The sequence below is a fragment of the Azospirillum sp. UENF 112521 genome, from assembly GCF_058780665.1.
On record NZ_JBSNCI010000005.1, the window covers coordinates 430,001 to 486,240 of the forward strand.

Below are 56,240 nucleotides of genomic sequence, written 5' to 3' on the forward strand. Positions count from 1 at the left end.
TGGCACCGGGGCCCTGGTAGCGGACGACGACGATCACATCACGGTCGAGTTCGCCAGCGCGGAAAGCGGCCTGGACGGCCTCCTGGCTGTCGAAGACGCGGGCCGGAGCCTCGACCAGGCGATGTTCCGGCTTGACCGCCGAGGTCTTGATGACGCCGCGGCCGAGGTTGCCGGTCAGAACGCGCAAGCCCCCTTCGGCGGCGAAGGGCGCCGCGGTGGTGGCGACGACCGGCGGGTCGCCGCTCTGGTCGGTGGCAGCCCTGGTCCAGGTCAGGGCACCGCCTTCGTCCAGCCCGGGCATGCTGCGGTACGGCTCCAGCCCACCGTCGCCATGGATGGTGGAGATGTCGGTGTGGAGGAGCCCGGCGTCAATCAACTGGCCGATGACGAAGGGCATGCCGCCGGCCTGATGGAAGCGGTTCACGTCGGCGCTGCCGTTGGGATAGACGCGGGCCAGCAGCGGGACGACCGCCGAAAGCTCCGAGAAATCCTCCCAGTTCAGCTCGATGCCGGCAGCGGCGGCGATGGCCGGGATGTGCAGGGTGTGGTTGGTCGAACCGCCGGTGGCCAGCAGCCCGACGATGCCGTTCACCAACGCGCGCTCATCGACGATGCGGCCGATGGGGGTGCCGGCGCCGGGGGCGGTCATCGCCACCACCCGGCGGGCGGCGGCATCGGTCAGCGCGTCGCGCAGCGGCGTGTTGGGGTTGACGAAGCTGGCGCCCGGCAGGTGCAGGCCCATGATCTCCATCAGCATCTGGTTGGTGTTGGCGGTGCCGTAGAAGGTGCAGGTGCCGGGCGCGTGGTAGGATTGGGACTCCGCCTCCAGCAACTCCTCGCGACCGACCTTGCCCTGGGCATAGAGCTGGCGCGCCTTGGCCTTGTCGGCATTCGACAGGCCCGACGGCATCGGGCCGGCGGGGACGAAGATCGTCGGCAGATGGCCGAAGGCGAGCGAACCGATCACCAGACCGGGGACGATCTTGTCGCAGATGCCCAGGCACAGGACGCCGTCGAAGGTCGCGTGGGAAAGGGCGACGCCTGTCGCCAGCGCGATCACGTCGCGGCTGAACAGCGACAGTTCCATGCCTTCGTAACCCTGGGTGACGCCGTCGCACATGGCGGGCACGCCGCCGGCAACCTGCGCCACGCCGCCGGCCGCCCGCACCGACTCGCGGATCATCGCGGGATAGCGCTCGTAGGGCTGATGGGCGGAAAGCATGTCGTTGTAAGCGGTGACGATGCCGATCGACGGCTGTGCCTCGCCGCGCAGAGCCGCTTTGTCGTTCGCACCGCAGGCCGCGAAGGCGTGGGCGAGGTTGGCGCAGCCCAGGCGATGGCGACGCGGCTTTCCACCGGCGCTTTCCAGCCGCGCCAGATAGGCGGCACGGCGGTCGCGGCTGCGCTCCGCGATGCGCTCCGTCACGCGGGCGACGACAGAATTCAGGGGAACGGGCTTGCTCATGATCGCGTCTCGACCGTTTGTGGGAGGCGATGATTTCCGGAACGGACCATACGCCTGGGAAGACGGGGTGTGAAGAAAAATTTTTTCATAAATGGGATGGCTTGGCTGGATTTCTCGCCATCTACGGCAAAAATCTTCATAGTGACGGCAGCGCCGCTTCGGACGCCGCCGCTTTCGCGACGATCAGCGGCCGGCGCCTCGCGGAATCGGCTCTTCAGGGAAGTAACTTTACGCCATGACATCCCCGGTCAACAGCACAGCCGCCCTTCCTGCACCATTGGATATACTCGATCAGATCCGGCGGTTGCGAAGCGAGCTGAAACGGTCGGAAGGGCAGATCGCCGATCTGGTGCTGGCCGATCCGCGGCGGGTGCTCGACCTGAACGTCACGTCGCTGGCGCAGGCGGCGGAGGTCAGCGAGGCGACGGTGGTGCGTTTTTGCCGCAGCGTCGGCTGTGCCGGCTTCCCTGACTTCAAGCTGCGGCTTGCCGAATCCCAGGCACGCGATGCGTTGCGCGACGAGGTGCGCGGCGGCACCCCCTATGTCAGCAAGGATGTCGCGCCGGACGACGATGTTGGAACACTGGCGCGAAAAATTTTTTCATCGAGCGCGGCGGCTTTGACCGCGGCATCGTCCACGCTGGACGATGAGGCGCTGGGGCACGCTATCGCTCTTCTTGCGGGTGCGTCGCGCGTGCTGTGCGTCGGCACCGGCGGGTCGAGCGCGCTGGCTCAGGACGCCGCGCACAAGCTGCTGCGCTTCGGTGCCGACGCCCAGCCCTGCGCCGATCCGGTGCTGGCGCGCATGCTGCTGGTCAACATGACGGCCGGCGGGGTGCTGTTGGCGCTGTCCAACACCGGGCGCAGCGGGACGATCAACGAGCTGGCGGCGGCGGCGCGGTCGCAGGGCACCGCAGTGGTGGCGATCACAGCACCACGGTCGCCTCTGGCCGCGATGGCGAGCGTCGTCATCGCCAGCCGGCCGGTGGAGGACACCGAGATGTACACGCCGATGGCCTCGCGACTGGTGCATCTGACGCTGATCGATGTGTTGTCGACAGGGGTGGCGCTGCGGCTGGGCGATCCGGCGGTGCGGCAACTGGCGAAGGTGAAGGCGGCGATCAACGCCGGGCGGCTGCCGCCGCTGACCTGACAGCGGGTTCCCGGCAGCCTGCCCTTTGCGTCATCCGACCATAGACCAAGTTGCCACGGCGCGATTCCGACCTTGCCGGCGGGTCTTGTACCATCGTCGAATAATTTAGCGAACGAACGATTGCTATCCTTGGCCGCAATCCGGCCTCGCAACCGTCAAGCACTTCCGCAAAACACGGAATCTGCGGCACGGCACAATGCGGGAGCCCAAAGACGGATGCAGGAAGAGGACGCAAGAGATGACCCAGATCCCTGCCACGCCGCCCGACCGGCTCCCCCGCCTTGCCTCCTTCGCCACGCTTGCACTGGCCGGGCTGTTGACGGCGGCGCTGTGCGGCCCGGCTCTCGCCCATGGCGACGTTGTCCCGCAGCCGGTGGACACCACCGGACTGGAGAAGCTGGGCGAGACATGGCAGGACAGCAATCCCTACCGCGGCAACCCGCGCGCCATCGAGATCGGTGCCTCGGCCTTCAACCAGAACTGCGCGCGCTGCCATGGACTGGGTGCGGTGTCCGGCGGCATCGCCCCCGACCTGCGCTACCTGGAGAAGGGCGATGGCGGCGACGAATGGTTCAAGGAGCGCGTCACCAACGGCTCGATCCGCAACGGCGTGACCTACATGCCGAAGTTCGGCGACGCCCTGGGGCAGGAGGCGCTGTGGTCGATCCGCTCCTGGCTGGAAACCGTGCACGAAGAGTGACGGCCCGCTCCAACCGAAGGGGAGTACATCCGATGGCGGTGCGACATGTTCGCGCACAAAACAATTCGGGTCGTTCGCGTTGTTGCGCCCGTCCATTTCGCTCTGACACAATGGAGGCGGGATGCTGTCCCAGTCTTCATCTTGTCTGCCGCTGTGCAGGGAACCGCAGGCCATGACCCGGATCCTGATTGCCGATGACCATCCGATGGTGCGCGACGCCCTGCGCAGCGCGGTGCTCTATTCCTGCCAGGCCACCGACGTGATGGAGGCGGACCGGCTCGACAGCGTCATGCAGGCGCTGGAGGAGCGCGGCGACCTCGATCTGGTGCTGCTCGACGTCAACATGCCAGGCATGAACGGCCTGGGTGGGCTGCGCACATTGCGCCAGCGCTTTCCGGCGACACCGGTCGTCGTCGTCTCCGCCCATGAGGAACGCCGCTGGGTGCGCGAGGCGATGGAGAGCGGGGCCGCCGGTTTCATTCCCAAATCGACCCCGCGCGACGCCATCGCCGCCGCCCTGCGCCAAGTCCTGAACGGCGAGCTTTACGTTCCTCCCCAAGCCGCGGACGAGGCGACCGCCGACGAGGCCGAGGATGCCGAGACGGCTGAGATCGCGCGGCGTATCTCCACCTTGACCGCGCAGCAACTGCGGGTGCTGGAACTTCTGGGCACCGGCAAGCTGAACAAGGAGATCGCCTTCGACCTCAGCATCACCGAGACGACGGTGAAGGCCCATGTCTCGGCGATCCTGCAAAAGCTGAAGGTCTACAGCCGCACCCAGGCGGTGGTGATCGCCAACCGTGTGCTGGCCGACCGGCGGTGAGGGCCTGTAGGCGCTTACCCCCACCCCGCCCGGCGAGGACGACCGGCTGGGGATCCAACCTCCCAGCGGCCGCCGCTCTTCTCCTCACCCTCACCCTCACCCTCGCCTTCACCACCCCCACCCTGGCCGCCGGTATTCCACAGCCGGACGGCTACCGCCTGTCCGATTACCGCTCGCCCACGCCGGACGGGGTCGTCGGGGCGGAAACGGTCGACACGCCTGCGGTGCAGGCGCTGCTGTCGCAAGGGCGCCTCATCCCGATCTTCGTCCAGCGCCTGGAGCGCAGCACGCTGCCCGGCGGCCCCTGGCTGCAATCGAAGCCCTACCGGCAAATTCCCGGCAGCGTCTGGCTGCCCAATGTGGGGGTGGGGTCGCCCGATCCGGCGACGCTGGCATGGTTCGAGTCCCAGTTGGACCGGCTGACCGGCGGCGACCGCTCGCGCGATCTTTTGTTCTACTGCCTGTCCGATTGCTGGATGTCATGGAACGCGGCCAAGCGGGCGGTGTTACTTGGCTATGCCCGTGTCCATTGGTACCCGACGGGCATCGACGGCTGGATGGAGGCCGGTCTGCCGACGGAGGAGGCGCATCCACTGCCCCCTCCCGCCACATCCACTCCCTGATTTCGGGGGCGGGTCGGCATCGAAGGAGGTGGCGGATTACACCATGGTAGCATGGCGGCCCTCCGCCCCGGACCGCTATTCTTCATCTTGCCAACCATCCTGGTAAGCAACAGTCAGCAAGCAGGAGTATCACGCGATGAAGACCTGGCGCAAACCGAAGACCACCGAAATCGCCGTCGGCACCGAGATCAACGCCTACGCCTGCGCCGGCCTCTAAGCCGGACGAGGCGGGGCCGGGGAAGCACGGCGTGACAGCTCTTCCCCGGACCTGCCTTCCCTCAGGGCCTTTTTCTCAAGGACCGCGCCCAAGACGCGCTCAAGACGGTGGCCATGAAGATTCTCGTACTCGGTTCGGCAGCCGGCGGGGGCTTCCCGCAATGGAACTGCGCCTGCGAGGGTTGCCGCCGTGCCCGTTCCGGCGATCCGGCGGCCAAGCCTCGCACCCAATCGTCGCTGGCGGTGACCGCCGACGGCGAACGCTGGCTGCTGCTGAACGCCTCGCCCGACCTCGGCGCGCAACTGCTCGCCAACACGCAGCTTCATCCCCAAAATGGCCTGCGCGGCAATCCGATCAGTGCGGCGCTGCTGACCAATGCCGACATCGACCATGTCGCCGGCCTGCTGACCCTGCGCGAATCCCATCCCTTCGCCGTCTATGCCACACCGCGCGTCCATGGCGTGCTGGCCAGCAACAGCGTATTCAACGTGTTGAATCCCGAGCTGGTCGCCCGTCGACCGATGGCGCTGGGCGAGCCCTTCCAGCCCGCCGGCGCCGACGGTCGGCCGCTGGGGCTGGAGGTCGAGGCGTTCGCGGTGCCGGGCAAGGTGGCGCTCTATCTGGAGGACGCGTCGGCCGGACCCGGCTTCGGCTCCGTCGCCGAGGACACAGTAGCGCTGCGCATCCGCTCCAGCGACGGGTCCAGCGACGGCTTCTTCTATATCCCCGGCTGCGCCGGCATGCCGGGCTGGCTAGCCGACCGGCTGCACGGGGCGCCGCTCGTGCTGTTCGACGGCACCACCTGGACCGACGACGAGATGGTCCGCAGCGGCACCGGGGTGAAGACGGCGGCACGCATGGGCCATATGCCGATGTCGGGACCGGCCGGCAGCATGGCCGCCTTCGCGCCGCTGAACGTCGGCCGCAAGATCTACATCCACATCAACAACACGAACCCCGCCCTGCTTGAGGATTCGCCCGAACGGGCGGAGGCCGAGGCGGCCGGCTGGCGCATCGCCAATGACGGGCTGGAGCTGACCCTATGACTGAGCTGATGTCCCGCGAGGAGTTCCGCGCCGCGCTCTATGCCATCGGCGAGCGGCAGTATCACGACCTCCACCCATTCCATCAGCTGCTGCACGGCGGCAAGCTGCAGAAGGGACAAATCCAGGCCTGGGCGCTGAACCGCTTCTATTATCAGGTGTCGATCCCGCGCAAGGATCTGACTATCATGTCGCGCATGGACGACCCGGTGCTGCGCCGTGCCTGGTTGCAGCGCGTGCTGGACCATGACGGGCTGACCCAGACCGGCGGGCTGGACGAGACCAAGGTCGGCGGCATCGAACGCTGGCTGCGACTGACCGACGGGCTGGGGCTGGACCGCGAATATGTGAAGTCGCTGGAGGGGCTCCTGCCCGCCACCCGCTTCGCCGTGGATGCCTATGTCAACTTCGTGCGCGACCATTCGCTGCTGGAGGCGGTGGCATCCTCGCTAACCGAGCTGTTCGCACCGTCGATCCACCGTGAACGCATCGCCGGGTTCGAGCGCAACTACGCCTTCGCCAACGACAGCACCCTGTCCTATTTCCGCAAGCGGCTGGACGAGGCGCCGCGCGACGTGGAGTTCGGTCTGGACTATGTGCTGACCAATGCCCATACGGCGGAACAGCAGCTGCAATGCCTGCGCGCCCTGCGCTTCAAGACCGAGCTGCTGTGGGCGCAGTTGGATGCCCTGCACCATGCCTATGTCACCCCGAACCTGATCCCGCCCGGCGCCTTCGTGCCGGCGGACATGGAACCGACACGGTACAGCCGGTGAACGCCATCGCTCCCAACATTGCCGAGACCGACCGGCTGCGGCTGGCCCCCGGCGTCATGCTGCGCAACGACCGCCGCCGCGGCCAGTGGATGCTGATGGGACCGGAGCGGCTTCTGGTGCTGGACGAAATGGCGCTGGCGGTGGTGCGCGCCTGCGTCGGTAGAGAGGTCGCCGACGTGGCCGCCGGCATCGACCGGCTGACCGTGGAATACGACGCGCCGCGCACGGAGGTCGCCGCCGACGTGCTGGAGATGCTGACCGACCTGCGCAACAAGGGTTATGTCGTCACATGAGATGCCCCGGGAGGTGTGTCTCCAGGAGGTGTGTCCAATGAGCTGCGCCCTGCCCGCCTTCGCGGCATCCTCGGCCGCCGAACCGGCCCCGCCCTTCGCCGTGCTGATGGAGCTGACGCACCGCTGCCCGCTGCGCTGCCCCTACTGCTCCAACCCGGTGGCGCTCGAGTTCGCCAGCGCGGAACTGGACACCGCCACCTGGAAGCGCGTGCTCGACGAGGCGGCGGATGCCGGTGCGCTCCAGGTGCATTTCTCCGGCGGGGAACCCTGCGTCCGCAAGGATCTGGAGGAGCTGGTCGCCCACGCGACAGAGATCGGGCTCTACAGCAACCTCATCACCTCGGCCGTGCTGCTCGATCAGCCGCGGCTGGAGCGGTTGCAGCGCGCCGGGCTCCAGCATGTGCAGATCAGCCTTCAGGATGCCGAGGCGACCGGCGCCGACCGCGTCGGCGGCTTCAAGGGCGGCCACGTGAAGAAGCTGGAGGTGGCACGGGCGGTGGTCCGGCAGGGGATGGCGCTGACCATCAACGCGGTCCTGCACCGCCACAACATCGACCGGGTGAATGATGTCATCGATCTGGCGATGGATCTCGGCGCCGGACGGATCGAAATCGCCAACGTGCAGTATTACGGCTGGGCGCTCGCCAACCGCGCAGCCCTGATGCCGTCGCGCGAGCAGTTGCTGGCGATGGACGCGGCGGTGCGCGCCCGGCTGCCCGAACTGGCCGGGCGGATCGTGGTCGATTACGTCGTGCCGGATTATTATGCCCGCCGGCCGAAGAGCTGCATGGGCGGCTGGGCGCGCCGTTTCATGAACGTCACCCCGCGCGGGCGGGTTCTGCCCTGCCATGCGGCGGAGACGATTCCGGGGATGACGTTCGAGACGGTGCATGACCGCAGCCTGTCCGACATCTGGCGGGACGGCCCGGCCTTTGCGCGCTACCGCGGCACCGACTGGATGCCGGAGCCCTGCCAGTCCTGCGACCACAAGGAGGAGGATTGGGGCGGCTGCCGCTGTCAGGCCCTGGCGCTGGCGGGCAGCGCCGATGCGGCCGACCCGGTTTGCGAACTGTCGCCGGCCCATGCGGAGGTCGCCGTGCTGCGCGACCGCGACGCCGCGGCGTTGGGAACGGAATGGACCTATCGGGGACTGTAGAAGAGTTTTATGTCGGGGGGAGTATCGGCCGCGATCTCCCCCTATCTGTCCACCCTCCTCACTTGTCGTGCCCCGACCCGCCCTTCTTGCCGCCGCCATCCTGCTTGTTGACGGTCGCCCAAGCGCGGCTTTCCGCCTCATCTTTGGACACGCCGCGCTTCTCGTAACTTTCTTCGATGTGCTCGGCTTTGCGCTTCTGCTTGTCGGTGTACTTGCCCTTGTCGCCCTGGGACATCGGATCCTCCTGATTGGGCTGTTGGGGTTTCCCGGTCAACAGCTTCGCCGGATGGGAAGTTCCTCGGGGAAATAGGCGAAAACTCATATCCGGGACAGGACAGACGGAAAGCGCGGCTTGCCGTAAGCGCAGCCGTCACCCATCCTTTTCCCAATGCTTTCAGGGGGAGGTTCCGGGGTGTTCACGATCTTCAACAAGAGCCGCGCCTTCATGGGTGCGGCGGTTCTGGCATTGGGCCTCGCCGCCGGGTCGGCACAGGCGGCGGATGCGGTCCGCGTCGGCTCCAAGCTCGATGCCGAAAGCGGCCTGCTCGGCACCATGATCCTGCAGGTCTTGCAGGCGGGCGGCATCCCGACGGAAAACAGAGATCCAGTTGGGCCCGACCAAGATCGTGCGCGGTGCCCTGCTGTCCGGCGAGATCGACATCTATCCCGAATACACCGGCAACGGTGCCTTCTTCTTCAACGTCGACAGCGACCCGGTCTGGAAGAATGCAGGTGCCGGCTATGACAAGGTCCGGCAGCTCGACCAGGAGAAGAACAGCATCGTTTGGCTGAAGCCGGCCCCGGCCAACAACACCTGGGCGCTGGCCGTGCGTCGCGACGTGGCCGATGCCAACAAGCTGAAGACCATGGAGGATTTCGCCAAGTGGGTCGGCAGTGGCGGCAAGGCCAAGGTCGCCGCGTCGGCCGAGTTCGTGGAGAGCCCGGCCGCCCTGCCCTCCTTCCAGCAGACCTACGGATTCGCGCTGAAGCCCGACCAGATGCTGATCCTGGCCGGCGGCGACACCGCGGCCACCATCCGCGCGGCGGCCGAACAGACGTCCGGCGTCAACACCGCGATGGTCTACGGCACCGATGGCGCCATCGCGGCGCTCGACCTCGTCGTGCTGGCCGATACCAAGGGCGCGCAGATGGTGTATGAACCGGCACCGACCGTCCGCGCCGCCGTGCTGACCGCCAACCCGAAGATCGCCGATCTCCTGAACCCGGTGTTCGCCAGCCTCGATGCCGAGACCCTGCGCGGGCTGAACGCCAAGATCTCGGTGGACGGCCAGGACCAGAAGCAGGTCGCCACCGACTACCTGAAGTCCAAGGGCTTCCTGAAGTAAGCCGGCGACGTGACCAGCCGGCTTCTCCTGCACAACCGCGTCGCCCTGCTTATGGTGCTGGCCGCGGCGGTCGCCGCCGTGGCCTTGCCCTTTCTCGGCTTCGCCCCCAACCGTCTGCTGTCGGGACGGCCGGTGCCGCTGTGGGCGGCGGCGCAGGGGTTTGACGGAGCGATAGCCCTGCTGCCGGGGCTGGCGCTGCTGGCGACGCCGTTCCTGCGGCCCACCCGTACCGGGCTCGGCCTGACCGTCGTGGCGGGAGGACTGTTCACCGCCGGGCTGGTCTGGCTGGCGGGCGCGCAGGCGGCGGCACTGGCTCAGGGAGCGTCCGCAGCGGCGCGGACCTCCTTCGCCTCCGGCTTCTGGGTGATGGCGGCGGCGGGCCTGCTGACCGCCATCGACGCGGCGCGCCGGCTGGGACTGGGCGCCATCGGCCGGATGGCGGTCGGCGGGGCGGTCGCCGCACTGGTGGCGCTGCAACTGGCGTCCGGCCATCTCGACGCGCTGTCGATCCTCAAGGAATACGCCAACCGCCGCGAGATTTTCGCCGACGCCGTGCTGCGCCACGCCATGCTGGTGGCGGCGGCGCTGGTCCCGACCCTGCTGATCGGCATTCCTCTCGGCGTCGCCGCCCACCGGGTGCAGGCGGTCGGACGCGCGGTGTTTCCGGTGCTGAATGTGGTGCAGACCGTGCCGTCCATCGCCCTGTTCGGCCTGCTGATGGCACCGCTGGCGGCGCTGGGCGCGATGCTGCCGGGGTCGGGGATCAGCGGGGTCGGACCGCTGCCGGCGGTGATCGCGCTGACGTTCTATTCGCTGCTGCCCATCGTCCGCAACACCGCGGTCGGGCTGGACGGCGTTCCCGCCCCGGTGCGGGAAGCCGCCCGGGGCATGGGGCTGACGCCGCGCCAGATCTTCCTGCGCGTCGACCTGCCGCTGGCTCTGCCGGTTTTCCTGTCGGGACTGCGCATCACCGTCGTCCAGGCGGTCGGGCTGGCGGCGGTGGCGGCGCTGATCGGGGCAGGAGGGCTGGGCGCCATCATGTTCCAAGGGCTTTTCGCCAACGCGCTGGACCTTGTGCTGCTGGGCGCCGTTCCCGTCATCCTGCTGGCGGTGGCGGCCGACGCCCTGCTTTCCATCGGCATTGCCGCCGCCACACACAGCATCGGCGTCCTGCCGGGAAGGAGTGCGCCATGATCGACTTTGAGCGCGTGACCAAGCGCTTCGGCTCCTGGACAGCGGTGGATGCCGTGTCCTTCACCGTGGCGGAGGGGGAGTTCCGCGTGCTGATCGGGCCGTCCGGCTCCGGCAAATCGACGGTGCTGCGGATGATCAACCGGCTGATCCCCGCCGACGAGGGCGCCATCCGCATCGACGGCGTGGACATCGCGTCCTTGAAGCCGGAGGAGCTGCGCCGGCGCATGGGCTACGTCATCCAGTCGGTCGGTCTGTTTCCGCATTGGACGGTGGAACGCAACATCGCCACTGTGCCAGGCCTACTCGGCTGGCCCAGGGCGCGCATCCGCGACCGGGTGACGGAACTGCTGGAATTGCTGAACCTCGATCCCCGCCGTTATCGCGGCGCCTATCCGCACCAGTTGTCCGGCGGACAGCAGCAGCGCGTCGGCGTTGCCCGCGCCCTGGCAGCAGAACCGCGCATCCTGCTGATGGACGAACCGTTCAGCGCGCTCGACCCGATCACCCGCGCCAGCCTGCAAACGGAACTGTCGGCCATCCACCGCCGCACCGGCACCACCGTCGTCTTCGTTACCCACGACATGGATGAGGCTCTGCGGCTTGGCGACAGCATCGCGGTGATGGACCATGGCAGGCTGATCCAGTGCGCCCCCCCGCTGGACATCCTGACGCGTCCGGCCAGCCCGCTGGTGCGCGACCTTGTCGGGCGCGAGGAATGGGGGCTGAAGCGGCTGGCGGTGGAAACCGTCGGCGACCGCGCCCGTCGGCAGGAGAGCGTGACCGGCGAGCCGCTGGCCGCCGGGACGCCGCTGCACCGCGCCCTGTCCGAGATGGTCGTCCGCGGCACCGAACGGCTGCCGGTGGTGGACGGCGACGGCCGGCCGGCCGGCGTGCTGCATCTGTCCGACCTCGTCCGCCCCACCTCCGCCGGAACGGTCTCCGGCGGCCCAGCCGCCAGTGGAACGGCATGACCGGCGTCGGCATGGCCCCACGGGATTTCCTGACCGACCGGCTGATGCTGGGTCTGGTGGTGCTGGTGGCGCTGGTGCTGGGCATGCCGTCGCTGAAGCCGCTGTTCGCGACGCTGTTTCCCCGCCTGGACCGGCCACTGTACGAGGCGGAGAGCTTTGTCAGCCTGACGCTCGACCACATGGCGCTGGTCGGCGTCTCCAGCCTCGCCGCGATCCTGCTGGGCGGCGGCGCCGGCATTGCCGTCACCCGTCCGTGGGGGCGGGAATTCCGTGGACTTCTGGAAACCGTCGCCACCATGGGCCAGACCTTCCCGCCGGTGGCGGTGCTGGCGCTGGCGGTTCCGGTGATGGGATTCGGCCCCGAACCGGCGCTGATCGCCCTGACGCTCTATGCCCTGCTGCCGGTGGTGGAGAACACGGTCGCCGGGTTGGACGGCGTCCCGGCCCCGGTGCTGGACTCGGCCCGCGGCCTCGGCATGGGACCGGCGGAGATGCTGTTCCGCGTCGAGCTGCCGTTGGCCGCCCCGGTGATCCTGGCCGGCATCCGCACCGCCGTCATCATCAATGTCGGCACCGCCGCCATCGCCTCCACCGTCGGCGCCAAGACCTTGGGGCTGCCGATCATCGTAGGGCTGAACGGGTCCAACCAGGCCTATGTCATCCAGGGGGCGCTGATCGTCGCCGCACTCGCCGTGGTGATCGATGCCGGCTTCGACCGGCTCGCCGGCTGGCTGACCCGCTGGTCGCAACGCTGAAGCTGGACCGGACCCAGTCATTTTTGCGAATGACTTGCATTCGCAATTTCGGCGTCCTACTCTCCGCTGACCCATCCCCCAAGCGGAGTCCGCCATGTCCAGCATGCAGTCCCATCGCCGCGCCGCCCCGTTCCGGGAACGCTTCCAGGATCTGTGCAGCGCAGAGATGCTGGTCATCTCGGTGCTGCGGCTGTGGGCGGAGCCTCTGCGCGAACCGGAGCGGCAGCATCCTCATTGGCAGGATGGAATGACCGCGGCCGGGCTGTCGAACGATGCGGCGGTGGCGTTCGACACGCTGATGCGCATCGTGCTCGCCGCCACCACCCGCCCGCTCGACCTCCATCGCCCGCCCTGCCCGGCCTTGGGCACCGACGAGGCGTTGCTGCTCGACATGGTGCGGTTGGCCCAGCAAGGGCTGCATGGCGAGGCCGGGGTGCTGATGAACGACTGGCTGTCGCTGACCGCCGTGCGCATGGCGATGGCGCCGCTGTGCGTCCTGGCCGCGGCCCTCGCCCGCGCCGGCCTGACGCTGCCTGACCCTGCGAAGACGTCGCATATGCCAGGCCGGCCGACCACCGGTCATATGGACAGGCCGCGCCCCACCGCCGACCGCGGCGCCACCCTGCTGCATTGAGGAGGAGCCGCGCGCCTGCCTAGGTCCTGTCTGACGAGCCTATTGACGTTGTGGTTTAGAGCCCAAGGTCAGTTTGATGGCTTACGATGCGACAGGGCTGCGACGCTACGAACTGAGCGATGCGCAGTGGGATCGGATCGCGGATTTGATGCCGCGGTCGAATCCGCGAGGTGGCGGTGTGTGGCGGGATCACCGTCAAGTGGTTGATGGGCTGATGTGGAAGCTGAACACCGGCGCCCAATGGCGGGACATTCCCGAACGCTACGGCCCCTGGCAGACGATCTACGAACGCTTTGTGCGATGGCGTTGCGACGGGCTGTTCGAGCGGATCCTCGACCGGCTGCGCTTGCAGCTTGATGCGGATGGTCGGATCGATGTGGACCTCTGGTGCATCGACGGCACCAGCATCCGGGCCAGTCGCTCGGCGGCTGGGGGCGGAAAAAGGGGGGCTCGGACGAGCCGGCCGACCACGCACTCGGCCGCTCCCGCGGGGGCTTCGGGACCAAAATCCATTTGGTGACCGATGGCAACGGCCTGCCGCTGGCCGCCGTGCTGAGCGCAGGTCAGCTTCAGGAAATCTCCTTCGCCGTCGCCGCCTTGGAGGCGGTCAGCTTGCCCACCCGCCGAGGGCGCCGACGCACCAAGCCTCGAAAGCTGGCTGGCGACAAGGGCTACAGCGCCAATCGCTTTCGTCAGTACCTGCGACGCCGCCACATCGAACCGGTCATTGCCATGCGCAAGGACGAACGCAGGCGAACCCACCGCGGCAGGCCGCCTCGGTTCGATCGGGAGGCATACCGGCGACGAAACGTCGTCGAGCGTGGCATCGGATGGCTCAAAGGATGCCGATCCGTTGCCACGCGACATGACAAGCTTGCCGTCAACTACATGACCTTCATCAGGCTCGCCATGATCCAGCGATGCCTGCGCGTCAGTAGGCCGTCAGACAGGACCTAACGCCGCAAGCCCGCGGCGATACGATCCGCCAGGGTCGCGACCGCCTGGCTCATCTTACGCACCTGCGCATCGGGATCGGCACCCGCCTCCGGCACCTCCACCGTCTCGCGCGTCGGCCCGATCTTGCGCCCGCCGGCGCCGCTGCCGGGCGACAGGGTCCATTGCGCATCCAGAACCACGCGCCCCGAGGCGTCGGCGTCGAAGCGCAGCACAGTGACGGCCAGCACCGGAGTGTTCTCTGCCACCGTACTGCCGGCCACCGGAAGCATCGTCGTGCCCGGCAGCCGAGCCGCAAGGTCGCCGGCGAGGGTGGAGCGCAGGCCGTCGGCCAGCGGCTCCGCCCAGCGGTCATACTCCAGAGCCTCCACCCGGTTGCCGTCGATGCGGCGGACGATCTGCGGCCGGTCGATCAGCATCGGCAGGTCGAGCGAGCCCAAGGCCAGGGTCCGGGGCATTGTCGCTGCCGGCTGCGCCGTACCGGCCGGCGGGATCACCGCCAGCGTGTAGAGCCGGCTGTCCGGCGTCGACTGGCAGGCTGCCAGCACGAAAAGCGGCAGCGCCAGCGCAGCATTCCGGAATCCGCACATCACCTTCATCCCCTCTGCTCCCCATCCCATTATTTCTTGCCTTGCAGCAGCGCTTCCGGATGGCGTTCCAGATAGTCTGCCAGCACGCGGAAGGACCGCGCGGCGTCGTTCAACTGCCGCATCACGCCCGGCAGGTCGGCCTGTCCACTCCCACCGCCCAGCAGCCCGCTGGCATTCTTCAGTGTACCTTCCGCCGCGGTCGCCACCCCTCGTAGGCTCGTCAGCAGTTGCGGCAGTTGCCGGTTGGTGTCGCGCATCAGCGCATCGGCGCTACCCAGCGCCTTGGCGAGTGCGGCCAGCGACCGCGCGAGGTCCGGCGAACCAGCGAGGCCGCCAACCGACTGCAAGGTGCCGCGCAGGTCGGCGATCAGCCCGTCCAGCGGCAGTGCGGAAACCTTCTCCATCACCACCCCGGCCGAGGCCATGATCGCATCGAGGTCGCTGGAGGCCACCGTCGGCAGCTCCGACCGCTCCGATCCCGGCGAGGGCGGCAGGCCGGGAGCGTAGTCGAAGGAGACCAGCTTCTGCCCGGTGATCAGGTTGCCCGAGGCCAACCGGGCCCGCAGACCCTTCTCCACCTGCATGGCGACCAGCTTGCGCACCGCCGCCTCGTCCATCGGCTTGCCGTCGATCACCGCATAGGTGCGAGCGACCAGATCGGGTTCAAAATCGATGTCGACGGGGATGTGCAGTTCCTCCTTGGCCTCGTCATACACCAGCCGTACGGCGGCGACATGGCCCACCGTCAGCCCGCGCATCAGCACCGGGGCGCCGGCCTGCAGTCCCTGGACCGAACCGGGGAACTCCAGTCGATAGCGCACACGCAGCCGGTCGCGGGCGGCGGCGGCGGACGCCTGATCCTCGTAAAGCGTGAAGCTGGCCCAATCCAGCGCCTGGGCTCCGGCCTCGGGATCCGCCGGGGTTTCCAGCACCACGCCGCCCAGCGCCAGCGACTTCAGCGATTCCGTCTGAAACTTGATGCCGTCGGCCCCGGCTGAGAACTGGATGCCCGACGACCGCCAGAAGCGGCTTCCCTCATGCACCAGCCCCTCATAGGGCGCACGGACAAAGATCGCCACCGACACGCTGCGGTCCTGCGGCGACAGGTTGTAGCCCATCACCTCGCCCACCTGGACACCGCGGAAATAGACGGGAGACCCCTGGGCCAGCGACCCCAGCTGCTCGGTCTTCAGGTTGAAGCTGCGGCCCGGCACGTCGGCGCGGACCACCGGCGGCTCGTCCAGCGCGTCGAACTCCCGCCGGTCATCGCCGCCGCCGGGCTCCATTTCCACATAGGTGCCGGACACCACGGTGCTGAGCCCCGACACACCGCCGAGGCCGAGGCGCGGCGCCACCACCCAGAAGCGGGTGCCGTCCTTCAGGTGGCGGGCGGCGGCGCGGTCCATCCGCGCCGTGGCGATCACCTGGGACAGGTCATCGGACAGCCGCACCGATTCGATCACGCCCAGATCGACGTTCTTGTGCTTGATGCGGGTCCGCCCGGCCTCCAGCCCGTCGCCGGACTGGAAGGTGATGACGATCTGCGGCCCGCGCTCCTCGAACCAGCGCCAGCCGAGCCAGCCGGCGATCAGCGCCGCCACCAGCGGCAGCAGCCACAGGGGCGACAGCCGCCGGCGCGGCGGTGTCGCGACCTCGGGCGGATGATCGGCAGGCGGATGGCCGCCAGACGGGTGGCTTTCCGGCGAATGGGAGGCCGGCCGGTCGTTGTCTCGGATCTCGTCAGCCATGCCGCGTCATTCCAGCCTGTTCGTTCTGCGCCGCATCGGGCGCTCCCTCTTCCGCGCGGTCCCACATCACCCGCGGGTCGAAGATGTGGCTTGCGATCATGGTCAGCACGACCACGCCGGCGAAGGCGATGGCGCCGGGATCGGCGCGGACGGAGGCGACGGCGCCGAACTGCACCAGTGCCGTGAGGATGGCGATCATGAACACGTCGATGTTGGACCAGCGCCCGATGGCGTCGATGATGCGGTACAGCCGCGTCCGGGCGTGCAGCCTGGCGGCCGAACGCCGCCACGCGGCCAGGAGGAACCAGCCGAGCCCCGCCAGCTTCAGCACCGGCACGGCGACGCTGGCAACGAAGACCAGCAGGGCCAGCGGCCACAGCCCGGCCTCCGCCAGCTCATGCACGCCACTGAGGATCGTGCTGGGGGCCCCTTGGCCGAAATTGACGACGGTCATCACCGGCAGCAGGTTGGCCGGGATGTAGAGCACGGCGCCGGCGGACACCAGCGCCGCGGTCCGCTCCAGGCTGTTCGGCTCACGCGGGTGCAGGCGGCTGTGGCAGCGGGTGCAGCGGTCCGGTGCCGGCCCATGGTCGCAGCCATGGACCCGCTGGCAGACGGTGCAGGCGACCCAGCGCCTGGGCGCCGGCGCATCGCCGGGCGGTACATGGTCGATTGCCTGCCAGACCCGGCGGCTGTCGAGCGCCAGGTCCATCAGCGTGCCGGCCAGCACGAAACCGCCCAGCGCCAGCCCGCCGGCCAGGAACTCCGCGTTGGCGAAGCCCTTCAGCCGCGAATAGCCGACCAGCAGCCCGAGCAGGAAGACGTCCAGCATCGCCCAGGGCCGCAGCTTCTCGGCCCAGGCGAACAGCCGCGCCGTCTCCCGCACGTGGGCGGGAGGGCGACCGTCATGCAGCCGCTGCAGCACGGCGATCACCGCCATGATGCGGGCGAAGGGGGCGGCCAACACCAGCACACCGACCAGCAGCGACAGCGGCCACATGCCCTGGTCGGCCAGGATCTCGACCCCGGTGGTGACAAGGCTTGTGCGGTCGTTGCCCTGGATGTTCACGCCCATCAGCGGGTTGGCGGCGATGAGCATCAGCATCAGGGCGCTGGCGACCGCCATGGGCAGCGCGTGACGGACGCCGCCGCGCCCATTCCGGAACAGCACCGCGCCGCAGCGCGTGCATTCGGCCCGGCGCCCCGGCGTCGGCAGGCGGACGCGGTGCAGGCGGCCGCAGTCGGGACAGGCGACGAGATCGTCACGACTCTCCGCCGCCGGCACCCTCAACCCTTCCTTGCCCGTTCCAACCGACATGCACGCACGCAAACCTTCCAGCCGACGAAACCCGCCCTCCAATTGGCTTTTATTAGCGTTGGCGCAAGCCCCTGCGAAGCGGATAGGCGGAATTCCGCCGCATTGCAACATGGGTTGTGTCACGTTCGGGAATTCACGATTGACCGAAAGATTATGTACATACATTATCGCCGAAACGTCACATCGCAACGCGGCGCGGAGAGCGGGGTGCAGGGGTTGGCACGGCAAGGCCTGACCGGACAGAACCGCGGTAACGGACCGGCGTCCCCGCCGGACCATCCGTTGCAAGCCGGCCTGACGCCTGACAGCACCCTCGACGGCCGCGGCCCCCTGTTCGACCAGATCAAGCGCGCGGTCGCCGGGCAGATCCTGCGGGGACGCTGGCAGGCGGGCCAGCGCCTTCCCAACGAGGCTGAATTGTCCAGCCTCTACGGCGTTTCCCGCCAGACCGTACACAAGGCCATTGCCCTGCTGGCGCGGGAGGGCTTCCTGGTCCGCCGCCGCCGTGCCGGAACCTTCGTCGCCACCAGCCGCCGCGACCGATTCGCCCTGCCCATCGAGGACATCGGCGACGTGGTGGCGCGGGATGGGCGTGTCTACGAATTCCGCATCCGCGACCGCAAGATTTTTCGCAACGGCGAGGGCATCCGCTGGCCCGACCTGCCCGACGGAACGCCGATCCTGACGCTGGAATGCCTGCATTTCAGCGACGGTACGCCGATCCAGCACGAACGCCGGCTGGTCAATCTCGACGTCGTGCCGGAGGTGGTTGACGAATCCTTCGATGTCGTGGCACCCAGCCGATGGCTGGTCGACCGGGTTCCCTGGTCATCGGCCGACCACACCGTGCGCGCGGTCAACGCGACGGCGGAGATGGCGGCCTTGCTGGGGGTGGAAGCCGGTGCGGCCTGCCTGTCGATCCGGCGGCAGACCATGCATCTCAGCAGGCCGGTGACGCTGGTTCACTTTCTCTCGGTCGGAGACCGCTTCAGCCTCAGCGGATCGTCGATCACCGACAGCGCGACCGAGTTGAATTTGTAAACACAAAAGGACCGGTGACAGGCGCCGGCCGCAACAGGGGTGACTTCATGATGGAGAGCAAGGCTATGGTTCGGACGATGTTCAAGACGGCACTGCTGGGCGCCACCCTGCTGGTCACCGGTGCCGCCGCCGGGACGGCGATGGCCGACACGCTGGCCGACGTGAAGAAGGCGGGCGTCTTCACCGTCGCCACCGAGATGCAGTTCCCGCCCTTCGATTTCCTTGAGAACAACGAGTACAAGGGCGTCGACAAGGACCTGTTCGACGAGGTGGCGAAGGAGCTGGGCGTCAAGGCCAAGTACATGGACCTGCCCTGGACCAGCGTGCTGCCGGGTCTGGAAGCCAAGAAGTTCGATCTGGTCATCGCCCCGGTCACCATCACGAAGGAGCGCATGAAGCGCTATTCCTTCACCGTTCCGATTTCGGAAGCGACCGCTGCCCTGATGAAGCGCGCCGACGACAAGACCATCAACAAGCCGGAAGACATCGCCGGCAAGAAGGTCGGCGGCGGCAAGGGCACCTCGCAGCTGGCCCAGGTGAAGGAGTTCGGCCAGACGCTGCCGACCCCGCCGGACGTTCGTGAATATGTCGACAGCAACCAGTCCTACGCCGATCTGGCCGCCGGCCGCGTCGACGCCTCGGTCAACTCGCTGCCGAACCTGAACTTCGCCGCCGCCCAGCGCAAGGAGACCTTCGCCGTCGTCCTGCCGCCCTTCGGCAAGCCCTCCTACTTCTCCTGGGTCGGCCGTCCCAGCGACGACGACAAGAGCCTGATCGAGGCGGTCAACGCCGCCCTGGTCAAGATCCAGAAGGACGGCCGCATGGCCGCCATCCAGAAGAAGTGGTTCGGCGTCTCGCAGGAGCTGCCGACCACCGTTCCGGAACCGCAGCTCTAAGGCAAACCTGCCTATTCCCTCTCTCCCGCCACCACGACTGGCGGCTCCAAGGCTCCGCCGGAGGCGGGGAGAGGGAAACAGGCTCCGGCACCGCCGACGAAGGCCCACACGATGAAGTTCAGCGTCATCATCGACGCCTTTCCCTATCTGCTGGGAGCGGCCGTCACGACCATCTGGGTCTCTCTGCTCGGCGTGCTGCTGGGGCAGGTGATCGGCGTTGTCGTCTGCGTCGCGCGCCAGTCCGGCGGCCGGGCGGCCGACATTGCCGGCGGTGTCTATGTCAGCTTCTTCCGCGGCGTTCCGCTGCTGATCCAGCTTCTGCTGATCTACTACATGCTGCCGCTGATCGGCATCGACGTGCCGCCGCTGGTCGCCTCCATCGCCGCACTCGGCCTCGCGTCCGGCGCCTATGTGTCGGAGATCTACCGCGGCGCGCTGAACGCCGTCCCGCACGGCCAGTCGGAAGCGGCGCTGGCGCTGGGCTTTCCCGGATCGTCGATCTGGACGCGCATCCTGCTGCCGCAGGCTTTCCGCATCTCGGTCCCCGCACTGGTCAACGAGCTGATCCTGCTGCTGAAGGCATCCTCGCTGATCTCCGTCGTCGGGGTGGCGGAGCTGACGCGGACCAGCCAGACCATCTCGGCCAGCAACTACCGCCCGCTCGAGATTTATCTGGCGGCCGGCATCATCTATCTGGCGATCAACGGCGCGCTGGCCCTGTTCGGCACGCTGGTCGAACGCCGCCTTCAACAGGCCTGATCCGATGTTGGACCTTTCCCTTCTCGTCCAGTACGGCCCGGCGCTGCTGCGCGGCTTCGGCATCACCATCCTGTGCTGGGGCGCCGGCTGCCTCATCGGCATGGTGCTGGGCTTCGCGCTCATGCTGCTGCGGCAATTGCCGGTGAAGCCGCTGCGCTGGGTCATCCGCGTCTATATCGAGGTGATCCGCGGCACGCCCTTCCTGATCCAGCTGTTCCTGCTCTACAGCGGCGGCCCGTCCATCGGACTGCGGCTGGAGGCGACGACCGCCGGCATCCTCGGCCTCGGCATCTACGGCAGCGCCTATTTCGCCGAGATCTTCCGCGCCGGCTATCAGGCGGTGCCGAAGGGGCAGGTGGAGGCGGCGCTCAGCCTCGGCATGTCCTATGGCGCCATCCTGCGACGGGTGATCGTGCCGGCGATGCTGGTGTCGACCATCCCGGCCATCGTCAACATGATGGCGATCCTGACCAAGGAGACGGTGGTGCTGTCCATCATCACCGTGCCGGAACTGATGTACGAGATGCAGACGATGGCGGCGGAGACCTTCGCCACCTTCGAGACCATCCTCGGGATGGCGCTGTTCTACTGGCTGCTGGTTGAGGTGGTGTCGCGCCTGGGCCGCCGGCTGGAGGCGCGCGTCACCCGTTTCCTGACCCACGCCTCGCCGCAAGGGTCTTCGTCCGAGACTGCAACCGCGAGGGCGTGATGACTGCCGTTTCCCAAACCGCCACCCCGTCGCGCAGCATGGCCCAGGGCGAGACCACGCCGATGGTCTCCATCCGCGGCGTCGGCAAGAGTTTCGGCACCAACGAGGTGCTGCGCGACATCGACCTGACCGTCAACAAGTCGGAGGTCGTCTGCCTGATCGGTCCCAGCGGATCGGGCAAGAGTACGCTCCTGCGCTGCATCAACTTCCTGGAGGTCTACGACCGCGGCGAGATCCGCATCGAAGGCAAGCTGGTCGGCTACAGCGAGGACACGCCGCGCCGCCGCCTGTCCAACCGCGACCTGCGCGATCTGCGCCGCAACGTCGGCATGGTGTTCCAGCAGTTCAACCTTTGGCCCCACATGACCGCGCTGGAGAATGTGGCCGAAGCCCTGGTGCAGGTCCGCGGCATGGACAAGGCCGCAGCATCCGCCCATGCCCGCCGCATGCTGGACCGGGTGGGTCTCGCCGCCAAGGCCGACAGCTACCCCGCCCGCCTCTCCGGCGGCCAGCAGCAGCGCGTCGCCATCGCCCGCGTCATCGCGATGGAACCCCACCTGATGCTGTTCGACGAGCCGACCTCGGCACTCGACCCGGAACTGGTGGGCGAGGTATTGCAGGTGATGCGCGATCTGGCGGCCGACGGCATGACCATGGTGGTGGTGACCCACGAGATGGGCTTCGCCGCCAACGTCGCCGATAAGGTGGCCTTCCTCGACCGCGGCCGGATCGCCGCCTTCGGCACTCCGCGCGAGGTTTTCCACGAGTCCACCGAACCGCGGGTGCAGCAGTTCCTTCAGACCTATCATGAGCGGAACAGCTTCTGATTTTTGCAACATGCGGGACGCTGACCAGCCAGCGGGCTGGCGATCCATTTCGCCAGATCGTCGCCGATGGCTGGCTCGCCCGGTTGCAGATCATCTCTGAACCAGAGCCGGCGGCCATACGTCCGGAATGCGGCAATTCCCTTGCGGCAAGCAGATGAATGCGCTTGCCACCGCACATGTATCTATAGTTGATCTGAGCCACAGCCTTCTCCGCTTCTGTAACGGTTGCGTGAGCATGCATGCTCGTGACTCAATGAGGTCGATATGCGGGTTCTAATACTGACCGCTGCCCTGACTGCAATTGGCGGCGGCAGCAGCTTCGCGGCAAGCTTCGACTGCGGTAAAGCCGGCACACCTGTGGAAAAGGCGGTTTGCTCCGACGAACGGTTGTCAAATCTCGACAGCGAGCTTGGCCGCGCCTACAAGGCTGCACTTCAGAACAGCACCGCTCCGGCGGATCTCAAGACCGAGCAGAAGAACTGGATCGCGCAGCGAAACCGTTGCACGGATGTGACTTGTCTTGCATCGGCTTATCAAACGCGGTTGGCAGCCTTGAGCGCCCCGCAGCACGCCACCCCTGCGGCAGCAACTGTTTCCGGCACCTATAAAGCCGCCGGCGGAGAGCTTCTTGTCGCTCAAGAATCCGTCAGCACCATCAAATTCAGCCTGAGCGCCATGTACAAAATGAACACGGGCGAAGTTGAGGGAGTAGCAATTCTCAACGGAAATCATGCGATATTCGCATCGAATGATGAAAGCGACTATGGAGACTGTAAAATTGAATTCACCTTTACCGAAAGCGCCGTCAACGTGAGGCAGGATGGCATTTGTGGGATGGGGTTCAATGTCAACGGAACTGGAAACTACAAACGCCAGAGCAAAGCCGCTCCCACCTTCTGATCCGCGATGCGGCGTCCAAGTACAATCAGTCCAGAAGTCGGTTTGAAGCGACGCCGATTGACCGTACCGCTCGAAGAGCCGATCACAGCGGACAACGAGGCGGCAGAATAGGGCGAGCGCGCAGTCGACCATGGATGGGAATCCAATCGAAGCCGCCACGGCCACGCTCTTCCCTGGAACGCCGCCCACAAACCGGCTAAGAACCTTTCGCACACGCAACAGAACTGCACCGCGAAGGCCCTGGCTCCGTCGATGATCGAACTCCGGTCCGTCACCCACGCCTATGGCGACCGCCCCGTCCTGCACGACCTGTCGCTGCGGCTGGCCGAGCGGCGCATCGCCATTCTCGGCGGCAACGGCTCGGGGAAGAGCACGCTGGCTCGCCTGCTGAACGGGCTGATCGTGCCGGCCGCCGGCACCGTCACGGTCGATGGTCTGGATACCCGCAGCGACGGCCGGGCCGTGCGGCAGCGGGTCGGCTTTGTCTTCCAGAATCCCGATACACAGATCGTCTACCCGACGGTGGAGGAGGACCTCGCCTTCGGGTTGAAGGCGCGCAAGCTGCCGAAGGACGAGATCGCCCGCCGCGTTGCCGGGGCGCTGGAACGCTACAACCTCGACCGCTACCGGCACCAGCCCGCCCACCAGATGAGCGGCGGCGAGAAACAGCTGCTCGCCATTGCCGGGGTGCTGGTTCTGGAGCCGGCCTACGTGATCTTCGACGAACCGACCACGCTGCTCGACCTGCGCAACCGCCGCAAGGTGATCGACCTGCTGCGCGGCCTGCCGCAGACGGTGATCGTCGTCACTCACGACCTCGACATGGTCAAGGATTTCGACCGGGCGCTGGTGCTGGAGGATGGCCGCATCGTCGCCGACGGCCCGCCGGCGGAAACCGTGCCGGCCTACATCGAGCGGCTCGGCTGATGCTGGGCCTCTACCTGCATCGGGAGTCGGTCGTTCACCGCCTGCCGGCAGGGGCGAAGCTCGGCGGCCTGCTGCTGGTGACCATCCTGGTGCTGGCCATGCCTGGTGGCTGGGGGGCGCTGGCCGCCGGACTGATCGGCGCCGCGGTTCTGGTGGCGGCAAAGCTGCCGGCCGGACGAGTCTTGTCGGAGCTGCGGGCGCCGGTGCTGATGCTGACCCTGCTGTTCGGTTTCCAGGCGCTGCTGGCCGGCGGCGGCTGGGAGGAGACGGCGGTCGCCGTCGCCCGTTTCGCCGCCCTGATCCTGCTGGCGACCCTGGTCACGCTGACCACCCGCGTCATGGACATGGTCGATCTGTTCGAGCGGCTGTTCGGCCTGCTGCGTCCGGTCGGGGTCAACCCGGCGAAGATGGCGCTGATGCTGGCCCTGACCATCCGCTTCATCCCGCTGCTGGGCGAACAGGTGCGCGAGGTGCGAATGGCCCAGCGTGCCCGCGGCGTGGAGCGCAACATAGCCGCCCTGTTCGTTCCGCTGCTGGTCAAGATCCTCACCATGGCCGATGATCTGACCGCCGCACTGGAAGCGCGCGGTTACGACCCGGCCGATGCTGGGACGAACGACAGCAAAACCAAAAACAATACTCAACGATAACGTCACCAGCCGAAGGAAGCGTCCGCCATGTTGTCCACCCGCGACCTCGTCCTCTGCGCCCTGTTCGCCGCCCTGCTGGGCGGGCTCGGCATGGCCCCGCCGATTCCGCTCGGCTTCCTGCCGGTGCCGGTCACCGCGCAGACGCTGGGCGTCATGCTGGCCGGCACCATCCTGGGCGCCAAGCGCGGCGGCATCGCGGCATTGCTGTTCGTGCTTCTGGTCGCGGCCGGCCTGCCGCTGCTGGCGGGAGGTCGCGGCGGCATCGGCGTCCTGCTGGGGCCGACCGGCGGCTTCGTGCTGTCCTGGCCGGTCGGCGCCTTCGTCACCGGCTGGCTGGCGGAGCGTTTCGCCACCACCGCCAACCCGATCCGCCTGTTCGCAGTCAGCGTACTCGGCGGCATCCTGGTCGTCTATGCCGGCGGCATTCCCTGGCTGTGGCTGGTCGCCGGTCTGCCGATCGACAAGGCCGTGTTCGGCTCGCTGGCCTTCGTGCCGGGCGACCTGATCAAGGCCGGGATCGCCGCTGTCGCCGCCTCGGGCGTCCGCCGCGCCGGCATCCTGCCCATCCATGCCTGAGAAAATGATTCCGGAGCAGCCATTGGCGACCGGCGGCTATCTGGGGGCGGACAGCCTCGTCCGCCCCTTCGTGCTGGCCACCGAACGGACGCCTGACCATCCGGCCCTGATCTTCGGTGACGAAACGCTGTCCTACGGCGCACTGCTGGAGCAGGTGCGGCGGACCGGTGCCGGTGTGGCTGCCCTGCGCCGGGATGGAGCGCCGCCGCGCGTGGCGCTCAGCCTGGGCAACCGGCCGGAACTGCTGGCGCTGTTCTTCGGCATCGTCGCGGCCGGCGGCATCGTCGGTCTGCTCGACCCGAAATGGAGCGCCGCGCAGACCGCCGCGGCCATCGAGACCTTCCGCCCCGATCTGCATCTGACGACCGAGACCGCCGCCGGCTGGATCGCGGCGCAGCCGGCGGGCTGGACCATCCCCGCCATCGATCCGAAGACGCCATTCCTGGTCGGCTTCACCTCCGGCACCACCGGCCGGCCCAAGGCCTTCATCCGCAACCAGGGCTCCTGGCTGGCGACGCTGGAGGCGAGCCGGGTGGAGTTCGGCATCGGCGCCGAGGACGTCGTTCTCGTGCCGGGTCCGCTGGTCCATGGCCTGGGCCTCTATGGCGCGGTGGAAGGGCTGTCGGCCGGCGCCACGGTGCGGGTGCAGCCGAAATTCGACGGAACCGACGCGGCGGCGCAGTTGGCGGAGTGCGGCGTCACCACGCTGGTGCTGGTGCCGACGATGCTGGTCGGCATCCTCGACGCGGCCGAGCGCGACGACCGACGCTTCCCTGCCCTTCGCCGGGTGGTCTGTTCCGGCGCCAAGCTGGCGCCCGCAGTGCATGACCGGCTGGCCGCCCTCTGCCCCGACGCCGCCGTGCTGGAATATTACGGCGCGTCCGAGCTGAGCTTCGTCAGCCTGCGCTCGTCCCGCGAAGGTGCCCCCGCCGACAGCGTCGGCCGCCCCTTCCACGGGGTTGAGCTGAGCCTGCGCGACGATGACGGCCTTCCGGTGCAGCGCGGCCGGCCCGGCACCGTCTGGGTGCGCAGCCTCATGCTGAGCGACGGCTATCTCGGCGTCACCGACGGTGCCGGCTACCGCGAGCGGGACGGCTGGGGCACGGTCGGCGATTACGGCTGGATCGACGGCGAAGGCTGGCTGCGGCTGGTCGGGCGGGCCGGCGACATGGTCATCACCGGCGGCCTGAACGTCTACCCGGCGGAGGTCGAAGCGGTCCTGCGCGCCCATCCCGCGGTGGCGGAGGCGGTGGTGTTCGGTCTGCCCGACCCCTATTGGGGCGATGCCCTGTCCGCTGTGGTGTGGTGGCGCGGGAGCGCGCGCGCCTCGCTCGCCGACCTGCGCGGCTGGTGCCAGGACCGGCTGGAGGGCTACAAGGCGCCGCGGCTGGTCTTCGCCGCGTCAGACATGCCCCTGACCGGCAGCGGCAAGATCGCCCGCGCCGATGTGCGCGAGCGGGCGAAGCTCGGCGGACCGGACGGCGGGCTGGAGGTGGTGGCGTGACCAGCCGCCCCATCATCGTCGCCGCCCGGCGGACCCCGGTCGGCCGCATCGGCGGCAGCTTGCGCGAGCTTCCCGTCGAGGATCTCGCCGCCCCGGTCATCCGCGCCGTGCTGGCCGACGCTACACTGGACCCCACGGAGGTGGATGAGGTTCTGCTGGGCAATGCGGTCGGTCCCGGCGGCAATGTCGCACGGCTGTCGGCTCTGGCGGCCGGGCTGCCGGTGTCGGTGCCCGGCGTCACGGTGGACCGGCAATGCGGATCGGGGCTGGAGGCGGTCAATCTCGCCGCCCGGCTGGTACAGTCCGGGGCCTGCGACGTCGTCCTGGCCGGCGGGGTAGAGAGCACCAGCACCGCCCCCTGGCGCATCGCCAAACCCTCCAGCCTCTACCGCAGCCCCAGCTTCTACGACCGCGCCCGCTTCGCCCCCGACGAGGTCGGCGACCCGTCGATGATCGAGGCGGCGGAGACTGTCGCCACTGTCCACGGCATCGACCGCACCCGCCAGGACCGCTACGCGCTGGACAGCCACCGCAAGGCCTTGGCTGCGCAGGCCGCCGGGCGCTTCGACCGCGAGATCGTTCCGCTGCACCTCCGCGACGGCCGCGTCGTCGCCCTCGATGAATGCCCGCGGGCCGAGACCAGCCTTGAAAAGCTGGCGGCGCTGCGCCCGATCCTCCGGCCCGACGGCACGGTCACGGCAGGCAACGCTTGCCCGGTCAATGACGGTGCCGCCGTGGTGGCGGTGGTGTCGGAGCGGAAGTTCCGCACGCTCGGCCTCACCCTTGGGTTGGCGGTGGTCGACAGCACCGCGGCGGGGGTGGATCCGAAGCTCCTCGGCACCGGCCCTATTCCGGCGGTGACCAGGCTGCTGGCCCGCAACCCCGGCCTAACAATCGCCGATATCGACCTCGTCGAATTCAATGAAGCCTTCGCCGCCCAGGTGCTGGCGAGCCTCGATGCGCTTGGCATCGACCAATCGCGCGTTTCGGTCGGCGGCGGCGCCCTGGCGCTCGGCCATCCTTATGGCGCATCCGGGGCGATCCTGGTGACGCGCCTGTTCAGCGAAATGCTGTTCCCGGCTGCGGGCCGTGCGCCCCGCCGGGGCCTCGCCACGCTCGGCATCGGCGGCGGGCTGGGGCTCGCCACACTTCTGGAGCCAGTTTGAATGACCAGCGCCCCTGCGGCCGGGGATAGTTTCCGGTCGGCCTTCCGTCATCGTGCCTTCGCCCTGTTCTGGAGCGCGCGGGTCTGTTCGATGCTTGCGATCCAGATGCAGGTGGTGGCGGTCGGCTGGCAGGTCTATGCCATGACCGGCGACCCGCTCGATCTCGGGCTGGTCGGGCTGTTCCAGTTCCTGCCCTCGCTGGCGCTGGTTCTGGTGGCCGGCCATGTGGTCGACAACAACGACCGCAAGACGGTCCTGTTTGGCGCCCTGTCGGTCGAGATGATCGCTGTCGCCGCCCTGTTCCTGCTGACCATGGCGGGCGCCCTGTCGCCCCACGCCATCTTTGCCGTGGTGGCGCTGATCGGCCTCGCCAAATCCTTCGAGGGTCCGGCCAACCAGGCGATCCTGTCCGCGACCGTTCCGGTGGAGGATTTGCCGAACGCCGTCGCTTGGCAGTCGTCGGGCGTCCAGGTGGCGCAGATCTCCGGACCGGCGCTGGGCGGCCTGCTCTACATCGCCGGTCCGGCGGCGGTCTATGGCGTCAGCACGGCGATGCTGGCGCTGTCGGTCCTGCTGATCGCCGCCTGCCGGCCGCGCCCCGTCACCATGACCAAGCGCGCCATGAGCCTGACCAGCATGCTGGCCGGCGCCGCCTTCATCCGCAGCCGGCCGGAAATTCTGGGCGCCATCTCGCTTGACCTGTTCGCGGTTCTGCTGGGCGGGGCGACGGCGCTGCTGCCGATCTATGCGCGCGATGTGCTGCATGTCGGGCCGTGGGGGCTCGGCCTGCTGCGCTCCGCCCCGGCATTGGGAGCGCTTGCCATGGCGATGGTCATCACCCGCTGGGGCGTGAAGCGCCATGCAGGGCGCTGGATGCTGATCGCGGTGGCCGGCTTCGGCGTCGCCACCGTCGCCTTCGGTCTGTCGGCCGATCCGGTTCTGTCCTTCATCGCCCTGCTGGCGGTCGGCGCCACCGATCAGGTCAGCATGTTCGTGCGCCAGACGCTGGTCCAACTGTCCGCCCCCGACGAGATGCGCGGCCGGGTCGGCGCCGTCACCTCGCTGTTCATCGGCGCGTCCAACCAGTTGGGCGAGTTCGAATCCGGGAGCGTCGCGGCGCTGGTTGGTGCGGTTCCGGCGGTGGTGCTGGGCGGCGTCGGCGCGATCGGGCTCGCCGGACTGTGGGCGGCGATGTTCCCGGCGCTGCGGCGGGTGGACAGGTTGCTGGGGAGGTAGCGTGAGGCGAGTCCTCCACACATCACTGCATATGCCCAGAAGCCGATGGGCTCAACTCTAGACTTTTTAGAGATTCCTGCATATACTTAAAGGTGCATTCAGGTTACAAAATCCTCTTTCTGCACGATGACTGGAAATAAGGGCAGCTTTCCTCTGGATGCGACTTGGGCTGTTTTCTCGCGGAATACGGAAGTGAATGCCGACCGCGCGATGGAATCAGAAAATAGAAAGAGAGATTGATATGAGCATCGTCGTTGGAAACGTACCCTTGCATTTATGGGATGGCGGAAGTGGTACCGGTATCGATTATGACAACTCTTTTCTGTATTCAATAACTCCATCGCAGATCGTTGCCCGATTTACAAAAAACGGCGCGACCGTGATGGACGCTACAGTAAATGGCAATATCAATATAACCGGAAATAACATATCAGGAAGAATTACGTCCCTCACAGCGACGCAGCCCAGTGGAAATATCCTGCTGTCGATCAGCAATGCAAATCTGAGCTTTTCAAACGCATATGATTTTTCTAATGTATTGACAGTCCCGTCGATGCTGTCAGGTGACGACCAAATATTTGGCTCATCCCAGACGGACTATTTACAGGGATACGCGGGAAACGATTACATCAGCGGTGGTGGAGGTGACGATCAGATCTATACCAGCCCTGGTTTCGATACCATCGATGGCGGAGAAGGTATCGACACCGTCATCAATCTCCAATATACGAGCACCGCGAGGCTGATCGCCTTCAATGGGCAGGTTGCCATTCTTGATCGCAGCAATGGCAGCGACGTTCTGATGAATGTCGAATACGTCAGATATTACGACGGGATGGTGCCGACTTCGAGTGCCGCTGGTTTCGATGCCCTGGGGTATCTGGCGGCAAACCGGGATCTGGCCGCCGTTTTCGGCACCAATCAGGCCGCTGCCTTCACTCACTACATTCGGAGCGGCTATACTGAGAGCCGCGCGACCAGCTTCGATGCCGCCGGTTATCTGGCCGCCAACGCGGATCTGGCCGCGGCCTTCGGGGTGGACACTGTCACAGCGACCCGTCATTACATCACCAACGGTCGGTTGGAGGGGCGAAAGACCTCCTTCGATGCGACGAGTTATCTGGCGGCAAACCCGGATCTGATCCAGGCCTTCGGATCCAGCACAACGGCAGCGGCCCTCCATTATGCCACCACGGGACGGCTGGAAGGACGGACGACGACGTTTAACGCGGCTGCCTATCTGGCGCGGAATCCCGATCTTCAGCGTCGGTTTGGCAACAGCGAAGCGTCGGCGGCAGCCCATTACGTGAATTTCGGCTACCGGGAAGGACGATCCACCACCCCGCTGGCAACAACCGGCCGGGCCGCACCGGTGCTCGGGTCGGATCCCTCGGCTGGCATGCTCGCCGCCACTGTCTGACACGGCTCCTGCAGGCGGGGTATCCCCGCCCGCAGGATCGAACTCAACGGCTCACAGATACCGGATCGTCACCTTGTCTGCCGCCTGCTTGGCCCGCGCCCGTGCATCGTCGGTGTCGGTGCCGGTTGCAAGCGCCACACCCATGCGGCGGTTCTTGCGGGTGGTCGGCTTGCCGAACAGGCGGACGTCGACCTCCTGCTCGACCGACCCAAGGCGCAGCGCATCCGCCAGCCCCTCGATACGGAAATTCTCCGCCTCGCGGTCGGCCAGGATGACGGCGGAGGCCGACGGGGCACGGCACAGAATGTTCGGGATCGGCAGGCCCAGGATGGCGCGGGCGTGCAGTTCGAACTCCGACAGGTTCTGCGACAGCAGCGTAACCATGCCGGTGTCATGCGGGCGCGGCGACAGTTCGGAGAAGATCACCTCGTTGGCGGTGACGAAGAATTCGACGCCGAATATGCCGTAGCCGCCGAGATTATCGACGACGCGCGCCGCCATCGCCTTGGCGTCGTCCAGCATCGCCTGCGGCATGGCGACCGGCTGCCAGGATTCCTGATAGTCACCGCGCTCCTGCCTGTGGCCGATCGGCTCGCAATAGAGGATGCCGTCGCGGGTGCGGACGGTCAGCAGCGTGATCTCATAGTCGAAGGGGACGAACTCCTCGACGATCACCTTGCGGCGGTCGCCGCGCATGTTCGCCACCGCATAGTCCCAGGCGGCCTCCAGCCCGGCGGAACCCTGCACCGTGCTCTGCCCCTTACCGGAGGACGACATCACCGGCTTGACGACGCAGGGGAATCCGGTGTGTTCCGCCCCGGCGCGTACCTCCTCCAGGCTCTCGGCATAGCGGTAGCGCGAGGTGCGCAGACCGAGTTCCGTCGCCGCAACCTCACGAATGCGGTCGCGATTCATCGTCATCGTCGCGGCGCGGGCCGACGGCACGACCGTGGTGCCGGCATCCTCGAATTCGTGCAGCACCTCGGTTCGGATCGCCTCGACCTCCGGCACGATGTAATCCGGGCGGTGCTTGGCGATGGCGGCGCGCAGGGCGTCGGCGTCCAGCATGGAGAACACCTCCGCCTGATCGGCGACCTGCATCGCCGGCGCGTTGGCGTAGCTGTCGCAGGCGATGACCTCGCAGCCCAGCCGCTTGGCGGCAATGACGAATTCCTTGCCCAGCTCCCCGGAGCCGAGCAGCAGGATCCTTGCGGTGAACATCGACGCACTCCCGATATTGGCGACAACTGGCGATATTGGCGACAGCTGGCCGACCATAGGGCTTCCGGCCAGCCGGGCCAAGCCCCGCCGTAGGCCTCCCGTATGCAGCAGCCAAACGGAACCGGGGCCACGCAAATATTTCTAAAAAGAAATTATAATGGTAGCGGATGAAAAACTCCGCTCATGTGTTCATGTCTAAATGAACCCCTGTTTCGGGAGGCGGCGATGGCAACGACCACACAAGCGGCGGCAAGGCGCGGGTTCTTCGGCGGCAGGACCCTGATGGCCGTCTGCCTGGCCGGCTCGCTGGCATTGCCGGGCTGTGCCGGCAACGGCAACGACGACATGGCCGGCGCCCTGCTGATCGGTGCCGCGGTGGTCGGGCTTGGCGTGCTGGCCGCCACCGCCGGCGGTGACGACGACGATGGCGACCGCAACCGCGGTCGGCATCAGCGCCATCGCGGCGGCTACGACAACAGCGGCTATTACGGCAATGGCTATGCGAGCGGCTATGAGGGCCGGGGTCGCGGCGGCTACAGCCGCTATGCCGGCAACGGCCAATGCGACGATTCGCGCTACCGCACCTCCAATGGCGGGCGGGCCGAAGCCGGGACCGACGAATGGGACTGCCGCCGCTTCGGTGACGGCCGCAAGTAAAAGGCGGACGTCACCGAAGCGGTTCAGCGCCGCCGCCCCTCCAGGTTCTTGCGGACGATGGCGCCGATGATCAGCAGGAAGGCCAGCAAGCGCAGCACATAGACCCAGCTCTGCTCCTCGCGTTCCAGCCCGCCAAGCGCCAGCACGATCTGATTCAGCGCCAGCAGCAGGAAGGCGAGCGCGAAGCTGACGAACAGCGCGTCCCTCGTCCGTTTCCAGAAACCGAGGAAGAACAGCCCGGCCACCGCATAGAGCGCTGCAAGCACGCCGGTGAAGAAGCTGGAGGTGGTGGGCAGCATCACTCGGCATCCCAGATGAAGCCGTACAGCAGCACGCCGACGCCTGCCATGGCGGAGGACTGGCGCAGCGGCAGCAGGTCTACCTGCGTCGGCAGAACGACGACATCGATGAACAGCAGCAGATTGTTCACCGCCAGCCCGACGAAGCACAGCGTGCTCCACAGCAGAAGCCGGCTGCGGGAGCGCAGCCAGCTGCGCAGCAGCAGCACCATGCACAGCAGGCTGGTGGCAAAGCACAGCAGATAGACGGCTGATTTCACGACATCCATGTCGCCGCTCCCACCCCGCTCTCCCCCCGCAGAGGACGGCACGCATTCCCGACTATGTAGTCCGCGGTCATTTCAGTCACTGAGATCAATCGTTGAGGCGGAAACGGAAGGAATCGGCAAAGATCTGCACCTTGTTGCCGGGAGCCGCGAAGATCTCCCGGATGATGGCGGACGGACGGGTGGCATAGGCCTGCTCGATCTCCTCCACCCACTGGTCCAGAAGCGGGGAGGCCGGGCGGTAACGGTGGCAGCCGTCGGTCTGCGCCACCAGCAGGCCGGCGCCGAGGAACCCGGCCAGCGCCTCCTGCACCACCACCTCGCTGCCACGCAACTCTCTGACCAGATCGCCATTCGACCAGTCCCGATCGGGAGTCCGCCGCAGAAGAAGAAGAAGCTCCAACGCCCAGACAGACCGGATCGAACCTCGCAACAGCGTAAGCGCATCATCGGACAAAACCATGAACCAGAACCTGACCTGATATGCACAACCGGCGGCGTGGGGCAACGCCGCCCTCGATTCCCCTCATCACCCCCGGATGGCCTCCGCCGGGGCAAGAGGGGTCTGCAGATCCAGCGCGCGCCGCAGGGCACGGGCCAGATCGCCGTCACGGTATGGCTTGGACAGCGTTTCCGCCCGGCTCATCACAGCCCCCAAAACGGCGCCGGGATCGGCGGTGCCGCCGGCGTCGGCAGGCGCGCCGGCCTCCGGTTCCGGCGCAGACGTTCCGTTGGCATAGCCCGAGGCGAACAGCACCCGCAAGGAGGGATGGCGGCGCAAGCCCTCCAGCGCCAGTTCGCGGCCGTTCAGACCGCCGGGCATGACGATGTCGGTGAACAGAAGATCGACCGGCTGGCGGTCCAGCAGGGTCAGCGCCGCCTCGGCGCCATCGGCCTCCAGCACGCGGTATCCCAGAGCCGTAACCGCCTGCACCGCAACCGACCGCACGTCGGCATCGTCATCGACCACGAGCACGGTCTCGCCACGGCCGGCGAAGGCTTCATGGCCGTCCTCCTCGTCGGTAGGCCCGCCATGGGCGGCGTCCATCGCCGCCCGCGGCAGATAGAGACGGAAGGTGGTGCCGCTGCCGGGCTTGCTGTCGATGCCGATCAGACCGCCCGACTGCTTGACGAAGCCATGGATCATGGCAAGGCCGAGACCGGTGCCCTTCCCTGTCTCCTTGGTGGTGAAGAAGGGCTCGAAGGCGCGCTCCAGCACGTCTGGCGGCATGCCGCATCCGCTGTCCGCCACCGACAGCAGGATATAGTCGCCGGCCGCCACCGACATGCCGTTTCCGGTCTGCGGCTCCGCAAACCGGGTGTTCGCCGTGCTGATCCGCAGCGTACCGCCGCCTGGCATGGCATCGCGGGCGTTGATGACCAGGTTCAGCAGGGCCGATTCCGCCTGGGAGCGGTCGACCGAGGCGATCCACAGCGGCTCGGCATCGGCGGACGGCGCCTCGATTGCGATGGCGACACCGCCGCCCAGCGTGCGCTCCATCAGTTCACCCATGCCGGCGACGAGGTCGCCGAGATCCACCGGTTCCGGGTGAAGCTGCTGCCGCCGGGCGAAGGTCAGCAGCCGCCGCGTCATGTCGGAGCAGCGCAGCGCCGCCTGCAGTGCCATCTCGGCCCGGCGCGCCGCCTTGGGATCGTCGGCAAGGCCGGGGACCAGCCGCTCCAGACTGCCGATCACCACCATCAGCATGTTGTTGAAATCATGGGCGATGCCGCCGGTCAGCTGGCCGACCATCTCCATCTTCTGCGCATGGGCCAGCTGCTGCTGGGCCTGGCGCGTCTCGGTCACGTCCATGATGGTGCCGAACAGTTCGGCCGGCCGGCCGTCCTCGTCGCGCACGACCACCGCCTGGTCCAGCAGATGACGCTCGCCGCCGTCCGGTCCGCGCCAGCGATATTCCACCGTGGTCAGCCCGGCATCGTGGATCGACGCCAACTGGCGCATCACGCGGTTGCGGTCGTCCGGATGCAGCCCGGATTCCCAGAAATTCGGATCCTCGATGAAACGGGCGGCGGGACAGCCCAGCACCGTCTCAGTCGTGTCGGACAGGTAGCGGAACGGAATGCCCGGCGTCAGGTCGGCCGTGTAGAGCACGATGGGAAGCTGGCCCAGGATCAGGGCCTGCCGCTCCTCCGACCGGCGCAGCGCCTGTTCGGCCTGCCGCATCTCGCGCCGCACCCGCTCGTTCTCGTCCAGCAGGCGCTGCTTGGCCTCGACCTCGCGCTTGACTTCCTCCGTCTTGCGGTAGAGGTCGACGAAGACCGACACCTTGCATTTCAGGATTTGCGGGTCGACCGGCTTGAACATGTAATCCACGGCGCCGGTGGCATAGCCGCGGAAGATGTGCGTCTCGTCCTTGTTGATGGCGGTCAGGAAGATGATCGGGATATGGCGCGACTTCTCGCGCAGACGGATCAGCCCCGCCGTCTCGTAGCCGTCCATCCCCGGCATGTGCACGTCCAGCAGGATCAGGGCGAAGTCCTGGCGCAGCAGATGCTTCAGCGCCTCCTCTCCCGACCGGGCGAGCACCAGCTGCGCCCCCAGATCCTCCAGCGTCTCCCGCACGGCGAACAGGTTCCGCGGGTCGTCGTCGACGATCAGGATAGCGACGTCCGCCTTGTCGGGCTGCGGGTGTGAGTCGGAGGTCATGGTTCCGCTTTCGCATCCCGCAGCAACGGTGGCCGGCGGTGGCGTCACAGTGGCGGGAGGAACGGCCGCAGGAGCAGCCAGCGCCGCTTCCGCCGTGGTTGCCGCCGGCGGAATCGGATGACGGACGGCGTCCCCGCCGGTCGGCTGAGCGCTGGCGGTGCCGAGCAGCCGCGACCGGCGGGCCGCCGGCACCGGGCTGGCGGCCGACGGGACGAACGGCGCGCGCCGCACCGCGCGAACGGGCTGCAGCTTGCGCCGGGTCATGCCTGCACCCCGCCGCGCGGTTGCTGCCGGTTGTTCTTGGCGGTCCAGATCCGCAGCAGCGACAGCAGATGGTCAATGTCCACCGGCTTGGCGATGTAGTCGGTCGCGCCGGCTTCGATGCACTTGTCGCGGTCGCCCTTCATCGCCTTGGCGGTGACGGCGATCATCGGCAGCGCCCGGAACTCGTCGATGCTGCGGATCGTGCGCATGGTCTCATAGCCGTCCATCTCCGGCATCATGATGTCGACCAGAACCACATCCACGCCGGGGTCGGCGCGCAGCCGCTCGATGCCTTCGCGCCCGCTCTCGGCATGCAGGACCTCGATCTTGTGGGCCTCCATCACGCTGGCCAGCGAGAAAATGTTGCGGATGTCGTCGTCGATCACCAGCACCCGCTTGCCGGCCAGCGACGGGTCGTGCTGGCGCAGATCCAGGATGCTGCGCCGCTTCTCGTCGGGCAGCCGGTCGACGGCGCGGTGCAGGAACAGCGCGGTTTCATCCAGCAGCCCGGCCGGCGAGCGGGCGCTCTTCAGAACCACGGTCTCGGCCAGCCGGCGCAGCCGCGCCTCGTCCTCCGCCGCGATGTCGGCGGCGACATAGATCACCACCGGCATCCAGGCGAGCGTGTCGCGGGTGCGCAGCCATTCGATCAGCTCGAAATCCACCGTCACCGGACCGGGCAGGGTCGGGCTCGACAAATCCAGAACCATGCAGTCGAAGTGGTCGGCGCTCAGCGCCGCCATCGCGGCCTCGATCGAGGTGACGGTGTGCGTCTCCACATCGCCGTTGCCGATCAGGGCGGCGACGCCGCCCGGCTGCGGGCTGTCCTTCTCCACCACCAGAAGCCTTCGGTGGTCGCGCTCGCGGAAGCTCTTGACCCGGTTCAGGGCGTCAAAGATCGCCTCGCGCTCCACCGGCTTTTCCGAATAGTCGAAGGCGCCCATCGCCAGGCCGCGCCGCCGCTCGTCCTTGGCGGAGATGACGTGGACCGGGATGTGCCGGGTCTGCGGGTCCCGCTTCAGCAGATCGAGCAGCGCCCAGCCATCCATGTCCGGCAGCCCGATGTCGAGCAGGACGGCATCCGGCCGGTATTTGCGCGCCAGCGGCAGCGCCGCAGACCCTCCGCTGGACAGGATGGTGCGGAAGCCCTTCTCCCGCGCCAGATCGATCAGGATGGAGGCGAAGGTGTTGTCGTCCTCCACGATCAGCACCACCGGCTCACCGGGGCGCAGGCGTTCGCGGTCGTCGCCGGACGGCTGCTGCATGTCCAGGAGCGCCAGCCCCTCCTGCGGGCCGGAGGCCACCACCGGGCGGGTCGCCGTCTCGGTCCGCTTGGGCAGCAGTGCGGTCGGCGGCATGGCGGCACTGGCCGCGGCGATGACGGGCGTGCCGAGCTGCGTGACCGGTTCGGCAACGATGTCGTAGCTGCGCGGGACGAACAGCGTGAAGGCGCTGCCCCGGCCCGGTGTGCTGGCGACGCGGATCTCGCCGCCCAGCAGACGGGCGATCTCGCGGCTGATCGACAGGCCGAGGCCGGTGCCGCCATATTTGCGGCTGGTGGTGCCGTCGGCCTGCTGGAACGCCTCGAAGATGATGCGCTGCTTGTCCTCGGGGATGCCGATGCCGGTGTCGATCACGGTAAAGGCCAGCACCGAGGATGCGGCGTCCAGCGTCGGATGGGCGGCACTCCAGCCTTCCGTCGCCTGGGCGACCCGGAAGGTGATACCGCCGCTTTCGGTGAACTTGAAGGCATTGGACAGCAGGTTGTTCAGCACCTGGGCCAGCCGCTTCTCGTCGGTCTGGATGCTGGCCGGCAGCGCCTCGTCCATCTCGATGGCGAAGTCCAGCTTCTTCTCCTGCGCCAGCTGCGAGAAGGTGCGTTCCACATGGTTGCGCAGGTCGCCCAGCACGACCTCGCCGATCTCCAGCGTCACGGTGCCGGATTCGATCTTCGACAGATCAAGGATGTCGTTGATCAGGCCCAGCAGATCGGAGCCGGCGGAGTGGATGGTGCGGGCGAATTCCACCTGACGGTCGGACAGGTTGGTGTCGGGGTTGTCGGCCAGCAGTTTCGACAGGATCAGCAGGCTGTTCAGCGGCGTGCGCAGCTCGTGGCTCATGTTGGCCAGGAACTGTGACTTGTATTTGGAGGTCAGGGCAAGCTGTTCGGCCTTCTCCTCCAGCGCCGCCTTGGCGAACACGACCTCGCGGTTCTTGCGCTCCACCTCGATGTTCTGCTTCTCCAGCTGCTCGGCCTTCTCCTCCAGCGCCTCGTTGGTGGTGGTCAGCTTTTCCTGCTGGGCCTTGAGCAGCTCTTCCGACTTGCGCAGCGAGGCGGCCTGCTGTTCCAGCCGCTCGTTGGTGGTCTTCAGCTCCTCCTGCTGACTCTGCAGCTCGGTGGTCAGGCGCTGCGACTGCTTCAGCAGCCCCTCAGTGCGCATGTTGGCGGCGATCGTGTTCAGCACGATGCCGATGCTCTCGGTCAGCTGCTCCAGGAAGCTCTGGTGCGTCTCGCTGAAGCGGCCGAAGCTCGCCAGCTCGATCACCGCCTTCACGTCATCCTCGAACAGCACCGGCAGGACGATGATGTTCAAGGGCGGCGCCTCGCCCAGGCCGGAACTGATGGCGACATAGTCGCGCGGCACGTTGGTCAGCAGGATGCGCTTCTTCTCGTAGGCGCACTGCCCGACCAGGCCTTCCTTCAGGTGGAAGCGGTTGGACAGGTTCTTACGCTCCTTCAACGCGTAGCTGGCGACCAGTTCCAGCAGCGGCTCGTCGCGGTCGCGGGTGGCGACATAGAAGACGCCGTGCTGGGCGTTCACCAGCGGCGCGATCTCCGACAGGATCATGTTGGAGACGGTGACCAGATCGCGTTCGCCCTGCAGCATACGGGTAAACTTGGCGAGGTTGGTCTTGAGCCAATCCTGCTCCGCATTCTTCAGCGTGGTGTCGCGAAGGTTGCGGATCATCTCGTTGATGTTGTCCTTCAGCGCCGCGACCTCGCCCATCGCCTCCACGGTGATGGAGCGGGTCAGGTCGCCCTTGGTCACCGCGGTGGCGACCTCGGCGATGGCGCGGACCTGGGTGGTCAGATTCGCGGCCAGCTGGTTCACGTTCTCGGTCAGGTCCTTCCACAGGCCGGCAGCACCCGGCACGCGGGCCTGACCGCCCAGCTTGCCTTCGATGCCCACCTCGCGCGCCACGTTGGTGACCTGATCGGCGAAGGTCGCCAGCGTGTCGATCATCCCGTTGATGGTGTTGGCCAGCGCCGCGATCTCGCCCTTGGCGTCCACCGCCAGCTTGCGCTTCAGGTCGCCGTCGGCGACCGCGGTGACGACGCTGGCGATGCCGCGCACCTGTCCCGTCAGGTTCGCCGCCATCATGTTCACATTGTCGGTCAGATCCTTCCAGGTGCCGCCGACGCCCTCCACCTTCGCCTGACCGCCCAGCTTGCCTTCAGAGCCCACCTCGCGCGCCACGCGAGTCACCTCGGAGGCGAAGCTGTTCAGCTGGTCCACCATCGTGTTGATGGTCGACTTCAACTCAAAGATTTCGCCCTTCACATCGACGGTGATCTTCTTCGACAAATCGCCCTTCGCGACCGCGGTGGTGACTTCGGCGATGTTGCGGACCTGACCGGTCAGGTTCGCCGCCATCATGTTCACATTGTCGGTCAAATCCTTCCAGGTACCGGCAACGCCCTTCACCTGGGCCTGACCGCCCAGCTTGCCCTCGATACCGACCTCGCGCGCCACGCGGGCGACTTCGGAGGCGAAGCTGTTCAGCTGGTCCACCATCGTGTTGATGGTCGATTTCAGCTCAAGGATCTCACCCTTCACGTCGACGGTGATCTTCTTCGACAAATCGCCGTTTGCGACCGCCGTCGTCACCTCGGCGATGTTGCGGACCTGCCCTGTGAGGTTGGTCGCCATCGCGTTCACGTTGTCGGTCAGATCCTTCCAGGTGCCGCCGACCCCCTTCACCTGGGCCTGACCGCCCAACTTGCCTTCCGAGCCCACCTCGCGCGCAACGCGCGTCACTTCCGAGGCGAAGCTGTTCAGCTGATCCACCATCGTGTTGATGGTGGATTTCAGTTCCAGAATCTCGCCCTTCACGTCGACGGTGATCTTCTTCGACAGGTCGCCATTCGCGACCGCCGTCGTTACCTCCGCGATGTTTCGCACCTGCCCGGTCAGGTTGGTCGCCATCGCGTTCACGCTGTCGGTCAGATCCTTCCAGGTGCCGCCGACGCCCTTCACCTGGGCCTGACCGCCCAGCTTGCCTTCCGAACCCACCTCGCGCGCAACGCGCGTCACCTCCGAGGCGAAGCTGTTCAGCTGGTCCACCATCGTGTTGATGGTGTTTTTCAACTCCAGAATCTCGCCCTTCACCGGCACGGTGATCTTTTTCGACAAATCGCCGTTGGCGACCGCCGTCGTCACATCGGCGATGTTGCGGACCTGACCGGTCAGGTTCGCCGCCATCAGATTCACGCTGTCGGTCAGGTCTTTCCACGTACCGCCGACACCTTCCACCCGTGCCTGACCACCCAGCTTGCCCTCCGAGCCCACCTCGCGCGCAACGCGGGTCACTTCCGAAGCGAAGCTGTTCAACTGGTCCACCATCGTGTTGATGGTCGATTTCAGTTCGAGGATCTCACCCTTAACATCGACGGTGATCTTCTTCGACAGGTCGCCCGTCGCGACCGCGGTGGTCACGTCGGCGATGTTGCGGACCTGACCGGTCAGGTTGGCCGCCATCATGTTCACGCTGTCGGTCAAGTCCTTCCAGGTGCCGCCGACGCCTTCCACCTTCGCCTGACCGCCCAGCTTGCCCTCCGAGCCCACCTCGCGCGCAACGCGCGTCACCTCCGAAGCGAAGCTGTTCAGCTGGTCCACCATCGTGTTGATGGTGGATTTCAGCTCGAGGATCTCGCCCTTCACATCGACGGTGATCTTCTTCGACAGGTCGCCCTTCGCGACCGCGGTGGTGACTTCAGCGATGTTGCGGACCTGGCCGGTCAGGTTTTCCGCCATCATGTTCACATTGTCGGTCAGATCCTTCCAGGTGCCGCCAACACCTTCGACCTTCGCCTGACCGCCCAGCTTGCCCTCCGAGCCCACCTCGCGCGCAACGCGCGTCACTTCCGAGGCGAAGCTGTTCAGCTGGTCCACCATCGTGTTGATGGTCGATTTCAGCTCGAGGATCTCGCCCTTCACGTCGACGGTGATCTTCTTCGACAGGTCGCCCTTGGCGACCGCCGTCGTCACTTCGGCGATGTTGCGGACCTGACCGGTCAGGTTCGCCGCCATCACGTTGACGTTCTCGGTCAGGTCCTTCCAGCTGCCGGCAACGCCCTTGACCTGGGCCTGGCCGCCAAGCTTGCCTTCGATCCCCACTTCGCGCGCCACTCGCGTCAGCTCGGTGGTGACGGTGACCAGCTGGTCCACCATGGTGTTGACGTTGCGGGCGGTGCGCAGGAACTCACCCTGCAGCGGCCGGCCCTCGATCTCCAGCGCCATGGTCTTGGACAGGTCGCCCTTGGCGACCGCGCCGATGACGCGGGCGATTTCCGTCGTCGGCTGGATCATGTCGCCGACCAGCGTGTTGATGCTGTCGACACAGGTTTCCCACCCGCCGGACGCATTGTTCAGCTTGGCGCGCTGGCTGATGCGGCCTTCCTTGCCGATGGCGACGCTGAGTCGGCTGACCTCGGTGGTCAGGTTCTGGTTCAGTTCGACAACGTCATTGAAGGCGGCGGCGATTTCGCCATCGATTCCGGTGAGGTCCAGCGGCAGCCGCACTGAGAATTCACCCTTGCGCAATTGCCGCAAGGCCATCAGCAGAACCTTCGGATCCAACGCGTCCGCCGTCTCGACCATCGCCGTCATGCCGTTCCCCAATCCGCGCGCCGTGCCCACCATGGACCGCGCTCTGCCCATCCCCAGAACCGCTCCACTGCGCGGTCGAAGAAAACATAGGCCAACACAACCGGGATTCCGAACGTCCGCACCGACAGTGTGCGCACTCCATCCTCATCCGGAGCGTGACTGCGCAGTCCTACAGCCCCGCACGATGAAGTAAAGGCTATTCGGGTCAACTTGGCCTTTCGTAGGCACTCCGCCTTCCGGCATAAGGACTATGCCTATAACTTAGGATGAGGTGAGCATTTTCTTGAGCTTGGCCGGCCTTGTCACCGCCTTAACTCAGCTGACCGTCCATTATCAGAAGCTCAGGCTTCGGAACGATTCGATGACGGACATCGTTATGGATCCAGCCATGGCGGGACATTTCGGCGCCGGCCGCCTTCCGCAGGGCAAGACGACCCAACACATCACAGCCTGGGGCTTGGCGATGACTCTTTGGACGTTTTCCATGCAGGCTTCGATGTGCTGCATGCTCTCTTGGATGCGCGCCTGTCAGCAGGGCGCTGCCCTTGCCCATTCCTTTGCCGGAATGCCGCGCCTGCCTCCGCCGCGCCCGCCGGCCGACGTGCTGCCCTTTCCCACACGGCGCATGACGCGTGGTGGTGGTTTCGGTGGTCCGGCCGTGGTGATCCCGCTCGGCCGCCGCTGATCGCGCAACGCGCAGATCCGTTCACGCAGCAGCTCTGTTCACGCAATTGTGTAGACCCTGTGATTTGCCGATGGCCAACCGCCGACCTATGGTTAGTGGCAGGAATGGTCCGTTCGGGAGAGGGTCGATGCTGTTCAAGTTTCCCACCGCGTCGCAGGCACGCGAAGATGAGGTGACGCCGCGGGAGTTGTTCCTGTCGCGCCGCAGCCTGATCGCCGGTGGCGCCGCCGCCATGGCGCTGGGCAGCCTGCCGGGATGGAGCCGCAGCGCGCTGGCAGGCCCCTTCCAGGCGGCAACCACGATCAAGCCGGCCGATCCGAAGTTCGATCCGACGACGCCGATGAAGTCGGCCACCACCTACAACAACTTCTACGAATTCGGCACCGGCAAGAGCGATCCGGCCGAGAATGCAGGCACGCTGAGGACCCGCCCGTGGGAAATCGCCATCGGCGGCGAAGTGGCCAAGCCGATGACCATCGGCATCGAGGATCTGCTGAAGTTTCCGATGGAGGAGCGCGTCTATCGCCTGCGCTGCGTCGAGGGCTGGTCAATGGTGATCCCCTGGGTCGGCTTTTCGCTGGCGGAATTGCTGAAGCGGGTGGAACCGACCGGCAACGCAAAATACGTCGCCTTCCAGACCCTGAACGACCCGAAGCAGATGCCGGGCCTGCGCTCCTGGGTGTTGGACTGGCCCTATACCGAAGGGCTGCGGCTGGATGAGGCGATGAACCCCCTGACCATGCTGGCCGTCGGCATGTATGGCGAGGTGCTGCCCAACCAGAACGGCGCCCCGATCCGGCTGGTGGTGCCGTGGAAATACGGCTTCAAGTCGATCAAATCGATCGTCAAGATCTCGCTGGTGAAGGACCAGCCGGCCACCGCCTGGAACAAGTCGCAGCCGCGTGAGTACGGCTTCTATTCCAACGTCAATCCGGACGTCGACCATCCGCGCTGGAGCCAAGCGACCGAGCGGCGTGTCGGCGAATTCTCGCGCCGCAAGACCCTGCCCTTCAACGGCTATGGCGAAGAGGTCGCGTCGCTCTATGCCGGCATGGACCTGAAGGCGAATTACTGACCATGGCCGCCCCCCTCGCCTCCGCCGGCGGCGTCGATGTGCGCGCCGCCACGAATGCCGCCCTCACCTCGCGCTGGGCCAAGCCCGTCGTCTTCACCCTCGCCCTGGTTCCACTGGTCTGGACCGTCTGGCTCGCCTACAGCGGCGAGCTGGGGGCGGAGCCGGTGCTGGAAAGCGTCAAGGCCAGCGGGCTCTGGGCCTTGCGTTTCCTGCTGATCGCGCTGGCGCTGACACCGCTGCGCATGCTGACGGGGGTGGCCGGGCTGGCACGGTTCCGGCGGATGCTGGGACTGTTCGCCTTCTTCTATGCGCTGGTCCATTTGTCCACCTACGTCGGGTTGGACCAGTTCTTCGATTGGCCGGCGATCTGGAAGGAGATCGTCAAGCGGCCCTATATCACGGTCGGCATGGGGGCCTTCCTGATCCTGACGGCGCTGGCCGCCACCTCCACCGACGGCATGGTGAAGCGGCTGGGCGGCAAGCGCTGGCGTGCCCTGCACAAGGCCGTCTTCGTCGCCGGGCTGGCCGGCTGCTTGCACTTCATCATGCTGGTGAAGGGATGGCAGACGGCGCCGCTCGTCTATGCGCTGATCTGTATCGGGCTGCTCGCCTTCCGCCGCTGGCCGATCCGGCTCGGGCAGCGGAAGGACGGGCGGCGGAAGGAGGCCCCGGTCAGAACACGGCCCGCAGCAGCCCCACGGTCCGGCGAAGCGCCAGCACCGCACTTTCCGGATGGAAGCTCCCCCGTTCGTCGCAGTTGAATCCGTGGCCGGCCGGATAGACATGCACCGGCACCCACGGATAGCGGGCCTTCACCCCCTCGGCGACCGACAGCGGGATGGCGTGGTCCTGCTCGCCGAAATGCAGCAGGGTCGGCACCCGCGGTGCACTGTCCAGCGACTTGCCGATCTCGCCGCCGTAATAGCCGATGGCGGCGCGCACCGGCAGCGCCGCTGCGGAAGCCCAGGCGATGCTGCCGCCCCAGCAATAGCCGACGATGGCCGCAGACCCGTCACCGCCGAGATGGGCCAGCGCCGCAGCGACGTCCTGCAAGGCGTCTGCGGTTGCCACTGCCCCCTTCAGCGCGATGCCCCGCTGAATGCCTGCATCGTCATAAGGCAGTTCGACTCCGCGCTCGGCCCGGTCGAACAGGTCGGGCGCCACCGTGGTGAAACCCTGCTGGGCGAAGCCGTCGCAGACACTGCGGATGTGATGGTTGATACCGAAGATTTCCGGAGCCACGATCAGGCGCCCGATCTCCTCGCCCTTGGCCGGCGCGCGATAGGCGCGCATCCGGTGGCCGTCCGCCGCCGTGAGTTCGATCCAGCCGGCAGTCGTTGCGTTACTCATGTCCTGAACCCTCTTCCTTGCGGGACCGCTCCCGGATCGTCCGGGCGGTGGTTGCGGACAATCATAAGGGTCCGAAACGTCAGGGCAACTGGCGACAGGGCAGCGCAAGGCTTCCTTCGACATATCCCCCTTCCCTTCGCGGCGGGGAATCGCTTCGTCACCCTATGGAGCGCGTCCGCCGAAACGGACCTCAGGCCGCGCGGATGCCGGCCAGGAAGGTCTCGATCTCCCGCCGCAGATCCGCCGCCTGGCGGGTCAGGCCGGTGGAGGCGTCGAGCACCTGCGATGCCGCCTGCCCGGTCTGTGCGGCGGCCTCATGCACCTGGGCGATGTTGCCGCTGACCTCGCCGGTGCCCTGGGCCGCCTGTTGGACGTTGCGGGAAATCTCCGCCGTGGTGGCGCTCTGCTCTTCGATGGCGGCGGCGATGGTCGCAGCGATCTCGTTCATTGCGCCGATGGTTCCGCCAATCTCCTCGATGGCGCTGACCATCCCCCGGGTGGCGTTCTGGACGCTGTCGATCTGGGCGGAGATATCCTCCGTCGCCTTGGCTGTCTGGTTGGCCAATTGCTTCACTTCGCTGGCGACGACGGCGAAGCCCTTGCCGGCCTCCCCCGCACGCGCGGCTTCGATGGTGGCGTTCAGCGCCAGCAAGTTGGTTCTGGCTGGCGATGGACTGGATCAGCTTCACCACCTCGCCGATGCGCGCGACCTCTCCGGCCAGATTGCGGACGGATCCGGTGGTGTCCTGCGCCTCCCGCACCGCACGGGCGGCAACGCTATTGGAGCGGGAGACCTGCTCGCCGATCTCGTGGATCGACGCCGTCATCTCCTCGGTCGCGGAGGCAACCGTCTGCACGTTCACCGAGGTCTGCTCCGCCGCCGCGGTGGAGGCTGAGGCCTGCCGGCTGGTCTCCTCCGCCAGCGCCGCCATCGACCCGGCGGTGTCGCTCAACTGGGCGGAGGCGCCGGAGACGCTGCTGAGGATGGCCGACACGGTGCGGTCGAAGCCCTGCACCATCCGTTCGACCACGGCGGTGCGCTTCTCACGGGCCGCGCGCTGGGCTTCCTGATCGGCTTCCAGCCGCACGCGCTCCATGGCACTTTCCTTCAGCACCTGGATGGCCCGCGCCATGGCGCCGATCTCGTCCGGCTGCTTGGAATAGGCAATGTCGACGCCTATGTCACCATCGGCCAACCGAACCACGGTGGAGGTCAGCGATCCCAGCCGCCGCGTCACCTGCACCGACAGCATTATCAGCACGATGCCGAAGGTGATGCACACCGCGGCCAGAACCAGGCCGGCCAGGATTAACTGTGTCCAGGCTTCGGTGATGCTTTCCTCGTTCAACTGATGGGCCACGGCAAGCGCCCCATCGCGCATCACCAGGACGTTGTTCAGCATCGGCGTCACCCAGGGACGCCAGTCAGCCAGCGCGACCGGCGGCGGCGCGCCCTTCCGCGCCGCGTCGATCACGCTTTGGAAGCGCTGCTCGCCCTCCGTCATCATGGTGGAGCGCACATGGTCCAGCGCCTTGGTCAGTTCCGGCGGATTGCCAAGATTCAGCACCGCCTGCTGCATCATCTGCCACAGGACGGCAACCTTGCCCGTCATCTCCGTGGCGGCCTGCAAGCGGTCCAGCCCGAACGCCATGCCGGCGACGAACAGCCCGACCGACGCGGAGCGGGTGCCGCCGATGTCGCGCATGTCCTGCGCCAGACGCGCCAGATTGACATGCCCGAACAGGTCGGAACTGTTGACGATGGTGGATCGGTAAGTGTCGTCGATCGCCTTGCCGACGCTCTGGTTGGCTGCCGTGATGGCGTCCACGGTGGTTGCCGCGATGGTCGCCGGGCGGGCGGTTTTGGCCTGCTCCGCCGCCTGCCGGGCTGCCATCCGGGCGGCTTTCATCTGGCTCGCAGCGTTCAGGATCGGGCCGGCGGACAGACCGGCGGCCTCGATCCGCACCCGGGCCTTCTCAATGGCGGCGTCGGAGACCGCGACGGCATCGTCCAGCGGCTTGGCGGTGGCGGCCTCCAGCGGCTTCTCGCTGTCGAACGCCACCGCCCAGCGCCCACGCTCGCTCGCCAGCAAAGGGCCGATCTGCAAAGTCGCTTCGAAGGCATAGAGCGAGCGTTCGGTCCGGTGGCGCTGCTGCAAGGCCCCGACCGCGTCCCATGCGAGGACAACAGCCATGCAGATCGGGAAGGCGGCAATCAGGATATTCGCGCACAGAATTTTCGTACGAATATTCATGCGTATCCCCCAAGGAGGCTCACTCCGGATTCTGCTGTGTCCGGTAGCCATCGGGAGTTTAAATATGTTTCGTCGCCCGGTCACTTAGGGGACATCCGTACACCGGCGTGACCGGTTCCCGGCCTGCACCGCTCCGCGCCTATTTCCCGCCGGGACCCGAATGCGGTACGCAGTATGTACAGTTGTTGTGTGCTAAATATATATGATATTCCCTTGTTAGGGAATATTCATTCATGTAGCGTGACCCGAGCCGTCCAACGCCGGAACAAGCGTCGGCCGCAACGTGCCGAAGGCGGCGAACCAACCCAACCCATTCAAGAAACACCGGGCATCAACCGATGAAATGGCTGAAATCGCTTCTCGTCGCCGGCCTTATGCAGGTCGCCGCCGTCTCTGCCGCCCACGCTCAGGCCGACCTGGACCGCATCAAGGCCGATGGCGTGCTGAAGATCGGCACGGAGGGGACCTACGCCCCCTTCACCTACCATGACGCCTCGGGCGCGCTCGTCGGCTTCGATGTGGAGATCGGGCGCGAGATCGCCAAGCGCATCGGCGTGAAGGCCGAGTTCCTCGAAGGCAAGTGGGATGGGCTGATCGCCGGCCTGGACGCCCGCCGCTACGACGCCGTCATCAATCAGGTCGGCATCACCGAAGCACGCAAGGCCAAGTACGATTTCTCCGACCCCTACATCACCAGCCGCGCCGTGCTGATCGTGAAGGGCGACAACAGCGCGATCAAAGGCTTCGCAGACCTGAAGGGCAAGAAGTCGGCCCAGTCGCTGACAAGCAACTTCGGCAAGCTGGCCGAGGCGTCCGGTGCGCAGCTGGTCGGCACCGACGGTTTCGACCAGTCGATCCAGCTGGTCCTGAACGGCCGGGCCGATGCGACGGTCAACGACAGCCTGTCCTTCCTGGATTTCAAGAAGCACAAGCCCGACGCCAACGTGAAGATCGCCGCGACCCAGGACAATGCCGACCAGTCCGGCATCATCGTCCGCAAGGGCGAGGCCAAGCTGGTCTCCGCCATCAACGAGGCGTTGACCGCCATGAAGGCCGACGGCACCTATGCGACGATTTCGCAGAAGTATTTCGGCGCCGACGTTTCCAAGTGACGTTTTCAGACTAGTTTCCCGTCTCACGTCAACGCCCGCCACAATGCCCCCAGCCCCATCCGGGCCGGGGGCATTGTCGTTCCATCTTCACGAGAGGCACCTTCCCCGTGCTGCACTGGCTTACCCTGATGGCGGACTCGCTTCCGTCGCTGCTGTGGGCGGCGCTGGTCTTCACCGTTCCGCTGACGCTGGCCTCCTTCGCGTTCGGCTTGGTCGTCGGGCTGGCGGCGGCGGTGGTCCGGCTGTTCGGGCCGGCTCCGCTGGCCGCCATCGTCCGCTTCTATGTCTGGATCATCCGCGGCACGCCGCTGCTGGTGCAGTTGTTCCTGATCTTCTACGGCCTGCCCAGCGCCGGCATCGTGCTGGACGCCTTTCCGGCGGCGCTGATCGGCTTCACACTAAATGTCGGCGCCTACACCTCCGAGATCATCCGCGCCGTCATCGGATCGGTGCCGAAGGGCCAGTGGGAGGCCGCCTATTCCATCGGCATGAGCTGGTCGCAGGCGATGCGCCGTACCATCCTGCCGCAGGCCGCCCGCGTCGCCGTGCCGCCGCTGTCCAACAGCTTCATCTCGCTGGTGAAGGACACCTCGCTCGCCGCTGCCATCACCGTGCCGGAGCTGTTCCAGGCCGCCCAGCGCATCGTCGCCACCAGCTACGAACCTCTGATCCTCTATGTGGAGGCGGCGCTGATCTATCTCGCGCTCAGCTCCGTGCTGTCGGCGTTGCAGGTCCGGCTGGAAAAGCGGCTCAACCAGTATGGCGGTTTTCTGGAGGCCAAGTCGTGATCCGGCTGTCGAACATCGAAAAGCGCTTCGGCGACCTCACTGTGCTGAAGGGCGTGTCGGTCACCGTGGCCGAAGGTCGCGTCACCGCCCTGATCGGTCCGTCCGGCGGTGGCAAAAGCACGCTTTTGCGCTGCATCAACCTGCTGGAAATCCCGACCTCCGGCAGCGTGCGCATCGGCGAGGAGGAGCTGTCCTTCCAGCCCGGCGGCAAGCCTGGATGGAAGGACATCCAGCGGCTGCGCCGGCAGACCGGCATGGTGTTCCAGAACTTCCAGCTTTTCCCGCACCGCACCGCGGTCGAGAATGTGATGGAAGGTCTGGTGACCGTGCAGAAATGGCCGGCGGAGAAGGCGCGCGACCGCGCCATGGCACTGCTGCGCAAGGTCGGCATGGACCACAAGGCCGATGCCTGGCCGGCGACCCTGTCGGGTGGGCAGCAGCAACGCGTCGCCATCGCCCGCGCCCTTGCCCCGTCGCCACGCGTCCTGCTGTGCGACGAGCCGACCTCGGCCCTCGACCCCGAGCTGTCGGGCGAGGTGGTGGAGGTGCTCGGCACCTTGGCGGCCGAGGGCACCACCATGGTGATGGCGACCCATGACCTGCGCCTCGCCTCGCGCATCGCACACGAGGTGGTGTTCCTCGACGCCGGGCAGGTGGTAGAATCCGGACCGTCGCAGACGCTGTTCACCCATCCGACCCGCGAACGCACCCAGCGCTTCATTGCCACCCTGACCCAGCAGGGACAGCAGGGCGAGGGCGTTTGAGCTTTGCCTTCGGGCATCTCGGGATGGCGGTGCAGGCGTAATTCGACAGTGGAATGCCCCTACACCGCCTTCCACGATGACAGTTCAGAAGATGTTCGGACCAAATCCGCAGCTGAGTGTTCATGACCACTCAGGAGAGTGATAGCATCAGCTGGTCTACAGTGGTGACCCATACTGAAAACGTCTGGCCTTATACGTACTATAACCAAAGATACTTTATATCTGGTCGCAGGATTATAACGGATTTTACCACTTATTCGCCGAATCTGTGAAAATGCCTCACTATTGCCCCAGCTGTCTTGACCATCTTGGCGCCGCATCAAAACCGCTAAGGATACGGACCAATGGCCACGACCTCCGGGAACTCGACCATCACGGTGAGCGCGAAGGGCACCCTCGACGCGCATTTCAACCTGCTGGTCGACGGCAAGAAGATCGGTGAGGGCACCACGGATGCCACGGCCAAGGATTTCGTCTTCAAGACGGACATCGTCGAGGGCCAGGGTCACAAGGTGCAGGTCCAGTACGACAATGATGGCATCTTTCACGGGACCGACCGCAACCTGATCGTCAACGAGATCACGATCAACGGCAAGTCGGTCCTGCCGACCGACGACCATGTCACCTATGACAAGGGTGCCCTGGACGGCCGCGACGTCGCCGACGGTCAGGCCGGCATGTGGTGGAACGGCACGCTGGTCGTCGATGCCGACAAGAGCTATTTCCCCACCTCCAGCGTGACGCCTCCCACCATTCCGCCGGTCAGCGAAGTGCCGTCGACCGACCCGACGCCGTCCACCCCGGCGCCGACCGTGCCGAAGCCGACCGATCCGGGATTCTATGTCGCCACCAACGGCAAGGACAGCTGGTCGGGCAAGCTGGCCGCCCCGAATGCCGACGGCACCGACGGCCCGTTCGCCTCGCTGCAGAAGGCGCAGGCCGCGATGCGCGCCGACCCCAATATCGACACCACCTACATCCGCGGCGGCGACTATCACCAGAACGGGATGTGGCTGGACGGCCAGGATTCCGGCGTGACCTTCACCAGCTACGGCAGCGAGAAGGCGGTGATCCACGGCGGCTCCAACGCCACGGTTTCCTTCGGCCTCGGCGGCGCCAAGAACGTCACCATCGAAGGCCTGACCTTCGCCGATGGCGTCGTGGGCGGCCACTATGTCTTCGCCGACAACGCGTCCGGCCTGACCTTCGCCAACAATGCGGTCAAGGGCGGCGGCTACGGCATCACGGTGCAGAACAGCGCCGACAGCAAGGTCGTCGGCAACCAGTTCGACAGCACCGGTGCTGAGGCCATCTTCGTCAAGGCCGGCTCCAACTCAACGGTCGTCTCCGACAACCACATCACCCACCCGAACGCCGCCGACCGCGGCGATGCCGGCATCTGGATCAACGGCAGCTCGGACGTGCAGGTCACTCACAATCTGGTCGAGGATTCGCCGGAGAAGGCCATCGCCGTCGGTTCGGTCCAGACGGACGGCAGCGATGCCACCCACCGGGTCACCATCGCCAACAACAAGGTGGTCGACGCCAATCTGGAGTCCAACGACGGCGGCGGCATCTACCTGATCAACCGCCAGCAGGATTTGACCGACCACACCGTCATCAACAACGAGGTGACAGGCACCACCGCGACCAACCCGTCGGGCGATGTCGCCAGTTGGGGCATCTATCTGGACGACTGGACCAGCGGCGCCACGGTGAAGGGCAACATCGTCCACGGCAACATCGGCGGCGTGTTCCTGCATGGCGGCTGGGACAACAAGGTCACCGAGAATGTGATCGCCGACAACAGCGGCGCCCAGATCGGCCTTCAGCAGCCGGTCGCCTGGAGCGGCTGGCAGGGCCACCAGATGAGCGGCAACGACATCTCCGGCAACGTCGTCGATGTCCGTGACGGCACCGCCGTCCACATCTACGGCCCGGCCGATGTCGGCAACATCCACAACAACTTCTACAGCAACCTCGACACTTCCAAGGACATGTTCGACGTCTGGCCGCAGGTGATGTCGGGCGGCGGCAAGGGCGATCTGGCGGAATGGAAGGCCGCCGGCTACGACAACGGTTCGGTGCAGCTGGACCCGAGCTTCGTCAATCCGGGTGCGCACGATTTCAGCCTGGCATCGGACTCCGCGGTGTATGGGCTGGGCTTCGACCATATCCCGACCCACGACATCGGGTTGCTAGGCTGATCGCAGCCGGTCGCTTCCGAGCATAACGATCCGATCAAGCGCGGTCCTTCGGGGCCGCGCTTTTTTCTTGCCGACTTTGTGGCCGACACCGGGCAGCAGTCCGCCGAATCGATTGGGGACACCCTTGAATGCGTCGCGCTCTCCATCTATCTACCATCCACACGGATGGTGAATGGATGGCGTAGCGATGGGCGAAATTGAACAGAGCGTGAAACCGAGGACCGGCGACAGCGAGAAGATCACGATCAATCTCGGCTATATCGACCTCGGCCACATCGACCTGCTGGTCGAAGAAGGCTTTTATTCCAACCGCACCGACTTCATCCGCACCGCCATCCGCAATCAGGTCGACCGGCACGCCGATGTCGTCCGACAGACGGTGGCACGCAAAAGCGTCGATCTCGGCCTGCGCCACTTCACCCGAGCGGATCTCGAAGCGGCTCAGGCGGCGGGACAGATGCTGGAAATCCGTGTCCTCGGACTCGCCACCATCGCCCAGGACGTGACCCCCGAACTGGCCCGCTCCACCATCTCCTCGCTGAGCGTGCTGGGCGCGCTGCATGCGCCCACCGCGGTCAAGGCGGCCCTCGCCGACCGCATCCGCTGAAAGTCTTTCGGCTCGGGCCACCGCCTGTGCCCGCTGCGAACCAGGAAAGTATGGACATGCGCCACACCAATCCATCCGGCATGCTTCCCGGCATGGCCGAAGCCGCCCGCCTGACCCGGGCCGGCAAGCTCGACGAGGCGACGACCCTCCTCCAGCGCCTGCTGCGGGGGGAAGGCAAGGGCGAGACGGCACCGGTGTCTGCACCGGACACAACCGCCGCCGGGGCCACCCTGGAGGGGGAGTTCGTAAGGCTCGACCCGACGCCATCGGCAAAGGACGCCGGCCCGCCGCCCGCCAACGGCAGTGCGAGGCAAAGGTCCGGAGCCAAGCCGCGCACCGGACTGGGCGAGACCCTGCGCGGCCTCGCCGCCCGCTTCACCCCGAACGGTCTTCATGGCGGCGCCCCGCGTCCGGCACCCGACCCACTGCCGGACGGGGCATCCTTCGCAACGCTTTCCTACAGCGGACCGGCCGGGACACGGGCCTACAAGCTCTATGTGCCGGCCGCGGCAGGCGACGGACCGCGCCCGCTGGTGGTGATGCTGCACGGTTGCACCCAATCGCCCGACGATTTCTCCGCCGGGACCCGAATGAACGCCTTTGCCGAGCGGCATGGCATCCTCGTCGCCTATCCCGAGCAGCCGGCTTCGGCCAACGCACAGCGCTGCTGGAACTGGTTCAAGCCTGAAGACCAGCGGCGCGACCAGGGCGAACCGTCGCTGCTTGCCGGCATCACGCGACAGATCATGCGAGACCATCGGGTCGATCCGGAACGGGTCTACATCGCCGGACTATCGGCCGGCGGTGCAGCGGCAGCGACCATGGCGGTGGCCTATCCGGACCTCTACGCCGCAGTCGGCGTGCATTCCGGCCTGCCGGCCGGTGCCGCGCAGGATTTGCCGTCCGCCCTCGCCGCGATGCACCAGGGCGGCAGCCGAAGCCCGCGGGTGGCGATGCGGGGTGACCGCAGGGTGCCCACCATCGTCTTTCACGGCGACCGCGACCATGTCGTCCATCCCAGCAACGGCGACGGCGTTGTCGCGCAGACGACCGGTGGAACTCCTCTGCAATCGGAGGCGCGGCAGGGCCAAGCACCGGGCGGCCACGTCTTCAGCCGCAACATCCTCCGTGCCCCCGATGGCCGGACCCAGTGCGAGCACTGGACGATCCATGGCGCCGGGCACGCCTGGGCCGGCGGCAGCCCATCCGGCTCCTATACCGACCCGAGCGGTCCGGACGCGTCGGCGGAAATGCTGCGCTTTTTCCTGGAGCATCGGCTAGAGACGCCCCCGCGCTGAGCAGCGTCGCAACCGATACAGCCACCAACGCGATGCAGAGACCGGGGTCAGCCCCGGTCCTTCACCGCGCCGATCAGGAACTCCTTGTTTCCTTCCGGCCCGGTGATCGGGCTTTCGGTGATGTCCAGCACCCGCCAGCCGGGCAGCGCATCCAGCCAGCCACGGATACGGTCGCAAACCTCCTGGTGCAGTTCGGGTTCGCGCACGACGCCGCCCTTGCCGACGCGGCCTTTGCCGACCTCGAACTGCGGCTTGATCAGGGCAACCAGCCGCCCGCCCGGCACCACCAGATCGAGCGCGGCCGGCAGCACGATCTCCAGCCCGATGAAGCTGGCGTCGCACACCACGAGGTCGATGGGGTCGGGGATTTCGGCGGCGGTCAGGTGGCGGGCATTGGTCTTTTCCAGAACCGCCACGCGCGGGTCGGTGCGCAGCTTCCAGGCCAACTGGCCGTGGCCGACATCGACGGCATAAACCTTTGTGGCTCCGCGGGTCAGCAGCACATCGGTGAAGCCGCCGGTGGAGGCGCCGACATCGACCGCGGTCAGGCCGGTGGGGTCGATGGCGAAGACATCCAGCCCTTTGACCAGCTTCAGCCCACCGCGCGACACCCAGGGATGGTCCTGTCCCTTCACCGCCAGCGGGGCCTCCGCCGCGATCTGGTCGCCAGCCTTGTCGATGCGCCTGGTATCGGAATAGACCAGCCCGGCCAGGATCAGCGCCTGCGCCTTGGCACGGCTTTCCGCCAGCCCGCGCTCCACCAGCGCCACATCAACCCTCACCCGTGCCATGCCGCCGCCCTTCGCAATCCCGCAATGGCGCATTCCTGACGCGGAACGGCCGGAAGGGCAAGCCCCGCCTCCCGGAAGGCACGTCGGACACCCAATCAGGCGAAGGTCAGGCGGGCGGGAACTCCACCACCACGCGCGTGCCGTAGGGGCTGCTGTCCGCCGTCAGTTTGCCGCGCAGCTGGCCGACAAAGGCACGAACCACCTTCAACCCCAGCGTGGTCGCACGGGACAGGTCGAGGCCGGGCGGCAGGCCGGCGCCGCGGTCGACCACCTCCAGCCGGATGCTGCCCCCGTCGCCGCGGCCAAGCCGCACGTCGATGGCTCCGGGCGTGCCGGCGGGAAAGGCATGGCGCGCCGCGTTGCTGACAAGCTCGCTGACGATCAGGCTGAAGGGAATGACCGCCTCGGCCGGCATTTCGGTGGCGTCGGCAGTGACCTGAACGCGGTGGGTACCGGGCAGCGTCGCCTCAAGCTCCTGGCACAGCTCGCGCAGATGGGCCGCCATGTCGATGGTGGCGGCGCGCAGGGAGCCATGGGTGCGCTGATGGGCTTGGGTGACGATGCCGACGCGGCCACCGGCGCTCTGCAAGGCCCGCCGCACCTCCGGATCCTTGCTGGACAAGGTCTGAAGGGTCAGCAGGCTGGAGACCAGCTGCAAGGTGTTCTTCAGGCGGTGGCTGACGTCGCGCAGGCGTCGGTCATGCTCGGCCACCGACTCCGGCGTTTCCTCCGCTGTGACGATCAGGCCGCGGACGACGCCGTTGACGCCCAGCATCGGGGTGACGCGGACATCCCAGAAGCGTTCCCCCTCGGTCGAGCGGTCGCCGGCGGCGCGGTGGCGCTGGGGCTGTGCGGTCCGCCGCGCCTCGGCGAGCATGGAGGCGGCCAGGGCCGGGAAGCGCTCGGTCAGGCTGGTCCCAGCAACAACGCCCAGCGCCCGGAACGCGGCATTGGCAAAGGCGCAGCGATCGCCATCTCCTTCCACCAAAGCGGTGGGCGTCGGCGTCTGATCCAGCAGACAGCGTAGCATCGCAGGATCGTCGATGCCGGCACCACCGGCCGCAACGTCGGTGCCGACCACCCGTTCCGCTCCCGGATCGGCGCCGAACTCCGCGTTACGGAATGCCGTGACCGCCATGATATGCGCCATCGCCCCTGACCCCGTAGCCATCCTGCCGTTGGCTCGTCCCTCCGGTGTCGGCGGGCTACCATTTCAGCCTGGATAGTGTAAGGCGTGGCTTGCGCTCCGCACCAGCCCAACAACCCGAAACCTTGCTAGACAAATGGCATTACGACGTTCGGAAGGCGTAACACCATTGAAGGTCACGCGCGGGCGGCAGCGCTCTCGATTCCCAACGCCTGCAGCGCCGTATGGACAATGTGCTGGGCGCTCAGGCCGGCGGTCTCATACTGCTTGGCCGGCGAGTCGTGGTCGAGATAGACATCGGGTAGAACCATCGGCCGGATTTTCAGCCCGCCGTCGAGCAACCCGCTCGTGGCCAGGAATTGCAGCACGAAGCTGCCGAATCCACCGACCGACCCCTCCTCGATGGTGATCAGAACCTCATGCCCCAGGGCAAGGCGGCGGACCATATCCTCGTCCAGCGGCTTGGCGAAGCGGGCATCGGCCAGCGTCGTCGACAGGCCGCGCGCCGCCAGCTCCGCCGCCGCG

General features: G+C 66.8%; 55 protein-coding genes and 1 pseudogene (2 of these 56 running past the window's edge). 39 read left to right on the top strand and 17 right to left on the bottom strand.

Annotated elements, in window-relative coordinates; translation table 11 throughout:
* Positions 1-1,465 carry the 5' portion of a phosphogluconate dehydratase gene (gene edd / locus ACWPN8_RS26855; protein ID WP_492242971.1) on the bottom strand. 374 nt of this gene lie to the left of the window's left edge, so only the first 1,465 of its 1,839 coding nucleotides appear in the window; it begins with the start codon at positions 1,463-1,465; its stop codon lies beyond the left edge, outside the window.
* 29 nt (positions 1,466-1,494) lie between these two features.
* On the opposite strand from edd, the gene ACWPN8_RS26860 reads away from it, so the two are divergent.
* The 10 genes from ACWPN8_RS26860 to pqqE all read left to right on the top strand — a co-directional run bounded on the left by ACWPN8_RS26860 (position 1,495) and on the right by pqqE (position 8,249).
* A complete protein-coding gene (locus tag ACWPN8_RS26860) occupies positions 1,495-1,704 on the top strand; it encodes a hypothetical protein (RefSeq protein ID WP_492242972.1) in 210 nt (69 codons plus the stop codon).
* Entirely contained in the window at positions 1,701-2,618 is a 918-nt protein-coding gene (locus tag ACWPN8_RS26865; RefSeq protein ID WP_492242973.1) for an SIS domain-containing protein, read from the top strand. Before ACWPN8_RS26860 ends, ACWPN8_RS26865 begins: the two co-directional genes overlap by 4 nt.
* Positions 2,619-2,856: 238 nt before the next feature.
* Entirely contained in the window at positions 2,857-3,318 is a 462-nt protein-coding gene (gene pedF, locus ACWPN8_RS26870; protein WP_492242974.1) for a cytochrome c-550 PedF, read from the top strand.
* 172 nt (positions 3,319-3,490) lie between these two features.
* The gene (locus ACWPN8_RS26875; protein ID WP_109048675.1) at positions 3,491-4,141 is read left to right on the top strand and encodes a response regulator transcription factor; all 651 of its coding nucleotides are present in this window, start codon (positions 3,491-3,493) and stop codon (positions 4,139-4,141) included.
* The gene (locus ACWPN8_RS26880) at positions 4,138-4,764 is read left to right on the top strand and encodes a rhodanese-like domain-containing protein (protein WP_492242975.1); all 627 of its coding nucleotides are present in this window, start codon (positions 4,138-4,140) and stop codon (positions 4,762-4,764) included. Before ACWPN8_RS26875 ends, ACWPN8_RS26880 begins: the two co-directional genes overlap by 4 nt.
* A gap of 136 nt (positions 4,765-4,900) precedes the next feature.
* Positions 4,901-4,981, top strand: a complete 81-nt coding sequence (gene pqqA, locus ACWPN8_RS26885) for a pyrroloquinoline quinone precursor peptide PqqA (protein ID WP_014249839.1) — start codon at positions 4,901-4,903, stop codon at positions 4,979-4,981.
* A 113-nt stretch (positions 4,982-5,094) separates the two neighbouring features.
* A complete protein-coding gene (gene pqqB, locus ACWPN8_RS26890) occupies positions 5,095-6,027 on the top strand; it encodes a pyrroloquinoline quinone biosynthesis protein PqqB (RefSeq protein ID WP_492242976.1) in 933 nt (310 codons plus the stop codon).
* The gene (pqqC, locus tag ACWPN8_RS26895) at positions 6,024-6,800 is read left to right on the top strand and encodes a pyrroloquinoline-quinone synthase PqqC (RefSeq protein ID WP_492242977.1); all 777 of its coding nucleotides are present in this window, start codon (positions 6,024-6,026) and stop codon (positions 6,798-6,800) included. Before pqqB ends, pqqC begins: the two co-directional genes overlap by 4 nt.
* Positions 6,797-7,093 (top strand): pyrroloquinoline quinone biosynthesis peptide chaperone PqqD, encoded by a 297-nt coding sequence (gene pqqD / locus ACWPN8_RS26900; protein ID WP_492242978.1) that lies wholly within the window; start codon positions 6,797-6,799, stop codon positions 7,091-7,093. The genes pqqC and pqqD overlap by 4 nt, the downstream gene beginning before the upstream one ends.
* A gap of 37 nt (positions 7,094-7,130) precedes the next feature.
* Complete coding sequence (pqqE, locus tag ACWPN8_RS26905; protein WP_492242979.1) at positions 7,131-8,249, top strand: pyrroloquinoline quinone biosynthesis protein PqqE; 1,119 nt, start codon at positions 7,131-7,133, stop codon at positions 8,247-8,249.
* 58 nt (positions 8,250-8,307) lie between these two features.
* Here pqqE and ACWPN8_RS26910 read toward each other — a convergent pair whose 3' ends face one another.
* Positions 8,308-8,484 carry a hypothetical protein gene (locus ACWPN8_RS26910; protein WP_492242980.1) on the bottom strand — a complete coding sequence of 59 codons (177 nt, stop codon included), beginning with the start codon at positions 8,482-8,484 and terminating at the stop codon, positions 8,308-8,310.
* Between the two features lie 373 nt (positions 8,485-8,857).
* Between ACWPN8_RS26910 and osmF the strand changes: the two genes are divergently transcribed.
* The 6 genes from osmF (at position 8,858) to ACWPN8_RS26940 (ending at position 14,106) form a co-directional block, all read left to right on the top strand.
* Positions 8,858-9,595: a glycine betaine ABC transporter substrate-binding protein OsmF gene (gene osmF, locus ACWPN8_RS26915; RefSeq protein WP_492242981.1), complete on the top strand. Its 738-nt coding sequence runs from the start codon at positions 8,858-8,860 to the stop codon at positions 9,593-9,595.
* A gap of 9 nt (positions 9,596-9,604) precedes the next feature.
* Complete coding sequence (locus ACWPN8_RS26920) at positions 9,605-10,789, top strand: ABC transporter permease (RefSeq protein WP_492242982.1); 1,185 nt, start codon at positions 9,605-9,607, stop codon at positions 10,787-10,789.
* Positions 10,786-11,760 (top strand): ABC transporter ATP-binding protein, encoded by a 975-nt coding sequence (locus ACWPN8_RS26925; protein ID WP_492242983.1) that lies wholly within the window; start codon positions 10,786-10,788, stop codon positions 11,758-11,760. Before ACWPN8_RS26920 ends, ACWPN8_RS26925 begins: the two co-directional genes overlap by 4 nt.
* Positions 11,757-12,515: an ABC transporter permease gene (locus tag ACWPN8_RS26930; protein WP_247873316.1), complete on the top strand. Its 759-nt coding sequence runs from the start codon at positions 11,757-11,759 to the stop codon at positions 12,513-12,515. The genes ACWPN8_RS26925 and ACWPN8_RS26930 overlap by 4 nt, the downstream gene beginning before the upstream one ends.
* Positions 12,516-12,609: 94 nt before the next feature.
* Positions 12,610-13,149, top strand: a complete 540-nt coding sequence (locus tag ACWPN8_RS26935) for a hypothetical protein (RefSeq protein WP_492242984.1) — start codon at positions 12,610-12,612, stop codon at positions 13,147-13,149.
* Positions 13,150-13,225: 76 nt separating this feature from the next.
* Positions 13,226-14,106, top strand: a protein-coding gene (locus tag ACWPN8_RS26940; RefSeq protein ID WP_492241211.1) for an IS5 family transposase whose coding sequence is annotated in 2 segments (ribosomal slippage) — positions 13,226-13,600 and positions 13,603-14,106 — 879 coding nt in all. Because the reading frame shifts where the segments join, the coding sequence is not laid out codon by codon here.
* Here ACWPN8_RS26940 and ACWPN8_RS26945 read toward each other — a convergent pair.
* Genes ACWPN8_RS26945 through ACWPN8_RS26955 form a run of 3 tightly spaced genes read right to left on the bottom strand, consistent with a single transcriptional unit; the run spans position 14,103 to position 17,759 of the window.
* Positions 14,103-14,693, bottom strand: coding sequence for a PqiC family protein (locus tag ACWPN8_RS26945; protein ID WP_247873315.1), 591 nt, complete (start codon positions 14,691-14,693; stop codon positions 14,103-14,105). The two genes, ACWPN8_RS26940 and ACWPN8_RS26945, sit on opposite strands and share 4 nt — an antisense overlap.
* Positions 14,694-14,722: 29 nt before the next feature.
* Entirely contained in the window at positions 14,723-16,441 is a 1,719-nt protein-coding gene (locus ACWPN8_RS26950; RefSeq protein ID WP_492242985.1) for a PqiB family protein, read from the bottom strand.
* The gene (locus tag ACWPN8_RS26955; RefSeq protein WP_492242986.1) at positions 16,434-17,759 is read right to left on the bottom strand and encodes a paraquat-inducible protein A; all 1,326 of its coding nucleotides are present in this window, start codon (positions 17,757-17,759) and stop codon (positions 16,434-16,436) included. Before ACWPN8_RS26955 ends, ACWPN8_RS26950 begins: the two co-directional genes overlap by 8 nt.
* A gap of 282 nt (positions 17,760-18,041) precedes the next feature.
* Between ACWPN8_RS26955 and hutC the strand changes: the two genes are divergently transcribed.
* From hutC to ACWPN8_RS27020, 13 genes are all read left to right on the top strand, one after another.
* Entirely contained in the window at positions 18,042-18,800 is a 759-nt protein-coding gene (gene hutC, locus ACWPN8_RS26960; protein WP_247873313.1) for a histidine utilization transcriptional repressor HutC, read from the top strand.
* Between the two features lie 65 nt (positions 18,801-18,865).
* On the top strand, positions 18,866-19,696 hold the full coding sequence (locus ACWPN8_RS26965; protein WP_247873312.1) for a transporter substrate-binding domain-containing protein: 831 nt from the start codon (positions 18,866-18,868) through the stop codon (positions 19,694-19,696).
* 111 nt (positions 19,697-19,807) lie between these two features.
* Positions 19,808-20,455 carry an amino acid ABC transporter permease gene (locus ACWPN8_RS26970; protein WP_492242987.1) on the top strand — a complete coding sequence of 216 codons (648 nt, stop codon included), beginning with the start codon at positions 19,808-19,810 and terminating at the stop codon, positions 20,453-20,455.
* A 4-nt stretch (positions 20,456-20,459) separates the two neighbouring features.
* Positions 20,460-21,164, top strand: a complete 705-nt coding sequence (locus tag ACWPN8_RS26975) for an amino acid ABC transporter permease (RefSeq protein ID WP_492242988.1) — start codon at positions 20,460-20,462, stop codon at positions 21,162-21,164.
* Positions 21,164-21,991, top strand: coding sequence for an amino acid ABC transporter ATP-binding protein (locus ACWPN8_RS26980; RefSeq protein WP_492242989.1), 828 nt, complete (start codon positions 21,164-21,166; stop codon positions 21,989-21,991). Before ACWPN8_RS26975 ends, ACWPN8_RS26980 begins: the two co-directional genes overlap by 1 nt.
* 264 nt (positions 21,992-22,255) lie before the next feature.
* Positions 22,256-22,891 carry a lysozyme inhibitor LprI family protein gene (locus ACWPN8_RS26985; RefSeq protein ID WP_109451763.1) on the top strand — a complete coding sequence of 212 codons (636 nt, stop codon included), beginning with the start codon at positions 22,256-22,258 and terminating at the stop codon, positions 22,889-22,891.
* A 252-nt stretch (positions 22,892-23,143) separates the two neighbouring features.
* A complete protein-coding gene (locus tag ACWPN8_RS26990) occupies positions 23,144-23,818 on the top strand; it encodes an energy-coupling factor ABC transporter ATP-binding protein (protein ID WP_109451761.1) in 675 nt (224 codons plus the stop codon).
* Positions 23,818-24,468, top strand: coding sequence for an energy-coupling factor transporter transmembrane component T family protein (locus ACWPN8_RS26995; protein WP_492242990.1), 651 nt, complete (start codon positions 23,818-23,820; stop codon positions 24,466-24,468). The genes ACWPN8_RS26990 and ACWPN8_RS26995 overlap by 1 nt, the downstream gene beginning before the upstream one ends.
* Positions 24,469-24,495: 27 nt before the next feature.
* The gene (locus tag ACWPN8_RS27000; RefSeq protein ID WP_109451757.1) at positions 24,496-25,044 is read left to right on the top strand and encodes a biotin transporter BioY; all 549 of its coding nucleotides are present in this window, start codon (positions 24,496-24,498) and stop codon (positions 25,042-25,044) included.
* A complete protein-coding gene (locus tag ACWPN8_RS27005; RefSeq protein WP_492242991.1) occupies positions 25,037-26,548 on the top strand; it encodes a class I adenylate-forming enzyme family protein in 1,512 nt (503 codons plus the stop codon). The genes ACWPN8_RS27000 and ACWPN8_RS27005 overlap by 8 nt, the downstream gene beginning before the upstream one ends.
* Positions 26,545-27,714, top strand: coding sequence for a thiolase family protein (locus ACWPN8_RS27010; protein ID WP_492242992.1), 1,170 nt, complete (start codon positions 26,545-26,547; stop codon positions 27,712-27,714). Before ACWPN8_RS27005 ends, ACWPN8_RS27010 begins: the two co-directional genes overlap by 4 nt.
* Positions 27,715-28,950 (top strand): MFS transporter, encoded by a 1,236-nt coding sequence (locus ACWPN8_RS27015; RefSeq protein ID WP_492242993.1) that lies wholly within the window; start codon positions 27,715-27,717, stop codon positions 28,948-28,950.
* Positions 28,951-29,191: 241 nt separating this feature from the next.
* Positions 29,192-30,370, top strand: a complete 1,179-nt coding sequence (locus ACWPN8_RS27020; RefSeq protein ID WP_492242994.1) for a calcium-binding protein — start codon at positions 29,192-29,194, stop codon at positions 30,368-30,370.
* 51 nt (positions 30,371-30,421) lie between these two features.
* On the opposite strand, the gene purT is transcribed toward ACWPN8_RS27020, so the two are convergent.
* Positions 30,422-31,591: a formate-dependent phosphoribosylglycinamide formyltransferase gene (gene purT / locus ACWPN8_RS27025; RefSeq protein WP_492242995.1), complete on the bottom strand. Its 1,170-nt coding sequence runs from the start codon at positions 31,589-31,591 to the stop codon at positions 30,422-30,424.
* Positions 31,592-31,816: 225 nt separating this feature from the next.
* Between purT and ACWPN8_RS27030 the strand changes: the two genes are divergently transcribed.
* Positions 31,817-32,248, top strand: a complete 432-nt coding sequence (locus ACWPN8_RS27030; RefSeq protein WP_492242996.1) for a hypothetical protein — start codon at positions 31,817-31,819, stop codon at positions 32,246-32,248.
* A 23-nt stretch (positions 32,249-32,271) separates the two neighbouring features.
* On the opposite strand, the gene ACWPN8_RS27035 is transcribed toward ACWPN8_RS27030, so the two are convergent.
* From ACWPN8_RS27035 to ACWPN8_RS27055, 5 genes are all read right to left on the bottom strand, one after another.
* Complete coding sequence (locus ACWPN8_RS27035) at positions 32,272-32,547, bottom strand: DUF5985 family protein (protein ID WP_109048699.1); 276 nt, start codon at positions 32,545-32,547, stop codon at positions 32,272-32,274.
* A complete protein-coding gene (locus ACWPN8_RS27040; protein WP_492242997.1) occupies positions 32,547-32,816 on the bottom strand; it encodes a DUF5985 family protein in 270 nt (89 codons plus the stop codon). The genes ACWPN8_RS27035 and ACWPN8_RS27040 overlap by 1 nt, the downstream gene beginning before the upstream one ends.
* 85 nt (positions 32,817-32,901) lie before the next feature.
* A complete protein-coding gene (locus ACWPN8_RS27045; RefSeq protein WP_492242998.1) occupies positions 32,902-33,276 on the bottom strand; it encodes a hypothetical protein in 375 nt (124 codons plus the stop codon).
* A 66-nt stretch (positions 33,277-33,342) separates the two neighbouring features.
* The gene (locus ACWPN8_RS27050) at positions 33,343-35,745 is read right to left on the bottom strand and encodes a response regulator (RefSeq protein ID WP_492242999.1); all 2,403 of its coding nucleotides are present in this window, start codon (positions 35,743-35,745) and stop codon (positions 33,343-33,345) included.
* Positions 35,742-41,669, bottom strand: a complete 5,928-nt coding sequence (locus tag ACWPN8_RS27055) for a HAMP domain-containing protein (protein WP_211099165.1) — start codon at positions 41,667-41,669, stop codon at positions 35,742-35,744. Before ACWPN8_RS27055 ends, ACWPN8_RS27050 begins: the two co-directional genes overlap by 4 nt.
* Positions 41,670-41,907: 238 nt before the next feature.
* Here ACWPN8_RS27055 and ACWPN8_RS27060 point away from each other — a divergent pair, with 238 nt between their 5' ends.
* From ACWPN8_RS27060 to msrQ, 3 genes are all read left to right on the top strand, one after another.
* Complete coding sequence (locus tag ACWPN8_RS27060) at positions 41,908-42,321, top strand: hypothetical protein (RefSeq protein ID WP_492243000.1); 414 nt, start codon at positions 41,908-41,910, stop codon at positions 42,319-42,321.
* A gap of 127 nt (positions 42,322-42,448) precedes the next feature.
* Positions 42,449-43,396, top strand: coding sequence for a protein-methionine-sulfoxide reductase catalytic subunit MsrP (gene msrP / locus ACWPN8_RS27065; protein ID WP_492243001.1), 948 nt, complete (start codon positions 42,449-42,451; stop codon positions 43,394-43,396).
* Positions 43,397-43,398: 2 nt separating this feature from the next.
* The gene (gene msrQ / locus ACWPN8_RS27070; RefSeq protein ID WP_492243002.1) at positions 43,399-44,157 is read left to right on the top strand and encodes a protein-methionine-sulfoxide reductase heme-binding subunit MsrQ; all 759 of its coding nucleotides are present in this window, start codon (positions 43,399-43,401) and stop codon (positions 44,155-44,157) included.
* Here msrQ and ACWPN8_RS27075 read toward each other — a convergent pair.
* From ACWPN8_RS27075 to ACWPN8_RS27085, 3 genes and pseudogenes are all read right to left on the bottom strand, one after another.
* Positions 44,069-44,746, bottom strand: a complete 678-nt coding sequence (locus ACWPN8_RS27075; protein ID WP_492243003.1) for a dienelactone hydrolase family protein — start codon at positions 44,744-44,746, stop codon at positions 44,069-44,071. The two genes, msrQ and ACWPN8_RS27075, sit on opposite strands and share 89 nt — an antisense overlap.
* Before the next feature lie 190 nt (positions 44,747-44,936).
* Positions 44,937-45,398, bottom strand: coding sequence for a methyl-accepting chemotaxis protein (locus tag ACWPN8_RS27080; protein ID WP_492243004.1), 462 nt, complete (start codon positions 45,396-45,398; stop codon positions 44,937-44,939).
* A 511-nt stretch (positions 45,399-45,909) separates the two neighbouring features.
* A pseudogene (locus ACWPN8_RS27085) lies at positions 45,910-47,052 on the bottom strand (methyl-accepting chemotaxis protein); the annotation flags it as partial.
* Between the two features lie 287 nt (positions 47,053-47,339).
* Here ACWPN8_RS27085 and ACWPN8_RS27090 point away from each other — a divergent pair.
* From ACWPN8_RS27090 to ACWPN8_RS27115, 6 genes are all read left to right on the top strand, one after another.
* Positions 47,340-48,113 (top strand): amino acid ABC transporter substrate-binding protein, encoded by a 774-nt coding sequence (locus tag ACWPN8_RS27090; protein WP_423320013.1) that lies wholly within the window; start codon positions 47,340-47,342, stop codon positions 48,111-48,113.
* Positions 48,114-48,220: 107 nt separating this feature from the next.
* Entirely contained in the window at positions 48,221-48,901 is a 681-nt protein-coding gene (locus ACWPN8_RS27095; protein WP_492243005.1) for an amino acid ABC transporter permease, read from the top strand.
* The gene (locus tag ACWPN8_RS27100; RefSeq protein WP_492243006.1) at positions 48,898-49,665 is read left to right on the top strand and encodes an amino acid ABC transporter ATP-binding protein; all 768 of its coding nucleotides are present in this window, start codon (positions 48,898-48,900) and stop codon (positions 49,663-49,665) included. The genes ACWPN8_RS27095 and ACWPN8_RS27100 overlap by 4 nt, the downstream gene beginning before the upstream one ends.
* 344 nt (positions 49,666-50,009) lie before the next feature.
* Complete coding sequence (locus tag ACWPN8_RS27105; RefSeq protein WP_492243007.1) at positions 50,010-51,872, top strand: right-handed parallel beta-helix repeat-containing protein; 1,863 nt, start codon at positions 50,010-50,012, stop codon at positions 51,870-51,872.
* A gap of 208 nt (positions 51,873-52,080) precedes the next feature.
* Positions 52,081-52,479: a CopG family transcriptional regulator gene (locus ACWPN8_RS27110; RefSeq protein WP_492243008.1), complete on the top strand. Its 399-nt coding sequence runs from the start codon at positions 52,081-52,083 to the stop codon at positions 52,477-52,479.
* Between the two features lie 56 nt (positions 52,480-52,535).
* Complete coding sequence (locus ACWPN8_RS27115; RefSeq protein WP_492243009.1) at positions 52,536-53,777, top strand: extracellular catalytic domain type 1 short-chain-length polyhydroxyalkanoate depolymerase; 1,242 nt, start codon at positions 52,536-52,538, stop codon at positions 53,775-53,777.
* Positions 53,778-53,824: 47 nt separating this feature from the next.
* On the opposite strand, the gene ACWPN8_RS27120 is transcribed toward ACWPN8_RS27115, so the two are convergent.
* The 3 genes from ACWPN8_RS27120 to dxs form a co-directional block, all read right to left on the bottom strand.
* Positions 53,825-54,568, bottom strand: coding sequence for a TlyA family RNA methyltransferase (locus ACWPN8_RS27120; RefSeq protein WP_492243010.1), 744 nt, complete (start codon positions 54,566-54,568; stop codon positions 53,825-53,827).
* A gap of 106 nt (positions 54,569-54,674) precedes the next feature.
* Positions 54,675-55,718 (bottom strand): sensor histidine kinase, encoded by a 1,044-nt coding sequence (locus tag ACWPN8_RS27125; protein ID WP_492243011.1) that lies wholly within the window; start codon positions 55,716-55,718, stop codon positions 54,675-54,677.
* 173 nt (positions 55,719-55,891) lie between these two features.
* Positions 55,892-56,240: the 3' end of a 1-deoxy-D-xylulose-5-phosphate synthase gene (gene dxs, locus ACWPN8_RS27130; RefSeq protein ID WP_109448695.1), read on the bottom strand. The gene runs 1,565 nt beyond the window's last position; 349 of the gene's 1,914 nt are visible here — the last part of the coding sequence; its start codon lies off the right edge, out of view — the gene reads right to left on this strand; its stop codon occupies positions 55,892-55,894.

What these genes read in the sequence shown, in the direction of transcription:
- ACWPN8_RS26965 (WP_247873312.1), top strand. Translation starts at nt 18,866, where the DNA reads ATGGTTCGGACGATGTTCAAGACGGCACTGCTGGGCGCCACCCTGCTG.
- ACWPN8_RS26945 (WP_247873315.1), bottom strand. Translation starts at nt 14,693, where the DNA reads ATGTGCGGATTCCGGAATGCTGCGCTGGCGCTGCCGCTTTTCGTGCTG.
- ACWPN8_RS26875 (WP_109048675.1), top strand. Translation starts at nt 3,491, where the DNA reads ATGACCCGGATCCTGATTGCCGATGACCATCCGATGGTGCGCGACGCC.
- ACWPN8_RS27005 (WP_492242991.1), top strand. Translation starts at nt 25,037, where the DNA reads ATGCCTGAGAAAATGATTCCGGAGCAGCCATTGGCGACCGGCGGCTAT.
- ACWPN8_RS27115 (WP_492243009.1), top strand. Translation starts at nt 52,536, where the DNA reads ATGCGCCACACCAATCCATCCGGCATGCTTCCCGGCATGGCCGAAGCC.
- ACWPN8_RS27035 (WP_109048699.1), bottom strand. Translation starts at nt 32,547, where the DNA reads ATGCTGCCCACCACCTCCAGCTTCTTCACCGGCGTGCTTGCAGCGCTC.
- msrP (WP_492243001.1), top strand. Translation starts at nt 42,449, where the DNA reads ATGCTGTTCAAGTTTCCCACCGCGTCGCAGGCACGCGAAGATGAGGTG.
- ACWPN8_RS26935 (WP_492242984.1), top strand. Translation starts at nt 12,610, where the DNA reads ATGTCCAGCATGCAGTCCCATCGCCGCGCCGCCCCGTTCCGGGAACGC.
- ACWPN8_RS27055 (WP_211099165.1), bottom strand. Translation starts at nt 41,669, where the DNA reads ATGGTGGGCACGGCGCGCGGATTGGGGAACGGCATGACGGCGATGGTC.
- ACWPN8_RS26950 (WP_492242985.1), bottom strand. Translation starts at nt 16,441, where the DNA reads ATGGCTGACGAGATCCGAGACAACGACCGGCCGGCCTCCCATTCGCCG.
- purT (WP_492242995.1), bottom strand. Translation starts at nt 31,591, where the DNA reads ATGTTCACCGCAAGGATCCTGCTGCTCGGCTCCGGGGAGCTGGGCAAG.
- ACWPN8_RS27075 (WP_492243003.1), bottom strand. Translation starts at nt 44,746, where the DNA reads ATGAGTAACGCAACGACTGCCGGCTGGATCGAACTCACGGCGGCGGAC.
- ACWPN8_RS27020 (WP_492242994.1), top strand. Translation starts at nt 29,192, where the DNA reads ATGAGCATCGTCGTTGGAAACGTACCCTTGCATTTATGGGATGGCGGA.
- ACWPN8_RS27105 (WP_492243007.1), top strand. Translation starts at nt 50,010, where the DNA reads ATGGCCACGACCTCCGGGAACTCGACCATCACGGTGAGCGCGAAGGGC.
- pedF (WP_492242974.1), top strand. Translation starts at nt 2,857, where the DNA reads ATGACCCAGATCCCTGCCACGCCGCCCGACCGGCTCCCCCGCCTTGCC.
- ACWPN8_RS26910 (WP_492242980.1), bottom strand. Translation starts at nt 8,484, where the DNA reads ATGTCCCAGGGCGACAAGGGCAAGTACACCGACAAGCAGAAGCGCAAA.
- ACWPN8_RS27015 (WP_492242993.1), top strand. Translation starts at nt 27,715, where the DNA reads ATGACCAGCGCCCCTGCGGCCGGGGATAGTTTCCGGTCGGCCTTCCGT.
- ACWPN8_RS27120 (WP_492243010.1), bottom strand. Translation starts at nt 54,568, where the DNA reads ATGGCACGGGTGAGGGTTGATGTGGCGCTGGTGGAGCGCGGGCTGGCG.
- ACWPN8_RS27050 (WP_492242999.1), bottom strand. Translation starts at nt 35,745, where the DNA reads ATGACCCGGCGCAAGCTGCAGCCCGTTCGCGCGGTGCGGCGCGCGCCG.
- ACWPN8_RS26930 (WP_247873316.1), top strand. Translation starts at nt 11,757, where the DNA reads ATGACCGGCGTCGGCATGGCCCCACGGGATTTCCTGACCGACCGGCTG.
- ACWPN8_RS26975 (WP_492242988.1), top strand. Translation starts at nt 20,460, where the DNA reads ATGTTGGACCTTTCCCTTCTCGTCCAGTACGGCCCGGCGCTGCTGCGC.
- ACWPN8_RS26925 (WP_492242983.1), top strand. Translation starts at nt 10,786, where the DNA reads ATGATCGACTTTGAGCGCGTGACCAAGCGCTTCGGCTCCTGGACAGCG.
- ACWPN8_RS26955 (WP_492242986.1), bottom strand. Translation starts at nt 17,759, where the DNA reads ATGTCGGTTGGAACGGGCAAGGAAGGGTTGAGGGTGCCGGCGGCGGAG.
- pqqC (WP_492242977.1), top strand. Translation starts at nt 6,024, where the DNA reads ATGACTGAGCTGATGTCCCGCGAGGAGTTCCGCGCCGCGCTCTATGCC.
- ACWPN8_RS27125 (WP_492243011.1), bottom strand. Translation starts at nt 55,718, where the DNA reads ATGGCGCATATCATGGCGGTCACGGCATTCCGTAACGCGGAGTTCGGC.
- pqqE (WP_492242979.1), top strand. Translation starts at nt 7,131, where the DNA reads ATGAGCTGCGCCCTGCCCGCCTTCGCGGCATCCTCGGCCGCCGAACCG.
- ACWPN8_RS26865 (WP_492242973.1), top strand. Translation starts at nt 1,701, where the DNA reads ATGACATCCCCGGTCAACAGCACAGCCGCCCTTCCTGCACCATTGGAT.
- ACWPN8_RS26860 (WP_492242972.1), top strand. Translation starts at nt 1,495, where the DNA reads ATGATTTCCGGAACGGACCATACGCCTGGGAAGACGGGGTGTGAAGAA.
- ACWPN8_RS27030 (WP_492242996.1), top strand. Translation starts at nt 31,817, where the DNA reads ATGGCAACGACCACACAAGCGGCGGCAAGGCGCGGGTTCTTCGGCGGC.
- ACWPN8_RS26990 (WP_109451761.1), top strand. Translation starts at nt 23,144, where the DNA reads ATGATCGAACTCCGGTCCGTCACCCACGCCTATGGCGACCGCCCCGTC.
- ACWPN8_RS26985 (WP_109451763.1), top strand. Translation starts at nt 22,256, where the DNA reads ATGCGGGTTCTAATACTGACCGCTGCCCTGACTGCAATTGGCGGCGGC.
- ACWPN8_RS27045 (WP_492242998.1), bottom strand. Translation starts at nt 33,276, where the DNA reads ATGGTTTTGTCCGATGATGCGCTTACGCTGTTGCGAGGTTCGATCCGG.
- msrQ (WP_492243002.1), top strand. Translation starts at nt 43,399, where the DNA reads ATGGCCGCCCCCCTCGCCTCCGCCGGCGGCGTCGATGTGCGCGCCGCC.
- pqqA (WP_014249839.1), top strand. Translation starts at nt 4,901, where the DNA reads ATGAAGACCTGGCGCAAACCGAAGACCACCGAAATCGCCGTCGGCACC.
- ACWPN8_RS27000 (WP_109451757.1), top strand. Translation starts at nt 24,496, where the DNA reads ATGTTGTCCACCCGCGACCTCGTCCTCTGCGCCCTGTTCGCCGCCCTG.
- ACWPN8_RS26970 (WP_492242987.1), top strand. Translation starts at nt 19,808, where the DNA reads ATGAAGTTCAGCGTCATCATCGACGCCTTTCCCTATCTGCTGGGAGCG.
- pqqB (WP_492242976.1), top strand. Translation starts at nt 5,095, where the DNA reads ATGAAGATTCTCGTACTCGGTTCGGCAGCCGGCGGGGGCTTCCCGCAA.
- ACWPN8_RS26980 (WP_492242989.1), top strand. Translation starts at nt 21,164, where the DNA reads ATGACTGCCGTTTCCCAAACCGCCACCCCGTCGCGCAGCATGGCCCAG.
- ACWPN8_RS26995 (WP_492242990.1), top strand. Translation starts at nt 23,818, where the DNA reads ATGCTGGGCCTCTACCTGCATCGGGAGTCGGTCGTTCACCGCCTGCCG.
- ACWPN8_RS27040 (WP_492242997.1), bottom strand. Translation starts at nt 32,816, where the DNA reads ATGGATGTCGTGAAATCAGCCGTCTATCTGCTGTGCTTTGCCACCAGC.
- ACWPN8_RS27090 (WP_423320013.1), top strand. Translation starts at nt 47,340, where the DNA reads ATGAAATGGCTGAAATCGCTTCTCGTCGCCGGCCTTATGCAGGTCGCC.